The sequence below is a fragment of the Saccharothrix sp. AJ9571 genome (assembly GCF_021725495.1).
Lineage (GTDB): Bacteria > Actinomycetota > Actinomycetes > Mycobacteriales > Pseudonocardiaceae > Amycolatopsis > Amycolatopsis magusensis.
In genome coordinates, this window is the sequence record NZ_CP091382.1 from 8,682,036 (window position 1) to 8,739,706 (window position 57,671).

Here is a 57,671-nt window from a genome sequence, read left to right on the forward strand (position 1 = left end):
CTCGCGGTCCTCTTCACCGACGCCGACTTCACCAGTGGCTCGGTCTGGGCCTGCCTGGGCGTGGTCGGCTCGATGGCTTCGGTGGCGGTCACCGAGGAACTGCTGTTCCGCGGTGTGGTGCACCGCGTCCTGGAGGAACGGACCGGCAGCATCGTCGCGATCGCGGTCTCGTCACTGATCTTCGGCCTGACGCACCTGCTCAACGGCAACGCCACGCTCTGGGGCACCCTGGCCGTCGCGGTCGAAGGTGGCGCGCTGCTGGCCATCGCCTACACGGCCACGCGGTCGCTGTGGCTGCCGATGGGCCTGCACTTCGCCTGGAACTTCTCCGAATCCGGCGTGTTCGGCACCGCGGTCTCCGGCGCCGACAGCGAACCCGGCCTGCTGCGCACCGTCCTTTCCGGACCGGACGTGCTCACCGGTGGGGCGTTCGGTCCGGAAGCGAGCCTCTTCGCGCTGCTGTGCTGCCTGGTCCCGGCGGTGTGGCTGCTGCGCCGGGCGAAGCTCGTCACCCGGCGCTGACCAGCCCGGTCCGGTAGGCCAGCACCACGGCCTGTACCCGGTCACGCAGGTCCAGCTTGGTCAGGATCCGCGAGACGTAGGTCTTCACCGTCTCCACGCTGAGCACCAGTTCGGCCGCGATCTCCGCGTTCGACAGGCCGCCGGCGATCAGCCGCAGCACCTCCAGCTCCCGTCGCGCGAGCCCGTCCAGCGGGCCCGCGGCGGGAGTTCCGGCCGGGCGGATGCGGTCGGCGTAGCGGCCGATCAGCGTCCGGGTCACCGCGGGCGCGAGGAGCGAGTCGCCACGGGCGACCGTGCGCACGCCCTCGACCAGTTCGTTCAGCGGCGCGTCCTTGAGCAGGAATCCGCTCGCACCGGCCCGCAGCGCGTCGTAGACGTACTGGCCGACGTTGAAGGTCGTGACGATCAGGACCTTCGCCGGGCTCGCCGCTTCGGGACCGGCGATGCGGCGAGTCGCTTCGATCCCGTTCAGCAGCGGCATTTCGATGTCCATCACGACAACGTCGGGGCGCAGCCGCTCGAACAGCGCGAGCGCCTCGTGGCCGTTGCCCGCCTGACCGGACACCTCGAAATCGGGCTGAGCACCGAGCACGGTCGCGTAACCCGCGCGGATGAGCTCCTGGTCTTCGCAGATCAGGATGCGGATCGGCGGGCCGGTCATGCGGCACTCCCGGCGGGGATCATGGCGCTGACCCGGAAGCCGTCCGCCAACGGTCCTGCCGCGAACCGGCCGCCGAGCGCCTGCACCCGGTCACGCAGGCCGCCCAGCCCGCGGCCGCCGGAGCCGAGCGCGCCGGACCCGGTCGTCGGGCTTCCGGTGGTCACCTCGATTTCGAGGAAGTCCGCGCCGTAGCTGACACGCACCGCCGCCGGGGCACCGGCGGCGTACTTGGCCGCGTTGGTCAGCGCTTCCTGCACGATCCGGTAGGCGGTCAGCTCGGTTTCCGCGGGCAGTTCCGGGCGTTCGCCCTCCTCGACCAGTTCGACGACCCGGCCGGGCTGGTCGACGAGGTCGCGCAGCGCGGCCAGGCCCGGCGTGCGCGCGCCGGTCGCTTCGAGCACGCCCAGCAGGAACCGGAGTTCGGTGAGTGCGTCCCGCCCCGAGCCGGTGATCGCGGTGAGCACTTCCGGGACGCGCTCGGGTGCCAGGTACCGGGCAGCGTCGGCCTGGACCACCATGGCCGTCACGTGGTGGGTCACCACGTCGTGCAGTTCACGGGCGATCCGCGCGCGTTCGCCGGCCACAGCGGCTTCGGTGACGAGGCGGCGCCGCTCGGCTTCCTGGCGCCGTCGCTGCCGCACCATCGCGCCCAGCAGCCAGACCACGGCCAGCACCACGAAGTAGACGGCGTAGTCCGGCGGGCCCGCGGGCGATCCGCGCAGGACCAGGAGAACCGCGAACACCACGTACCCGGCCGATGCCACCGCCGCGACCACCTGGCGGAACCGCTCCTGGTGCGCCCCGACTGAATACAGCGCGAAGTACAGCGCGAGGCTACCGACGGTCGTGGGGTACGCGAGCACCTCGTGCGCGGCGAAGCTGATCCCGATGACAGCGAACGTCGCAGCGGGCCACCGGCTGCGCACCGCCAGCGGCAGGGTCTGCCCGGCGACGAGCAGGACCGCGAAGACGTCAGCCCCACGGCGCGGCAGGTCGCCGAACTGGGCCCCGATAACGGCGAGTCCCGGCACGAACGCGGCGGCGGTGAGGGCCACGGAGAGCCACCGGTCGCGCACCTCGGCACCGACACCCGCCCAGCGGCTCCGGAGACTCCTCGGTTCTGACATGGACGGGAGCCTATCGACCCGTCACGGATCCCGGTCCCGACCTCGGGTGGGGGCGCCGGTCCAGCGTGCTCACCTTCTCGGTCTTGCGCGGTGGCCGGTCGTTGGCGATCAGCACCGCCACCCACGGCATGGGGATCGAAACGGCGAGCACGGCCAGCGCCTGACTCACCGCACACCACTTCGGCCGCCGCGGAAAACGCCGCCGGCCGAATCGGTCCCGCTTCCGCCCAGCGAAGGTCCGAGGGGGGTCGACCTGCGAGCGGAAACGGGAGAATGAAGGCCGGTACGGGGGTCGCCTCTCGGCGAGTGGCACGACACGGCTCCAGCGTGACCGGTATTCCGTGAAGGCAAGGGGTGAGGCCCGGGGACACCGCCGTACCGACAGTCAGTACAACGCTTGCGCGGTGCCGGTGTTCCGCTCGCGGGGTCCCGGACCGTGTGACGTCCATCCCGTCACCGCCAGGTGTGCGCACGCACCGATCGCAGGTGGCCGGCGTTCACCGAGGAGCCCTGTCACCTCAGGCGATGCCGTGGTGCTGGAGCCACAGTTCGAGCACGCCGACCTGCCACAGTTCGTTGCCGCCGACCTTGGTGGAGTGGCCGTTCGGGTCGTCGAGCAGGGCTTTGACGTAGTCGGGGCGCAGGACGCCGCGCTGCCGGGCCGCCGTGGAGGACAGGGCGGCGCGCACCATTTCGAGGACGTCGCCGTCGATCCGGGTGAGGGCGGGGACGGGGAAGTAGCCCTTGGGGCGGTCGACCACCTCGACGGGCAGCATCTCGCGCCCGATGTCCTTGAGGATCGCCTTGCCGCCCTGGCCGGACTTGTACTCCGGTGGGCACGCCGCGACCAGTTCCACGAGGTCCTGGTCGAGGAACGGCACCCTGGCCTCGACGCCCCACGCCATCGCCATGTTGTCCACCCGCTTGACCGGGTCGTCCGGCATCAGCAGGTGCGTGTCCGTCCGGAGCACGGCGTCCAGCGCCGTGTCCGCACCCGGCCGGTCGAGGTGGGCGGCGAGCAGGCCGCCGCTGGGGTCGCCCTCGGCCGACCAGTCGCGGTGCAGGATGTGCTCGAGGTCGTCGTGGTCGGCGAACGCGTCGTGGAGCACCTGTGCGGCCGCATGCCGCGGCACGCCGGCCGCGGGCTGGTGGTAGCGGTAGCCGCCGAACACTTCGTCGGCTCCCTGGCCGGACTGCACGACCTTGACGTGGCGGGCCACCTCCCGGCAGATCAGGTGGAACGCGGTGACGTCGTGGGTGCCCAGCGGCTCGCTCATCGCCGCGACGGCGTGCCCGACGGCGGGCGCGAGCTGGTCGTCACCGATGCGGAGCTGGTGGTGGTCGGTGCCGAACTTGTGCGCGACCGCGTCGGAGTAGGCGAACTCGTCGCCGTCGAGGCCGTCGCGGTCGGTGAAGCCGATGCTGAAAGTGCTGGGGCGCTGTCCTTCCTCGGCCAGCAGGGCGACCAGGAGGCTGGAGTCCAGCCCGCCGGACAGCAGCACCCCGACCTCGACGTCGGCGACCGTGCGCCGTCGCACCGCGGTGCGCAGGGCATCGCGCACGGCCTCCTGCCAGTCCCGCGCGGTCCACCCGGCGTGCTCGGACCGCCGGGTGTAGGACGGCTGCCAGTAGACGCGGTCGCGGGGCTCGCGACCGGGTTCGAGGACGCGCACGGTGGCGGGCGGCAGCTTGCGCACGCCGCGCAGGATCGTGCGCGGCGCCGGGACGATGGAATGCCACGACAGGTAGTGGTGCAGGCCGACCGGGTCCAGGCCGGTGTCCACGCCGCCGCCGGCCAGCAGCGCGGGCAGGCTGGAGGCGAACCGGGTCCGGCCCGGCAGGTCGGCGACGTACAGCGGCTTGATCCCCAGCCGGTCGCGAACCAGCAGCACGCGGTCGCGCCGCCGGTCGACCAGTGCGATGGCGAACATGCCCACGAGGTTCTCGACGAAGTGCTCGCCCCACCGGTCGTACGCCTTGAGGACGACCTCGGTGTCGCTGGTGGAGGTGAAGCGGTACCGGTCGGACAGCTCCGCCCGCAACTGCTTGTAGTTATAGATGCACCCGTTGAAGGCGACGGCGAGTCCGAGGTCGGCATCGACCATGGGCTGGGAGCCGGTGTCGGACAGGTCGATGATCGAGAGCCTGCGGTGGCCCAGTGCCACCCGTTCCGCCGAGAAGTGGCCTTCGCCGTCCGGTCCGCGCGAGCTCATGGCGCGCGTCATGCGCGTCACGGCGTCGAGGTCCGGGACTCCGGTCCGGCCGGTCACGACCTCACCGGCGATTCCGCACATGGTTCACCTCGGATGACTCGGTTGACAGGACGACCCAGCGCTGGGGTGGCGTCCGTATACCCCGATCAAGGACAGCCAAGCACCCGAGTACCGGCGACCGCGGTTTCCCGGCACGGTCGGGCGGCCTTACCCAGCCCGAGCACTGCCGAAACGCAGATGTGACTCACAATGGCTTGACGCCGGCCGCTCGCCAGCTTGAGGTATACGCCATGCCTTCCCCCTCCGCCGCGCCGCCGGCCCGCGCCGAGGCCGACCGGCGCCCGGACCTCGACCTGGACGCGGCCACGATCCCGCAACTGGTCGACCGGATGGAGTCGGGCGCGCTGACCTCCGCCGAGCTGACCCGCGCCTACCTGGACCGCATCGCCACCGTGGACCGGCAGGTGCGCTCGGTGCTCTTCGTGAACCCCGATGCGCCCGGCCAGGCGGCCGAGAGCGATCAGCGACGCGCCCGCGGCCAGGCGCTCGGGCCGATGGACGGCATCCCCGTGCTGATCAAGGACAACATCGACACCCGGGGCCTGGGCACCACGGCGGGATCGCGGGCGCTGTGCGTGCCGCCGCCGGACGACGCCGAACTGGTCGGGCGCCTGCGCGCGGCGGGTGCCGTCGTGCTGGGCAAGACCAACATGTCGGAGTGGGGCAACTTCCGCTCCGCGTGGGCCACCTCCGGCTGGTCGGGCGTGGGTGGGCAGACCTGCAACCCGCACGTGCTGGACCGCAACCCGTGCGGCTCGTCGTCGGGCTCGGGCGCGGCGGTCGCGGCGTCGTTGGCGCAGGTCGCGGTCGGCACCGAGACCAACGGCTCGATCGTGTGCCCGTCGGGCCAGGCCGGCGTCGTGGGGTTCAAGCCGACGCACGGCCGGATCAGCGGCGACGGGATCGTGCCGATCTCGACGCGGCAGGACACCGCGGGCCCCGTGGCGCGGCACGTCGTGGACGCCGCGATCCTGATGTCGGTGCTGGAGGGACGCGGGGTGGACTACGCCGCCGCGCTCGCGTCCGCCCCGCTGCGCGGTGCGCGCGTGGGCGTGTGGCGCAGGGCGTCCCACGCGGCCCACGACCCCGAGGCCGCCCGGGTGGTGGAGGAGGCGGTGGACGTGCTGCGGCGCCACGGTGTCACCGTGGTCGAGGTCGACCTGCCGTACCAGGGCCGGATCGAGGCCATCGGCCTGCCCGCGCTGGTCGCCGAGTTCAAGCACGACCTGGAGGCGTACCTCGCGACGCGACCGGGAGTGCCGCGGACGGTGCGGGAGCTGATCGAGTTCAACGAGACGGACCCGGTCGAGCTGAGCCGGTTCGGCCAGGACCTGTTCCACGAGGCCGTGAAGGCACCGCCGATCACCGACCCGGCCTACCTCGGCCAGCGCCGCACCGCCACCGACCTGGCTCGCCGGTCGATCGACGAGGTGATCGCGGCACACCGCCTCGAGGTGATCATGGCTCCGACCAATGGCCCGGCGTGGCTGACCGACTACGCCGGCGATCCCACCGGACTCGGCTCCTCCACGCCCGCGGCCGTCTCGGGCTACCCGAACGTCACCGTCCCGGCAGGTTTCGCCGGTCCACTGCCGATCGGCGTGTCGTTCATGGCCGGCCACGGAGCGGACGTGCAGGTCCTGCGGTTCGCGGCGGCGTTCGAACGCGCCGCGCCGATGCGGCGGGCCCCCACCTACCTGCCCACCCTCCCGTAACACCCGCACGCGGCACCGGAACCCTCGCCGGGCGCGGACGGCTCGGCATCGACGATCACGCGGCCGTTTCCGGTAACCGGTCTTCGCCGGTGTCCCGGCTCAGGAGCGCCACCACGTCCTCGAGCCGTCCGCGTCGCTGGAACGCACGCCGCTGGCGGACGGCGCCGTTGCCGTTCTGGAGCACCTTGGTGAGCAGGACGTTGACCGCGTGCAGTTCCCCGGTGTGGCGCAGGGCCGGCCTGACGTGGCGGATCAGCCGCCGCAGCAGGTGCGCCGCCGGGACGCGGCGGTTGCCGAACAGGTCGATGCCGTCCCCCTCGATGCCGTCGTGCGCGGCACGCCAGTAGGCCGCGCGCAACGCCTCGGCGGTGACCGGCAGTCCCCGATCGCCTTGGCCGATCGCCGCGATGGCGGTGGTCACCAGTGCCCGCACCAGGGCGGCGAGCAGGACCGACTCGTCGACCGTGGCGGGCACGTCGGAGACCCGGACCTCGACCGTGGGCAGGTGGTCCGACGGCCGCACATCCCAATACACCATCCCGGGGTCCAGCACCGCCCCGCCGGCGACCATCATGTCCAGCACGGCGTCGTAGTGCTCGGCGGAGGTGAAGTACGGCGGCGCCCCGGAACACGGCCAGCGGCTGTTGAGCACCGACCGCCAGCTCGCGTAACCGGTGTCGACGCCCTGGTGGACCGGCGAGTTGGCGGTCAGCGCGAGCAGCACCGGCAACCAGGGCCGCAGGTGGTTGCACACCTGCACGGCGGTCTCCCGGTCCGGCACGGCGACGTGCACGTGACAACCGCACACGCCGTGCTCGGCGGCCAGCAGACCGTAATCCTCCCCGATGCGCCGGTAGCGATCGGAGTCGCTGAAGGACTGTCCCATCGGGCCGGTCAGGGGCACGCCGACCGCCAGCAGCCGCGCCCCCGCCTGCGAGGCCGCCGCCGCGGCCATCGACCGCGCGCCCACCAGGTGCCCGCGCACCTCGCGCAGCGTGCGGCACACCGGTGTGTTGCTCTCCACCTGCACCCGGGTCAGCTCCGGTTGCAGGTCCCCGCCCAGCCGGCCTGCCAGGTCGACGACGTCTCCGGCCACCGGAACGGGCAGGCCGCTGCCGGGGTCCACGACCAGGAACTCCTCCTCCACACCCAGGGTCGGCACGTCGGAACCCCGGAGGGGTCGATCAGTGTTGATCATGATGTCCTCACCGCTCGCTAGTGGTCGGCACGCGAGTGCGCCGCGCACCGTCCTCACGCGAGCGTGACGACGGCACAATCCCCGCACGAGGCAGCCGCGTGGGTGTCGGCGCACTGTTTGACCGACGAGAAGTCCCTTCCGCCGCCACGGCCGGATGATTCCGAGAGCCGCCGAAGGGACCACCGAGATACCACCGATGGCGCCGGGCAAACCGGGTGTTACCCCGTTCGGGTTTTCCCCCGGAGTGCGGACCGGCCGGTCCGCCCCGGCGGGCGCCGGTCCGGCCGCGGGACTTCCTCTCCGGAAAAGGCGGGCTGGAGGTTGCCGGGTGGTCGCGGTACGCTTGGGAGCGCTCCCATACTGCCTCCTCCCCGCTGATCGAGGAGCTGGAACGGGGCGCGTCGGCGTTGTCGCCCGGTCACCATGCTGCATCGCCAGCGACTACCTCGGGCCTCGTGCGGCCCTGACGCCGAAGGAGAACCATCATGAGTCCGATGGGTCAAGCCCCGCCGGCCGTGCCATCCCGCCGGGTGGGTCGTGCTTGGCGCGGCCGTTGGGGGCGCGTGCTGATCGCCCTGCTCCCGACCGTCCTCGCGGCTACCGCGGCGGTCGCGCTCGACACCGCGGTGGCGTCGGCGGCGACCGTCGACACGAGTGCGTGGTATGTGCTGGTCAACCGCAACAGCGGCAAAGCCGTGGAGGTGACGGGCCAGTCGACCGCGGACGGCGCGGTGGTCCACCAGTGGTCCCGCCACGACGGAGCCAACCAGCAGTGGCAGTTCGCGGACTCCGGCGACGGCTACTACCGGCTGAAGTCGAAGAACTCCGGCAAGGTGCTCGACATCGACAACTTCTCGACCGCCGACGGCGGGAAGGTCCAGCAGTGGACGGACCTCAACGGAACCAACCAGCAGTTCCGCCTCTCCGACTCCGACAGCGGCTACGTCCGGCTGCTCAACCGCAACAGCGGCAAAGCCGTGCAGGTGACGGGCCAGTCGACCGCGGACGGCGCGGCCGTCGTCCAGTCCGGCGACCAGAACGTGGCCAGCCAGCAGTGGCAACTCGTCCGCCTGGCCGACGCGTGCTCCCTGCCGTCGACCTACCGCTGGACATCGACGGGCCCGCTGGCGAACCCGAGATCGGGCTGGGTCTCGCTCAAGGACTTCACCCACGTCGTCCACAACGGCAAGCACCTGGTCTACGCCACGACGCACGACACGGGAACGACCTGGGGCTCGATGAACTTCACCCCCTTCACGAACTGGTCCGACATGGCCTCGGCCGGCCAGAACGCGATGAATTCCGGCGCCGTGGCGTCCACGCTGTTCTACTTCGCCCCGAAGAACATCTGGGTGCTCGCCTACCAGTGGGGTGGGCCCGCTTTCAGCTACCGGACCTCGAGCGACCCCACCAACCCGAACGGGTGGTCGGCGCCGCAGACCCTGTCCACCGCGAGCATCACCGGCTCCGGCACCGGGCCCATCGACCAGACCCTCATCGCCGACGACACGAACATGTACCTGTTCTTCGCCGGTGACAACGGCAAGATCTACCGTTCCAGCATGCCCATCGGGAACTTCCCCGGCAGCTTCGGCTCGTCCTACACCACGATCATGAGCGACACGCAGGCCAACCTGTTCGAAGGCGTCGAGGTCTACAAGGTCCAGGGCCAGAACCAGTACCTCATGCTCGTCGAGGCGATGGGCGCCAACGGGCGCTACTTCCGCTCGTTCACCTCCACCAGCCTGGGCGGTTCCTGGACCCCGCAGGCCGCCACCGAAAGCAACCCCTTCGCCGGCAAAGCCAACAGCGGCGCCACCTGGACCAACGACATCAGCCACGGCGACCTGATCCGCAGCAACCCCGACCAGACCAAGACCATCGACCCCTGCAACCTGCAATTGCTCTACCAGGGACGCGACCCCAAGTCCGGCGGCGACTACGGCCTCCTGCCCTACCGCCCCGGCCTGCTGACCCGGCAACCCTGAGCACCTGACACAGATCTGACCAGCCGGGTCGGCGTCCGCGCCCCTGACCGGGGTGAGGCGCCGGCCCGGCTTCCGGACGACGGCACCACTTGGCAGAGCACGAAACTGCACCGTGACCGGGCCGGGTGGACCGCCACCGTGGCGAACCCGGCCACCGGCTTCGCCACACTGCGGGCGAAAGCCGTCGACAGCGACGGCAACACCGTGGAGCAGACGATCATCCGGGCTCGACAACACCCGCATCGCCATCCCGGGCGCGGTGTACGGCATCGTCATGTTCTTCACCGTCGGCGCCTTCGGCTTCCTGATCAGCCGCCGGGTCCCACCCCGACGGACACCGCCGAGGTGCCGTGAATGTGGCTTTCACGGCGGATTCGGCCGTCAAAGCCACATTCACGGCACTCAGGGGTTCACCGCCAGGAAGAGGAAGGCGGCCAGCAGGATCAGGTGCACGCCGCCCCTGCAGGCGGGTGGCGCGGCCGGGGACCACGGTGAGCACGCTGACCACGATCCATGCGGATCGGCTGACCGGGCCCCCCGCGGACTCGCCTCGCTGTCATCGGGCGGTTCTGCGGTAGTGCCCCGGTGCCACGCCGAAAGTGCGGGTGAACGCCCGTGAGAAGGAGAACTCCGAGGCGTACCCGACGAGTTTGGCGATGGTGGCCAGCGAGTCGTCGCTTTCCAGGAGCCGGTTCGCGGCCATCTCCATCCGCCGGCGTCGGAGGTAGGTCAGCGGGGGTTCGCCGGTCACGGCGGTGAACCGCCTGGTCAACGTCGCGCGCGACACCCCGCACCGGCGTGCCAGGTCGTCGAGCGTCCACGGCCGGTCGAATTCGTCGTGCAGCGCGGTCATCGCCGCGGCCACCGGGAGGTCTTGCGGCGGCATCGCCCGAGTCCAGCCGCGCAACGCTTGCACGACCAGGACCTCGACAAGGCGGTCCACCACGATCTGCGAGCCCGGCCGGCCGGCTGTGGTCTCTTCCTCCAGCATCCGCGCCGTCTCGGCCAGGTGACCGTGCACCGCCGACTGCGCCGGCCGGATGTGCAACACCGGTGGCAACTGGGCCCGCAGCGAAGCGGGCAGAGCGCGTCCGGGCCGGTACCCCGCGCAGAGAAGCCGCGTTCGCGGCCCGGTTCCGCCGAAATCGAATCCGGTTCCCGCGATGAGTGCGTCATCGGAAGTCAGCGGACCACTGGGGTCGCTGGACACGGCATGTCCGGACCCATCGAGCAGCATGACGAAATCACCGGCTTCCAGCCGCAGGGGTCGCGCTTCCCGGGTGCGCAACCAGCAGGCGCCTTGCGCCACGAAGTGGAACACCACGGCCGGGGCCTGACCGCGCTCGACGCCCCACGGAGCCGCGGCGTGCACCCTGGCGGCCATCGCTCCGCCCGCCTTCGAACCCAGCAGCACCTTCGCGATCGTGTCCACAACGGACCCTAACAAGCACCGTCCACCGGTTGAGCATCTCGGACATCGTTCCCGCGGAAGGCCTCGATCTGTTGCCGGACCGTGTCGTGTCCTTCCAGGTGTCCCAACGCCTCCAGCACGCTGGACACCCGGCGGAGTTGCCCGGGGTGCTGCCGCCAGTACGACTGGGGGATCCTCAGCACGGCGGTGAGCAGATCACCGGCGTAGAAGTCCCCTTCGGCGAGCGGGTTCTGTTCGAGCCGGGTCAGCGCGACAGGCACCAGGACATCGACACCCTCCTGCTGCGACAGCAACATGCGGAGGTCTTCCGTTTCCATTGACGCCACTGGCTTGCGACGCAGTTCGTAGACGGTCTTGACCATCGGGGTCGCGTCGGCGGGCGGGTCGCCCCAGTGGCGGCCTTCGATCTGCTCGAGCGTGCGCGATCCGCCTGCTTCCGGGGTGACGTCCATGTTTCCCCTATTCGGCATGAGCATTCCGACAAAGAAATGTCGGACAGGTCGCCTTCGAGCGTATCGCACTGCCGCCACGTGGCCTGGTCGGGACACGTGCTGGTCATCCCGCACGAGCTTTGTTTAGCGCGCCGGAATTGTGCTGGGAACGGCGGCCATCGGCATGGCGGTGGCGCTTCCCGCGGCCAGGTCGTTCCCCTCACCGCACTGCCCGGCGACTCGCCACTGCTCCAGGGCGAACTGGACGCCTGCTGACGCGTAAAGGCTGATCCACGCATTCGCCAGGCAGCCGAGGAATCGCGAACCGACAGGCCGGGTCTCCTGCGCACGAGCGGCTATTCGTAGACGACGTACCCTGGCGTCGGTTCCAGTGCCACTACCTCGGCCGGTGTCATCAGGCTCGCGCCGTCTCGGGTGTCCTCGTCGTAGAAGAGTTTGAAACCGGTGCGCACGTGGTCCGGTTTCGTCTTCATCACCTGGTCCCAGGTGGCCTTCTTCGCCGCGGCGCTGCCGATACCGTCGACGATCTTCATCGCCACGACGCCGTCGTGGGCGCGCAGGCCCGCCTCGTCACGGACCACGGATGCGGAGACCTGGTGGTAGGCCATCAGCTTCCGGGGCAGTCCATGACGCGTGACCAGTCCACTCAAGTACGCCGCGACCGCGTCGAGTTCCTCCCCGGAGGTGCGGCCGAACTCCTCCCCCGGCACGACGCCCTCCGGCACCGCCCACTCGGGATCCAGCGCGACACCCACATCGGGCTCGGTGAGCCAGCGTTCGTAGGCCTGCACCTCGGCCAGGAACGGCGCGCGGCCGGGCTGGATGTTCAGCAGCAGCATGCCGTTCATCGCGCGGGCCTGGTCCAGGTAGTCGGTGACGGTGGACTCCGAGGCACGGCTGCGGTACATGCCGTCGGGCCCCGGCGTGCGATGTGTGGCGGTGGCGATGAGTTCCACGACGGGCGTCGGCGGCCGGTCCCCCGGGAACTGCCGGAGCTGCTGCGTCAGCTCCTGGCCCGCCGCGGCCAGATCGCCGGTCATCTTGCCCAGCGCCTTGGCGCCGGGCGCGCCGCAGAAGCCGACCAGCAGGCCCGCGTCCATCGGCGCGGGCTCCGGTGTCGGCGGAGCCGGGGAATCCGCCGCCAGCGGCGTTGGCGGGGCGGCGAGCGGCGGGGTGGGCGACGGCTCGTTCGGCGGCGGCGGGGCACAGGCCCCGACGACCACGCCGAAGCCGGTGATCAGCAGACCACGCCGGGAAAGCCGGGCTCGCGCAACGTCGCTCATCCGCAGGACTCCGGCACGGCACCCGAAAAGTCGATCATGGCCGGCGTGTACCCGATCGCCGTTGCGCAAAACACCGCCTCCCTCTTTGGGGTCAGCCGCAATGGCCGACCTGGCCGCGGTCCCGTGGACGCGGCTCCTCCACCACGCGACTCTGGGCAGAAATGGGGCCTGCACGATGCCGCCTGTTCGATCCAACTTGAAACAGGCCCCGGGCTCTTGACGACACCATGGCGACACTGTTCAACTTGGCGCAGCCACCGGCTCGCATTCTGCCCCACACGGTGATGCCTCGTCCCAAGCTTCCCACTGGAGGGGTCAAAGCGCATGCGCAAAATGTACAGCCTGGCACTCGGACTGCTGATCATGCTGTCGACCGCGGTATTCGGATCCGGCTTGGCACAAGCCGGATCGTCCGACGCGGAACAAACCCGTGAACTCATCGCCGCGGGCTACGTACTGGTGGAACAGGTCCCGCTGTTCGAAATGCGGATCAACCTCTGGAGACTGGAGGGGGCCGGTCAATACCACGGTCAGATCACCTCCGCAACACACGGCGATTACGTGTACCTGCAGGGAGGTGGCTGCCCGGGCGGTGCGACCTGCAACCACTCGTGGGTTCAGCCAGGGCAGAATTACGCCAACACCATTCCGGTCAACGGCGCGGTCGATGCCTGCGGAAGGTACAACCACGGCGGAATCCACGCGATGGGCTGCACGTGTGTCATCTGCTTCCTGGACAAGCCGGCGACGAACAGCGCGAACGATGAAGGCTCGCCGGTGCGCCGTCAATGGAGTCCGACAACGATCGGCTGACTCGATGTCGGTCAGTTTTCTTTTCTGTTCCAGGACAGCGTCTCGTTCGCGTCCCCACCTGAATCAGGAGAAGCTGAGTGAGTAAACCCAGACGGATCAAAGTCTTGCTGATCGCCTTGAGCGCGTTGTGCCTCACCACGGGGCTCTCCACGTCAGCCGCCTTGGCGAAGCCGGTGAAGACGACGCCATCCGAGGGCACCGCCGCATATCCGGCGCAGTGCAAAGTCACCATCACGGCGGTTCAGCGGGGCAGGAATCTTCGCACCGACAGCCTCAGGCGTGTTTACGCCGACAGCACCGGCACGGGCGCGGCCGAAGAATTCTGGATCCAGGATGTCAGCGCCACGCAGACGCGGTTGCAGTCGAACAACACTGGCGGCTATCTCGCCAATCGCGGTGGCTCGGTCCGCGCCGATGCCCCTTCCACCGCCATCGAAGCCCTCTTCAACTGGGTCGACGTCGATCCGTCCAGGCGCACCTTCCGCCTGACGTCGGTCTGGACGCCCAGCAACGTCGTGCGAGCCGCGCCGGATACCGGCGAGCTCTTCGTGGACAACCGGAACTTCGACGGCTGGACCCTTTTCCAGTACAACATCGTCTACTGCCTCTGATCGGGTCACCAGCTTGGCGGAACCGCCTGACCGTTCTCAGCGGACGTCAGGTGATCGGCACGGGCCCGGCCTGTTCGCCTGCCCTCGGGCGACTCGCTGATCGAGCGCCCGCTCGGCTTCGCGCTGCGCTGTCTCACGGTCGTAATCCGCTTGATCTGGCCGCGAGTCAGCGCTGCACTGTGGCGGGACACCACGGGTCGTGGTGCCGGTATCGCAGGGAGGCGGCGGCAGCAATGGAGATCCGTTCCACGACCGAGCAGGACCGCGAGGTGTTCGTTGACACGCTCTATGCCGCGTTCGGCCGCTTCCCGGGCTCCCTGGCCGACGGCGACACGGTGTGGTGGTCGTCGCTGGAAATGGATCGCGGCCTGCTCGCCGTGACGGCGGACGGGCGGCCCGTCGGCACCGCCACCGCCTGCTCCTTCGAGCTCACCCTGCCCGGTGAGATCCTCGCCCCGGCCGCCGGGGTGACCGCCGTCGGCGTCCTGCCCTCCCATCGACGGCAAGGCGTGCTCAGCGCGATGATGCGGCATCAGCTCGCCGACCTGCGGACCCGAGGTGAGTTCCTCGCCGTGCTACTGGCCTCCGAGGCCTCGATCTACGGCAGGTTCGGCTACGGACCGGCGACCTACACGCGACGGCTGACGGTGCCGCGCCACCGGGCCGCGTTCGCCCTCCCCCGTGCGCGCGGAACGTCCGACGTCACCGGCTCGGTCGAGTTGCTGAGGCGTGCCGAGTGCGGCGAGATCCTGGAAGAGGTCTACGACCGGTACCGCCGCGCGCAGCCCGGCGCGTTGCTCCGGCCGCACCCCTGGTGGACCTCGGGCGCGGGGCAGCCCCCGGTCTCTCTGGCGCCGCGCTACGTCGCCGTCCACCGTGACGCCGACGGCGTCCCGGACGGGTACGCCAGCTACTCGCTCGGCGAGTCCGACACCTTGACGGTCGACGAGACCATCGCCGCCGACGACGCGGTTTTCACGGCCCTAGCCCGGTTCGTGCTCGGCCACGATCTGGTCGCTCAAGTGGTGTTCAAGCACTTCCCGACCGAGCACCCGCTGCGCTGGCAGCTCGCGGACTTCAACGCCGGCCAGATCAGTCACGACACCGAATGGCTCTGGGTACGGCTGCTGGACGTCCCGCGTGCGCTGACCGCGCGCGGCTGGTTCGCCGACGGCGAGATCGTCCTCGACGTCGACGACCCGTTCCTCGGCGAGCACGCCCGCTACCTGCTGACCGTCCGGGACGGCAAGGCCGAGTGCGTTCCGACGGATCAGGAGCCCGACCTGTCCCTGGACGTGAGCGACCTGGGCTCGATCTACCTCGGCGGCACCACCCCGAGCACGCTCGTGCGTGCCGGGCACATCCGGGCCCACCACGCAGGCGCGGCCACCCTCGCTGACACCCTCTTCCGCGCCGAGCGTCCCCCGCACTGCCTGCACTGGTTCTGATCGTGCGCTCATCGATCCGCGGTGACCGGCCCGGCCGGGTGATCTTCCTCAACGGGACGTCGAGTGCGGGCAAGACCACCCTGGCCAGGGCCATCCAGGACGAAAGCGACACCCCGTTCGTCTACTGGGGCATCGACACACTGTTCAGCCTGGTGCCGCCGAACTGGGGCGGGGGTCGCGACGGTCCGCTCAGCCGCGACGGCTTCTGGTACGACCGCACCGGCGGCGACGCGGACGGGCACCCGTCGGTGGTCGTTCGTTACGGCGAGGTGGGACGCCGGATGCTGCGGTCCGCGCGGACCGCAGCCGCCGCGTTCGCCCGTGGGGGCGACGACCTGGTCATCGACGAGTTGCTGCTGACCCCGGATCTGCTGCCGGAGTGGCTGGAAGCGTTGTCGGGCCTGGAAGTGCTGCTGGTGTGCGTCACCTGCCCGCTCGCGGTGGCCGAACAGCGCGAACGCGGCCGGCGCAACCCGCCTGGGCTCGCACGAGGTCACCACCGCATGGTCCACGACCACGGCGTCCCCTACGACCTGACCGTCGACAGCACCACGGGAACGCCCGCCGAACTGGCCGGAGCCGTACTGCGCGGGCACCCCCTCCGGTAGCGCGCGGGGATGGCGATCAGGCGGGTCATGGTGCGGCACAGACCCGCTCAACGTGACCGGGATCAGGAGTGCGAACAAACCCGCGAACAGCATCGCGGTACCGTCGATCCACTGTGGACCGTGCCGGAAATCCGCGCGCCTTCATGGACTTGTCCACAGCCTCGAACAAACCGCGGACATTTCCTTCACCGCCGAACGCACGCTACGTGACCGCACTGGTGGCGCTTTCCGGCCCATAATGCCTCTTTCGTGAATCACGTAGACGCAGCCGAGATGGCCCGGCGACGGTCACCGGCGGCCGGAGTCATCACCCGCCCCGTCCGGGTTGTGCCTCACCAGCGGCATTTCGCCCTTCCCCGGGATCTGGCACGATGAGGAAGTCACCGAGGATTCCGGTTCGATCGCGTGAGCTCACCGAAATGCCGCGGCGCCGACATTGTTTCCCACCACGCACCCCATTCGAAACCGCGGAGGTCGCCATGAGTTTGCAGCGCGTGATTACCGATGAGCAGGATCTGCAGCTCGCTCCCGTTTTCGCCCAGCGGATCAGCGAAGACGTCATCCCCAAGGGCAGAGTTCCGGAAAACCCGATGCCCGCGGGGGTCGCGGCGGGCATCGTGCAGTCCCGGCTCCTGCTCGACGGGCGGGCCGCCCTCAACCTCGCCACGTTCTGCACGACGTCGGCCGAGCCGGAACTGGAGCGGATCTACGCGGACACCGCCGCGATCAACCTGATGAACCGCGAGGAATACCCGGCGAGTTCCGAAATCGAGCAGGAATGCATCAACATGCTCGCGGACCTGTGGCACGAGGACGACGGCCGCTTCATCGGCTGTTCCACCAGCGGCAGTTCGGAGGCGGCCATGCTGGCCGGGCTGGCGATGCTGCGCCGCTGGCGGGAACGCGGCGGCACCGGACGGCCCAACCTGGTCTTCGGCACCCACGTCCACGTGTGCTGGCCCAAGTTCTGCAACTTCTGGGAGGTCGAGGCACGCATGGTGCCGCTCGCGGAAGGCCGGACGATCCTCGACCCGGCGCTGACCGCGGAGGCGGTCGACGAGAACACCATCGGGGTCGTCGCGGTGCTGGGCAGCACGCAGGACGGGCGCTACGACCCGGTCGCCGGCATCTCGGCCGCGCTCGACCGCGTGGCGTCGGACCGCGGTGTGGACGTACCGCTGCACGTCGACGCCGCGAGCGGCGGCTTCTTCGCCCCGTTCCTCGACGTGGACTTCGCCTGGGACTTCGCCCTGCCGCGGGTGGTCTCGATCAACGCCTCCGGGCACAAGTTCGGCCTGGTCTACCCGGGCTCCGGCTGGTGCCTGTGGCGCGATCCGGAGTACCTGCCGCAATCGCTGGTCTTCGACTGCAACGTGCTCGGCGGCCACCACCCCACGTTCACCCTCAACTTCTCCCGCCCGGCCTCCGGCGTGATCGCGCAGTACTACCAGTTCCTGCGCAACGGGCTGGCCGGTTACCAGCTGATCGCCCAGCGGTGCCAGGAAGTCGCGCGGTACGTCGCGAAGGTGGTCCAGGCCATGGGCCCCTTCGACATCATCAGCGACGGCGAGGACCTGCCGGTGGTGGCGTTGCGCCTGCGCGACCCGGAGGACGTGGGGTTCACCGTCTACCACCTGTCCGAGGCGCTGAAGGGCGACGGCTGGCACGTGCCCGCGTACAGCCTGCCGCCCGGCCTCGAGCACGTGGACGTCATCCGCGTGGTGTGCCGGCAGGGATTCACCCTGGACCTCGCGGCGAAGTTCCTCGAAAGCCTCGCCAAGCACACCGAACGGCTCGCCGGGCACCCGTACCCGCTGCCCGAGGTCTCTGCCGTGCTGACCTTCACCGACTGACGCCGTGGTCACGCTCTCGGAACTGGAGGCCGACCCCTATCCCGCCTACGCCCGGCTGCGCCGCGAAGAACCGGTGAGCTGGGTGCCGGAGGCCGGTCAGTGGCTGGTGACCCGGTGGCACGACGTCCACACGGTCCTCACCGGGGTGGACCGGTTCACCACCGATCAGCCCGCTTCACCCTTGATCGGGCTGTGCGGCGGGACACCGCTGCTGTTGCGGGAAGGCGAGGCACACCACGACCTCCGAGAGGCGTTCCGGCACGATTTCGACGCGCACCGGGTGACCGATTTCGTGGACACGATCGCCCGGCCGGTCGCCTGCCGGGTCGCCGACCGGATCGGCGCGGCCGGGCGGGCCGACCTGGCGGGCGACTACTTCGAGCCGGTCTCGGTCATCGGCTTGACCACGCTGTTCGGGCTCGACCCCGGCTCGGACGTGCTCCGGCGCTGGGGACGGGTGCTCACCGAGGTGGCGAACGACTTCGGCCGCGATCCCGCGGTGACCGCGGCCGCGGCGGCGGTCATGGGCGAGGGCACGGCCGTGTCCGAAGCCGTGGGCCGGCTGCGGGCGCGGCCGGACGGCTCGGTGATTTCCCATCTCCTGCACCACGATCGACCGCACGGCCGGGCACGGCCCGACGCCGACGTGGTGCCCGTGCTCAAGCACCTCGGCCTGAGCGTGCTCGAGCCCGGCTGGCTGGCGGGCTGGACGCTGGTGGCGTTGTGGTCGGCGCCGGACCAGCTCGCCGCGGTCCACGCCGACCGGGCGCTGCTCGGCGCGGCGGTGTACGAGGCACTGCGCTGGAGCGGCCCGGTCGGCGTGCTGGGCAGGCGCACCACCCGCGCGGTGACGCTGGGCGGCCGGGAGATCCCGGCAGGCGACCTGATCGCCGCGGCCATCGCTTCGGCCAACCGCGACGAGGAGGTGTTCACCGACCCGGACCGGTTCGACCTGCACCGCGACGTCCGGACCCACCTCGGGTTCGGCGCCGGACCGCACCACTGCCCCGCACACCCGCTGGTCACCGCCCTCGCGCGGACCGCACTGGATGTGCTGATCGAGCGGATGCCCGGCGTGCGGCCCGCGCCAGGACGGCACGCGACACCCCACGGCTGGAAGCTGCGACTGCCGGGCGCACTCGACGCGGTGTGGGAGAGGTCTGTTCAACCTGCGTTCGGTGTGGCCGCCGGGAGTGCCAGGGCAGCGCGGGCGCGGTCGTAGCCGGCACTGGCCCGGTCCTTCTGCCGCTGGTAGTGGATGCGTTCCGCGGTGTGGTGGGCGGTGCGGTAGTGATCGAGGGCCGGTCGCGGCTCTCCGAGGGCGAGGTGCGCGTCGCCGAGGGTGTTGGCGGCCATGGTCAGCAGGAGCGGCTGGTTCAGGCCGGCCAGGATGGTGCACGCTCGGCGTGCTTGCCGGTGTGCCTCCTCGGGCCGGTCCGCGGCGAGGAGTACTTCCGCGTGATCGGTGCACGTCCAAGCCTGGCCGAATGGGTCGTCGTGGCGCACTGCGGTGTCGACCGCTCGTGCCGCTGTGGCGAGTGCTTCGTCGAGTCGTTCGAGCCGGGCGAGCACGAGCGCTTCCTGCGCGGTGGCGAGCGCCCATCCCCGCCAGTCCTCGGCCTGTTCGCGCAACAGCCGTGCCCGGGTGGCCGCGGCGAGGGCCTGGTCGAACTCACCGAGCATTTCGTGGGCGTGGCTGAGGTTTCCGAGCACGACCGCGGTGACCGTGGTGTCCGGCACGCTGCCGGAAAGCGCCGCCTGGTAATAGGTCAACGCTGTGCGGTAGTCGCCGAACATGCCGTGCAGGGTGCCGATCCGCGAGAGGGCGGTGGCGTGGGCGACGGGGGCGTCGCTCGCCGCCGCGAGTCGTCGTTGGGTGTCGGCCACCTCCATCGCGCGCTGCAGGTGCCCGGCTTCCCAGCACGCGTTGGCGAGGTTGTCCAGACTGGGCAGCAGGGCGTGTGGATCGTCGAGGTGCTCGGCGGCGGTGACGCCCAGGCGGGCCACCGCGAGGAATTCGTCGCGGTGCCCACGCATGCGCAGATACCGCGCGGTGTGGTCGGCGATGCGCCATCCGTGCTGGAACAGTCCGCGTTCCAGGGCGCACTGGGTGATGGCCCGCAGATTCGGTAGTTCCTGGGCGTGCCAGTCGTCAGCTCCGCCGCCGCGGAAGTAGTCCAGCAAGCGGTCGAGGGCGTCGGATCGCTCGGCGGGCTCGGTGAGGCTGCGCGCGTGTTCGGCGAGCAGGTCGTGGAGGGCGTAGGCCTCACGATCGAGCTGGACGAGCAGATGGGCATCGAGCAGGGCGTCGAGCAGCAGTTCGGTGTCGCGGGCGCTCGTGCCGGCGAGCGCGCTCGCGGCCGCGAGGGTGATGCGCGTTCCCGGGTGTGCGCCGAGCAGCCGGAACACGCGCTGCTGCGAAGCGTCCAGTTCACGGTAGGACAGGGCGAAAACAGCGGCCAGGTCCTGATCGGTGGTGCGCAGCTCGCTCAGGCGCTGCCGGCGCTCGGCCAGTCGCCGCGCGAGATCGTCGGGCGTCCAGTGGGGCCGGTTCCGCAACCGGGCCGCGGCGATGCGCAGGGCCAGGGGCAGACCGCCGCAGAGCGCGGCGATCGTGGCGCCGTCGCGGCCGGAGACCGCGGTGAACAGCGTCATCGCGTCCGCGTCGGGCAGCAGGTCGAGGGCGAGCGTGTGCGCGCCCTCGATGGCGGTGAGCCTGCGACGGCTGGTGGCCACGACCGCGGCGCTGGAGGTACCGGGCAGCAGCGGGCGGAGCTGGTGCGCGTCGGCGGCGTTGTCCAGGAGCACCAGCACTTTGCGTCCCGCGGTGCGGGCCCGCCACAGCGCGGCACGGCCGTCGAGCCCATCCGGGTGCCGGGTGGGCGGGATGTCGAGCTGGGCCAGCAGGTCGCTGAGGGCGGCGGCGGGCGAGAGGGGACGGTGCCCTGGCGAGTAGCCGTGCAGGTCGATGTACAGCTGGCCATCGGGGAACCGCGGTGCGCTGTCGTGGCAGGCCCGCACCGCCACGGCGGTTTTGCCGATGCCTGCCATCCCGTGCACGAGCACCACGGCTCCGCCGTGCAGCGCCTGGCGCAACTGGTCCAGTTCGTGTCCACGCCCGACGAAATCGGGGATCCGGTAGGGCAGAGAACAGGGACCGAGAATGGTCGCGGTGCTGGTGCGCAGGACCTCGGTGTGCGCTTGTCGCAGCGCCGCTCCGGGGTCGGTGCCCAACTCCTCGGCCAAGCGGTCGCTGATCCGCTCGTAGTGGGTCAGGGCGTCCGCGGTGCGCCCGGCGCGCGACAACGCGGTCATGTACTGCCTGGCCACGCGTTCGTCCACGGGGTTCGCGGTGGCGCGGCGAGCCAGGTCCGCCAGCAGATCGGGGCCGTGACCGAGCCGGAGCAGGACGTCGGTGCGGTCGTGTTCCGCTTCGGCCCGCTCCTGGGCCAGGCGCTCGCGTTCGGCTGTGGCCCAGTCGCTGACGAGGCCGGTCAAGGCCTCACCGTGCCAAAGACCCATTGCCTCGGTGAGAAGGCCGGCGGCGTGCCGGTCGTCGGTCATGCCCGCGCGAGCACGGCGGCACAAGTCGCGGAACCGCTCGAGGTCGACCGCCGCCGGCTCGATCTCCAGTACGTATCCGCCGCTGCGCCGCGAAATCCGGGCGGACTGCGTGACCGCGAGCACCTGCCGCAGACGGGACAGGTACACCGACAGCGTCGCCCGGCTGCGCGAGGGCGGCCGTTCTCCCCACACCCGTTGCGTCAGACGATCCACCGACACAGCGAGATTGGCGTCGACGGCGAGCGCGGTCAGCACGCACCGCTGCCTGGCCGGGCCCAGATCGACCTCGCGGCCGTCCACGAGCAACCCGACTTCGCCCAGCAGACGAAGGATCACACCCGTTCACCTCCGTGGCCCGGTCAGCCCGGCGAAGTGTAGCGAGCACGGTCCCCCGGCCCGCACTCTTTTCGCTGAACTGGGCTTTTAAGGTTTCCGCAACCGTTTGCCAACACCGCCGACCCATCCTCGGACGGCACACAGCTCGGGCGGTTCCGCCTGCTGCGAGTCGAACGAAAGGGAAGGCATGTCGACGGTCATCAGGAAGACACCGACGGTGAGAAGGGGTGTCCGGAAAGCAGCGGTTTTCTTCAGTCTCCTCGCGGTCGGGTTCGCGGGGAACGTGCCGGCCGCCCATGCGGGCCAGGTACGCGTGCACAAGGCGGCCGCTGTCGCGGGAGCGCCGCTGTGCGACCCGGGTTACCTGTGCGTCTGGAGCCTGCCCCACTTCGACGGCACGAGGTACAGGATCACGGCGACCCCGTCGGGTTCCTGCAAGTTCCCGGCGCCCCTGGGGTTCCGCTCGGCGTACAACCGGACCGGTTTCGAGCAGCGGCTGTGGCAGTACTCCACCTGTACCGGCCCCGGCCACACGTGGATCCGGAACGGGGTCGCCTTGGGGGACCACAATCACCGCTACTCGGTCGGTGGCCCTTGATGTCTTCGCACTACGGCATTCGTTCCGACAGTGAGAGGAAACGATGAAAAGCAGGAAAAACGCAAGGGTCAAGAAAGTTTCGGCATTGTTGAGCTTGCTCCTCGTCGGGTTCGCGGGGAACGTGCCGGTCGCCAACGCGGACCAGGTGCGCGGGCGGAAAGCAGCCGCTGTCGCGGGAGCGCCGCTGTGCGATCAGGGTTACCTGTGCGTCTGGAGCCTGCCCCACTTCGACGGCACGAGGTACAAGATCATGGCCACTCCGCCGAAGTCCTGCAAATTCCCCGCACCTCTGGGATTCCGCTCGGCGTACAACCGGACCGGTTTCGAGCAGCGGCTGTGGCAGTACTCGACCTGCGGCGGCGTCTGGTGGGCGATCCCCGACGGGTCAGCTCTCGCGGATCACGGTCACCGCTACTCCGTCAGCGGCTGACCCCGGACATCGGCCAGGCGACCTGAGCCGCGGACGGCAGTGGTCGAGCCAGTGGGCGGCTGGCTCGACCAACGTACGTGCACGTGGTGACTCGGTGATGTCGAAATCGGACTCCGTGTGATCGGTTCTGTCGGTAGCTTGAAGCACGTAGCCGACGGAAAGGAACCAACTGCGTGCGCATAGTCAAAAGATCTCTCATCGGCGCGGTGACCGGGGTACTGATCGCGGCCGTCGCCGCACCGGCCACCGCGAACGCGGTGGAAACCGTCGACTGGCAGCCGTGTCCGAACGGCAAGGGCGCCCAGTGCGCCACCATCGAAGTGCCGCTCGACTGGTCGCGGCCGGACGGCGCGAAGACCAGGATCGGGCTCGCCAAGCGACCGGCCAAGGACCAGGTGAACCGGATCGGCTCGATCCTGGTCGACCCGGGCGGCCCCGGCGGCAGCGGGGTGGGCCTGGTGGCCAACGCCGACCCGTTCACCGAGGCGGTGACCGCCCGCTTCGACGTCGTCGGCTTCGACCCGCGCGGCATCAACACCAGCCAGCAGCTGCTCTGCGACGAAACGCTTTCGCAGCAGGCACTCGACGCACGGCGGCCCACCAGCCAGGCGGAGTTCGACAAGCTGGTCTCGCTCAACAAGCAGCTGATCGACAGTTGCCGTGCGCACTCGGGTGAGCTGATCGACCACGTCGACAACCTCAACACCGTGCGCGACATGGACGCCATCCGCGCCGCGCTCGGCGAAGAGAAGCTCAACTACGTCGGCTACTCGTACGGGTCGCTGATGGGGCAGCAGTACGCGGAGCGCTTCCCGGGCCGGATCCGGGCGATGGTCAACGACGGCAACATGGACCACAGCCTGTCGACGGCGTGGGACTTCATGCGCACCGAGACCGAGCCGGTGGAGGTGGCCTTCCAGGAGTTCGCGAAGTGGTGCGATACCACCGAAACCTGCGCGCTGTACGGGCAGGGCACCGCGAAGGTCTACGGCGAGTTGAAGGGCCGGGCCAAAGCGGGCACGCTCACCAACCCGGCCACGGGCGTTCCGATCGGCTTCTACGAGCTGTCGCAGCGGATGTTCTCGGTGACCAGGCCGGTGATGTGGGGCAACGTGGCCACCGAGCTCAAGAGGTTGAAGGACGGCACGGGCACGACGTCGGCGGCGACACTCGAAGCGGCCGCCGCGATCAACCACCCGTACCCGCCGATCTGGTGCAGCGACTGGCGCTACCCGGTGAAGAACTTCGCCGAATACGACAAGCTGCGCACGAAGCTGTCCGCGAAGTTCCCGAACATGGAGTGGAGTCCCTACGTCGACCACGCGCTCACCTGCGCGGGTAACCCGCTGAAGACGACGAACCCGCAGAAGCCACTCAAGATCAAGGGTGCGCCGCCGCTGGTCATGGTCGGCAACGTGCATGACCCGGCCACGGTGTACCAGTGGAACAAGACCGCCGCGGAACAGAGCGGTTCGCACCTGATCACCTACGAGGGCTGGGGCCACACCGCCTACGGCAACGACGGGCCGAGCCCGTGCGTCAACGAAGCGGTGGATGCCTACCTGCTCGACCTGACCGTGCCGAAAAAGGGCCTCTCCTGCCCGGCCATGGAAAAGCCGGGGTCTTCGTCCTCCGCGAAGGCTTTGAACCCGCGCTCCCCCGGGCCGTACCAACGATAGATATATCGAGAAGGGCCCGGCCGTGAACGCGGCCGGGCCCCTTCCATGTCGGACTACTGGCCGGATTTCGCCTACCAGACGGTCGGGGATGGACCTCCGCCGTGCCGGTCGTCGTATTCTGCCTTGGTGACGGCCAGCGAGCGAAGCCGGTGGCGTGCGCCGCGAGTGGTTGTCACGGCTGCGTGGGGGGCCGTGATCGGGTGGTGGCTGGGCGCCGGCCAGCTCGCCCGCCTGACCGCCGACGCGTCCGTGGCCTGCCAGGCGGACAATTTGCTGCCGTTCGCCGGCCTCGGAATACCGTTGTGGCGCTACGGCTCGGTGTTCCTGTTCCTGCTCGCCGGTACCGCCCTGCTGTCCATGGCCCGAGGCCGGCGGCTGGTCAGGGCCTGCGTGTGTGCGTGGTGATCGCGGGCCTGTCCGCACCCAGGACATCACCGTCGCCGCCTGGACACGGCGGCGGCGACTCGACCGCTGCCGCCGCGACCTGGCCGATCCCCGCCACGGCGAATCACCCATTCACGTCATCGCCACCCGTGGGGTTTCACCGATCCCGCGTACTTCAGCCGCGCCTTCCGGGCCGCCTACGGCCTATCGCCCAGCGAACACCGCGACCTGGCCCGTTGTGTAGTGACTACCCGCGCGGGTAGTCCCCTTCCGTGACAGGCGACCGCGAGAAGAACGACAGCGACAATCCGCTACTGCCCGAAATGGCGAGCGAGCCGGACTTCCAGGCAGCTGCCCGGGACCTGGGTGCCTCACCCGCCCAAGCCGAACGCGCCCTGCGGCAAAGCGCTTCAGCCGGAGGAAATGGCGCCGAGCTTTATCGCGCGGCGTGGGTCCAGCTCGTGGCCGACCTGCGGCGGAATCCGGAATGACCGTCGCCCGATGAACCCCCTGATTCCGGAGACCACCGGCCGTTCCCCGGATTTCAGTACACTGGCCGCAGCCGCCCCGCACTGGGGATGAGGCGTCACAGGGGGTTCACCGTGTCGAGGTCCTGTCGATGAGCGCGGACGTGTCACCTTTCACCGAACTCACCGGGTCCGCGCGGCACGCCGCACTGGCCGAGCTGGCTGCCCGCGGTCCGCTGCACCAGACGACCTTGTTCACCGGGGTCCCGGTGTGGCTTGTCACCGGGGACGACGAGGTCCGTGCGCTGATGGCCGATCCGGCCGTGGTCAAGCCATCGGCTCCCGCACCGCACAGCGATCGGGTGCCCGCCGAGCTCGACGCGGCGATGAACCACAACATGCTGTTGCGGAACCCGCCCGACCACACCCGCCTCCGCAAACTGGTGTCCGCGGCCTTCACCCGGCGGCGCATCGACGAACTCGCCCCGCGCGTCCGCGAGATCACCGCGGAACTGCTGGACGACCTGGTTCGCGCGGGTGCCGATGGGCAGCCCGCCGACCTGGTGCCGCTGTTCAGCTACCCGTTGCCGATGACGGTGATCTGCGAACTGGTGGGCGTGCCCAGCGACCGCCGCCACGCCTTCCGCCAGTGGTCCGCGGTGCTCATCAACGGCTCGATCCACCCCGCCGAGGAGTACATCGCGGCCGCCTCCGCGATGGTCCGGTGCATCCGGGACCTGGTCGAGGAAAAGCGGGCGGCGCCAGCCGACGACCTCATCACCGGCCTCGTGCAGGCACAGGACGGTGACGACCGCCTGACCGACGACGAAATCACCTCGACGATCGTGCTGCTCCTCACCGCGGGCCACGAAACCACCGTCAGCCTGATCACCATCGGCGTCCACACCCTGCTGACCCATCCCGGCCAGCTCTCCCTGCTGCGGTCCCAGCCGGAGCGCATCGCCGACGCGGTCGAGGAAGTACTGCGCTTCGACGGGCCCGGCCAGGCGTCGGTCCCCGCGATCACCGCGGAACCCGTCGAAGTGGCCGGGGTGACGATCCCGGCCGGAGAGGTCATCGTGCCCGCGCTCCTGGCGGCGAACCGTGACCCCCGCCGGTACGCCGAACCGGCCGAATTCGACATCACCCGGTCCGGCTCGCCCCATGTCGCCTTCGGACACGGCATCCACCACTGCCTCGGCGCGCCCCTGGCCCGGTTGGAAGCCCGGATCGCCCTGGATGCCCTCGTGCGGCGTTTCCCGCGGCTCCGGCTCGCGCAGCCGGAAGTGGAACCCGCTCGCCCGCCGGGTTTGCTGCTCAACACCGTGCCCGCACTGCCGGTGCTGATCGACTGAGGATCAATCCGCGCGATCCACTCCGGACTGTCGGTGTGCCCGGCTAGCTTGTGCACACGGTCGGAGAAGTACGGGCAGGAAAGAGTGGAACGTGCGGCGTCTTGAGTACATCGGTGGTGGCTCGGCGAAGTTCTGGGAGGGGGTGGTGCGGGGCACCGAAGTGGTCGTGACGTGGGGCCGCATCGGGACCGCCGGGCAGTCCAAGCGCAAGGAGTTCGGCTCGGCGCAGGACGCGGCCGCGTTCCTCGCGAAGCAGGCCGACGAGAAGGTGAAGAAGGGCTACACCGACACGGGCACGGCGACCGCGACCCCCGCCCCGGCCGCCGAGAAGCCGCCCCAGGCACCAGACGCCGAGACACCGGCCACCCAAGCACCAACCGCGCAGGCACCAGCCGCGCAGGAACCGGTCGTCCAGGGCGCGGCTGCCGGGAAGCCTGCCGCGCGGCCCGCGGCGACCGCGGTCGACGAGGACACCTTCGACCCGCCGGCGGGCGTGGTGCGGATGGCATACCCCCGTCGCGACCAGGGCAAGCCCCGCTACCGCCCCTCCCCCGACGCGCGCGAGGTGGCCGACAGGCTCCTGGCCAGGCTCCGGCCCAAGGTCGACGAACTGCTCGACGCGCCGGGCAGCGACGAGCTGGCCGCCGCCGCCGCGCGCGCACACCTCGGCGGCACCCCGGACCCGCTGGGCGCCGCGGCGGTGCTCACCGTCCTCAGCGCCTCCGCGACCTACTACGACCGGGACGACGTCGGCCGGTTCGGGCAGTTCTGGCTCGCCGAGCACGGGCTGTTGTTCGCGGTCGAGGCGGCGATGCACCTGCCCACGCTCACCACCCACGGCCTGGACAAGCGGCGGTCGGTGACCATGCTGCGCCACCTGAGCGAAGGCGAGCCCGTGCCGTGGCGCTGGGCGGGCGCCGACGTGCTCGGGGAGGTCCGCACGGCGATCGCGGCGGCGGACGACGACGAGTACGCACGGGTCGTCGAGCTGCTCGGCGGCTTCCGGAAGAATCCCACCACCCGGCTGGTCGCGGCGTTCCTGGCGCCCACCGAGCGGGCCTGGGTGGACGAGCTGCCCGCCGAGGCCGACGACCTCGACCACGTCACGGAGTGGCTGTACCTGTGTGCCGTGCACAGCGCGGAGCAGCTCGAAGCGCTCGGCAGCGGCTACGGGCTCCGGCGCCAGTCCAGGGTGCTGCCGACGGTCGTGCGCACGATCGGTCCCGCCGCCGCGCCGCTCCTCGTGCGGTGGACCGCGAAGGCCGACAACGACCTGCTCAAGCGGCTGCTCCCGGCGATCGTCGCGATGCCGACCGACGACGCGTTCCGCGGCCTGGTCGCCGACGCGGACAAGGCACCGTTCCGTGCCGCGCTGCAGGAGGCCGTGCAGCGCTACCCGGTTCGCGCCACCCGGCTGCTGGCCGAGGCGGCCGCCGAGGGCGGCGAGGTGGCCGCCGAACTGCTGCGGATCCACCTGATGGCGCGCCACGAACTGCTCACCGACGTCGTGCCGACGCTGCCGGAGGCAGCCAGGGAAGCCGCGCTCGCCACCCAGGAAGGTGTCGTCCGGCTGCCCGACGCACCCGCCGACCTGCTGCCGCCGGTGCTGGCCAGCCCGCCGTGGACCCGCCCGCGCCGCACCACGTCCCCGGTGGTCCTGGCTGAGCTGTCCGTCGACGCGCCGACGCGCGTGGTGTGGGCGGACGGGGAACGGGAGCAGGCCCTCGAGCAGGGCAAGCAGACCTACGCCAGCCGCTACACCCGTCCCGGCATCGACTGGGCCGCGGAGCTGGAGATCAGCGACTGGGTGATGCCCTCGGTGCTGCTGCACGCGCCGGAGGAGCTGGCACTGCCCGCGCTCACGGCCTGGCAGCCGAAGCACGTCTACAACATCGACGTGTCGGGTCCGGCCCTGATGGCCCGGTTCGGCACCGCCGCGGTCCCGGCGGTCACCGCAGTGGTCGCCATGAACAACGGGCACGACGACTTCAAGGCGCTGCTGCCCGTGCTGGGCACCGAGGTCGCCGCGCTCATGGTCACGGCGATGGCACGCCGCAAGACGGTCCGGCCGGTGGTGCGGGCGTGGCTCCTGCGGCACGGCCTGGCGACGCTGCCCTACCTGTTGCCCGCCGCGCTCGGTCCCACGGGCAAGGCCCGGGACGCCGCGGAGGCCATGCTCCGCACGCTGGCCGCGCACGAGGGCACCGACGCCGTGGTCGCCGAGGCGACCCGGCTGGCCGGTGCCGAGGCGGGCGAGGGGGTGGCGCGTGTCCTCGCCGCCGATCCGCTGGAGCTGCTGCCGAAGAAGCTGCCGGTGCTGGGCGCGTGGGCCGACCCCGCCGGGCTGCCGCAGATCCGCCTGCGTGGCGCGGACTTCGCGCTGCCCACCGCGTCGACCGCCGACCTGGTGACCATGTTCGCGCTCGGTACCCCCGACGAGCCCTACGGCGGTGTCACGCAGGTCGCCGAGGTGTGCGACCCGGGCTCGCTCGCCGAGTTCGGGTGGGCGGTGTTCGAGGCGTGGCGCAAGGCGGGCATGCCGCCCAAGGACGGCTGGGCGCTGACCGCGCTGGCCGCCATCGGCGACGACGAGACCGTGCGGCGGCTCTCGCCGGTCATCCGTGCCTGGCCCGGCGAGGGCGGGCACGCCCGCGCCGTCACCGGGCTGGACGTGCTGGCCGAGATCGGCACCGACGTCGCGCTGATGCACCTCAACGGCATCGCGCAGAAGGTCAAGTTCTCGGGGCTCAAGCAGCGCGCCGGGGAGAAGATCGAGCTGGTGGCGGCCAAGCTCGGCCTTTCCGCCGAACAGCTCGCCGACCGGTTGGTGCCCGACCTCGGGCTCGCGGACGACGGCACGCTCGTGCTCGACTACGGTCCGCGCAAGTTCGTCGTCGGCTTCGACGAGGCGCTGCGCCCGACCGTCTCCGACGAGGACGGCACCCGCCGCAAGTCGCTGCCCAAGCCCGGCGCGAAGGACGACCAGGACCTCGCGACCGCCGCCCACCAGCGGTTCTCCGCGCTGAAGAAGGACGTCCGCACCCTGGCGAGCGACCAGATCCTGCGCCTGGAGCGGGCCATGGTCACCGGGCGCCGGTGGAGCCACGAGGACTTCGCCCGCTACTTCTCCGGGCACCCGCTCCTCCGGCACGTCGTGCGCAGGCTCGTGTGGGGCGTCTACGACGAGCGGGACGCCCTGGTCGGCGCGTTCCGGCTGGCCGAGGACCGCTCGCTCGCCGACGCCGAGGACGAGACCTTCACCCCGCCCGAGGGGACGACCGTCGGCGTCGCGCACCCGCTGCACCTCGGCGACGCGCTCGCCGCGTGGTCGGAGGTGTTCGCCGACTACGAGATCCTGCAACCGTTCCCCCAGCTCGGCAGGCAGGTGCTGGCGCTGACCGACGAGGAGCGCGCCGCGCTCACCCTCGCGCGGTTCGACAAGACGAAGGTCAGCGTGGGCCGGGTCCTCGGGCTCACCAAACGCGGCTGGGAGCGGACCACGCCGCAGGACGGCGGTGTCGAGGCCGGTGTGGTCAAGCCGCTCACGGGCGGCTGGTTCGGGGTCATCGAACTGGAGGAGGGCATCGTCGCGGGCGACCCCACCATGCTCGGCGAGAACCAGGAGATCCGGCGGGTGTTCCTGTCGACCTACCACGACGGCTGGTGGCCGCGGGAGGACACGCCGTTCGGCACCATCGACGCGGTGTCGGCGAGCGAACTGCTGGCCGACCTGACCGAGCTGGCGAGCGCCCAGTGACCACCCAGCAGGAAATGCAGCGGCCACCCGCCGAAGTCCGGTTCGCCGACGAGCTGACCCGCCTGCGCGAGCAGGACACCGCGCCCCGCCCGCCGGGGTGGGCGCTGAGCCTCGACGCGGCCCGCCGGTTCGTGGTGGGGGACGCGAAACTGGGGGTGCGCAACAAGTTCGTCGGCGATCCGTCCCTGGTGGACCGTGCGCTGGTCACCCTGGCCACCAGCCGCGGGCTGCTGCTGGTCGGCGAACCCGGCACGGCGAAGTCGTTGCTCTCGGAGCTGATCGCGACCGCGGTGAGCGGCGTGTCGACCCTGACCATCCAGGGCGGCGCGGCCACCACCGAGGACCAGATCCGCTACTCGTGGAACTACGCGATGCTCGTCGCGGAGGGCCCGTCGACGCGGTCGCTGGTACCCGCGCCGCTGCTGCGCGGCATGTCCGAAGGCAAGGTCGTCCGGTTCGAGGAGATCACGCGCTGCCCGCTGGAGGTGCAGGACTCGCTGCTCTCCCCGCTGTCCGACCGGGTGTTGGCGATCCCCGAGCTGAGCGGGCCGGACGCGATGGTGTTCGCCACCGACGGGTTCAACGTGATCGCCACCGCCAACACGCGCGACCGCGGGGTCAACGAGATGAGCGCGGCGCTCAAGCGCCGGTTCAACTTCGAGACCGTGTTCCCGATCCCCGATCTGGACACCGAACTGGCGCTGGTGGAGACCGAGTCGGCGGAGCTGCTGCGCCGCTCCGGGGTGCCGGTGGCGCAACGCCGCGACGTCCTCGAGGTGCTGGTCACCACGTTCCGCGAGCTGCGTGCGGGCACCGGGGGCCGTGGCGGGGAGCGGTTGTCCACGGTGCTCAGCACTGCGGAGGCGGTGTCGGTGGCGCACGCCGTCGGCCTGCGGGGCTGGTACCTGCGCGGTGAGGCGGGGACGGGCGAGGACGTCGTCGAGTGCCTCGCCGGGACGGCCGCGAAGGACAGCCCGGACGACCTCGCGAAGCTGCGCCGCTACCTCGAACACGACGCCGCCCGGCGCAAGGGCTCGCCCGCGTGGGCGGAACTGCACGGCGCTCGGCTGCGGCTGCCGGGCTGATGGCGGCACCGGTACCCAGGGGCGCCGTGCACATAGTCGGGGTCCGCCACCACAGCCCGGCGTGCGCGCGGCTGGTGCGCGAGACGATCGCCGCGCACCGGCCCGCGCACGTGCTGATCGAGGGACCGGCCGACTTCACCGGCCGCATCGGTGAACTGCTGCTCGGGCACACCCCGCCGCTCGCGATCTTCAGCTACGTGCGCGACGCCGCCCGCACCCGGCTGTCGTGGGCCCCGTTCTGCGACTACTCCCCCGAGTGGATCGCGCTCACCGAGGGCCGGGCCGCGGGCGCGCAGGTTCGGTTCATCGACCTGCCCGGCTGGCGGGCGGCCGACACGGAGAACGTCTACGCCGATGCGGAACGCCGCTACGCCGACGCCACGGAACGGCTGTGCCGCGCGCTGTCGGTGGACAACGTCGACGTGCTGTGGGACCACCTGGTCGAGGCGCACCCGTACGACGGGCTGGCGGAGCGGCTCAACGCGTACTTCGACCTCGTGCGCGGCGAGGCGGACGCGGGGGCGGAGGACACCGCCCGCGAGGAGTACATGGCGCGGTGGGTCGCCGCGGCGGCCGCACGGGACGACGGCCCGGTCGTGGTGGTGGTCGGCGGGTTCCACCGCCCGGCGCTGGTGGCCAGACTCGCCGACGCGGACGCCACCCCGGACTGGCCGACCGTCCCGGACGTGCCGGAGGGCACCGAAACCGGCAGCTACCTGGTGCCGTACTCGAACCGCAGGCTCGACGCGTTCACCGGCTACGCCTCCGGCATGCCCTCCCCCGGCTACTACCAGCGACTCTGGGAGTCCGGGCCGCGGGAGGCGGCGTCCGGGCTGGTGGCCGACGTGGTGACGCGGCTGCGGGCGCGCAGGCAACCGGTGTCCACCGCCGACTTGATCTCGGCCAGGGCTCTGGCCGAGGGCCTCGCGACGCTGCGAGGGCACCCGCACCCGGCCCGCACCGACGTGCTGGACGGGCTGGCGAGCGCGCTCGTGTCGGACGCGCTGGAGCAGCCGCTGCCGTGGTCGGCCCGCGGTCCGCTGCAGCCCGGCGCGCACCCGGTGGTGGTGGAGATGGTCGCCGCGCTCACCGGCGACCGCACCGGCCGCCTGCACCCGGACACCCCGGCGCCGCCGCTGGTCGGCGCGGTCGCCGCGGAGCTGGCCGCGCTGGACCTCGACGGCAGCCGGGACGTCCGGCTCGACCTCACGGACTCGACCGATCTGCGGCGCAGCCGCGTCCTGCACCGGCTGCGCGTGCTCCGGGTCCCCGGCGTGGAACGGAAGTCGGGCCCGCCGGCGAGCGGAGACGCGACGGCTGCCGAACGCTGGCAGCTCACCCTCTCCGATCAGCGCGAGCCCGCGCTGATCGAGGCGGCGGCCCGTGGCGGCACCCTGGCCGACGCCGCCGCCACTACGCTCGCCGGTCGGGCCGATCGCCGGAACGAGGTGGGTTCGCTCGCGGGGCTGCTCTACGACGCGGCGCTGTGTGGCCTCGCCGACCTCGCCGGTGACCTGACCACCCGGGTCGCGGCCGGGGTGGCGTCGGCGCGGGAACTGGGTCCGCTCGGCGCCGCGCTGCGGGTCGCGCTCGGGCTGTGGCGCCACGACCGGCTGCTCGGCACCGCGGGCAGCGCGCTGCTGGGCACGGTGGTCACCACCGCGACCACGCGGGCGCTGTGGCTGGCCGAGGGCATCCGCGGCGGCGACGTCCCCGCCGAACCGGCTCGGTTGCGTGCGCTCGCGGCGGTCCGGGACGCGGTCCGCGACGGCGGCGCCGCGCTCGGCCTCGACGCGGAGAGCGCGATCGGGGTCGGCGGCAGGCTCGTCGCGAACCGGGACGTCCCGCCGGACCTGCGCGGTGCCGGGCTCGGCCTGTGCTGGGCGCTGGGCGCGGCGGTGACCCCGAGCGACGCCGTGCCCCGTGCGCCCGCGGTGCTCGGTGACTGGCTCGCCGGTCTGTTCGCGGTGGCGCGGGAGGAGGTGCTCGACGACGGCGGGCTCACCTCGGTGCTCGACGAACTCGTGAGCGCGCTGACCGCGCACGAGTTCCTGGTCGCACTACCCGCGCTGCGGCAGGCGTTCGAGTTCTTCCCGCCCGCCGAACGGGAGCGGTTCGCGACCGCGCTCGTGGCGCGTCACGGCGGCGAGGGCTCCGGGCGGGGGCTGTTGCGGGTGCGGGCCGACCCGGTGCTGGTGGCCGGGGGCGCGGCCATCGAGGAGGCGATCGACGAGATGCTCACGAGGGCGGGACTGGCGGACCTGTGAACGACGGACCGATGGGCGACCTGGAGCGCTGGCGGTTGGTGCTCGGCGCACCGGCGGCGGGCATGACCGGGCTCGACGGCGAGGCCGCGGCCATGGACGCCGCGCTGGCGTGGCTGTACGGCCGCGACCCGGAACTGGCCGAGCGCGGGGTGCGCGGCGGCGGGAGCGGGGACTCGAACCTCACGCCGGTCGACTGGCTCGACCACGTGCACCGCCTGTTCCCCCGGGAGACCGTCGAGCGGCTGGAGCGCGACGCGGTCGAGCGCTACGACATCCACGAGATCGTCACCGACCCGGAAGTGCTGGCGCGGGTCGAGCCGAACCCGGCGCTGCTGCGGGCCGTGCTGCGCACCAAGCACCTGATGAACCCCGAAGTGCTCGCGCTGGCGCGGCGCATCGTGGCCGAGGTGGTCCGCGAACTGATGGCACGGATGGCGACCGAGGTGAAGCGCGGCCTGACCGGCACGCGGCTGCGCAGGCCGAGCAACTTCCGGCAGGCACGCGACTTCGACTTCCGGGGCACCGTGCGGGCCAACCTCGCGCACTACCAGCCCGGCTCGAAGCGCCTGCTGATCGAGAAACCCCGGTTCACTTCGCGCGGGCGGCGGCACACCCAGCCGTGGCAGCTGGTGCTGCTGGTGGACCAGTCCGGTTCGATGGTGAGCTCGGTGATCCACGCCGCGGTGACCGCCGCCTGCCTGTGGGGCGTGCCCGGCCTGCGCACCCACCTCGTCGCGTTCGACACGAACGTCGTCGACCTGACCTCGGAGGTGACCGACCCGGTGGAGCTGCTGATGAAGGTGCAGCTCGGCGGCGGCACGGACATCGCGCGCGCGGTCAGCTACGGCGCCGGCCTGGTGGACGCGCCGCGGCGGGCGATCGTCGCGATCGTGTCCGACTTCTACGAGGGCGGCGACGAGGGTGCGCTGGTGCGCACCGTGCGCGGGCTGGCCGGGCAGGGCACGCACGTGCTGTGCCTCGCCGCCCTCGACGAGGACGCGAACCCCGACTACGACCGGGCGCTCGGCCAGCGGCTGGCCGACGCGGGCGCGCACGTGGGCGCGATGACCCCGGGCCAGCTCGCCGAATTCGTGGCGGAGAGGATCGGCCGGTGAGGGTGGATCTGCTCGCGCTGACCACCGACGCGCTCGTCACCCTCGCGAACCGGGGCCTTCTCAAACGCGCGACCCGTGAGCTCGACGGCGTTCCTCCGGTCACCTCGGCCGAGGACGGCACGGTCGAAGCGGTGTTCGCCGACGGCACCCGGGTGGTGCTGCCACCCGGCCAGGGCCTGGACTCGGCGAGCTGCACGTGCGGCGCGCCGGGGGTGTGTCGGCACCGCGTCGGCGCCGTGCTCGCCTACCAGCGCGACCACGCCGCCGCCCCCGCGGCACCGGCCGCCGAGGTGCCGGCGGGGTGGCCGGGGTCGGTGACCGACGAGGAGCTGACCGCCCAGTTCGGCGCCCGCACGCTGACCGCGGCCCGGCGCGCGGTCAGCGGCGGGCTCACCACGCGGGTGCGCAGGCAGGCCATGACCGTGGAGACCCCGTCGGCCACCGTGCGCTTCCTGGTCCCCGGCGAACTGGGTTTCGTCGACTGCGACGCCCGCGCGGAAGCCAGGGACGTACTCGTCGTGGTCGCCGTGTGGGCGTTCCGGCAGGCGGACGCACAGGCGCCCGCGGATCCCGATGTGACCGTCGAACTCGCGCGCAGCGCGGACCGGCCCGCGGGCGCGGCCGTGGCGATGGCCGGTGTCGCGGCGGCCGCCGGTGAGCTTCTGCGCACCGGGGTCGTGTCGGCCGACGAGGTGCTGGTCGCCGCGCTGCGCCGCGAGCAGGCGGCGTGCGAGCGGGCGAATCTGCGCTGGCCCGCCGCGGCGCTGGCGGAGCTGGTCGAGCAGCTGACCGCCTACGGCACGCGATCCGCCCGGCACGAACCGGCGCGGGTCGCGGAGCTGATCGCGGAACTCCACGCCCGTCACCACTCGGGTGCGCGGGCACCGGCGCGGGTGCTGGGCACCGACGAGCCCGCGGAGACACCGCTGCGGCAGGTCCGCCTGGTGGCGCTGGGGTGCCGCGTGGGTCACGAGGACGGCAGTGACACCGCGGAGGTCTTCCTCGCCCATCCCGGGACGGAAACGGTGCTGGCGGTGCGGCACCGCTGGACTCCGGGCACCGGGCCGATCGGCTCTCGCAGGCTCGCGGGCACCACGCTGGCGGCGCTCGCCGCGGGCAACGTGGTCAGCGAGGCGGCGGTCCGCAGCGCGGGCCGGGTGGTGCGGTTCGGCGCGGGCAGGCTGGCCCGCACGACGGTCAGCCCGGTGGGCGAGTCGTGGGCCGGACTGCCGCCCGCGTTGCGTCCGTCGGTCACCGAAGCGCTGGCCCAGCTGACCGGCCTGCCACCGAGGGTGGTCCGGCCGAGAGTCGCGGCCGAACTGGTCCGGGTGGTGCCGGTGGCCGGAGTCCGGCAGGTTCGCTACCTCGCGGGCGCCCAGCGCCTCGACGCGGTCGTCGTGGACTCCGGCGGCGCGGAGGCGACGGTCAGCCTCGCCCACCGCACCGCCGCGCCCGGCGCTCTCGACGCGCTGGCCGAGGCACTGGCCGGGAACCCGGTCGAGGTGTGCGGCGCCATCCGGCGGGCGGGCGGCGGGCTGGTCGTCGAACCCTTCGCCGTGCGCACCGCGGACGGCGTGGTCGTGCCCGACCTGGTGGCCCCGACCGGCGCCGTCCCCCCTGCCGAAGGCCCGGTCCAGCCGGGCCCGCTGGCCGCCGCGATCGAGGGCGCGCTGACCCTGCTCGCCGAAGCCGCGCACCGCGGCCTGACCCGCCTGCCGCCCACCTTCCCGGCCAGGGCCACCCCGGTCGCCGCCGCCCTGACCCGCACGGGCCTGACCCGCTGTGCCGATGCCGTCCGGGCCTGGGGCACCGCCCCGGCGGACCCCGCCGCCTGGCTGCGCGCCGAAATCCGCCTGCTCACGGCGAACGAGCTGCACTGAGGCCGGGGTGCACTACCTTCAGACCGGGCAGATTCCCGAGCTGATGTAGTAGGCGTGGTCGATCTGCGCGGGTGTACCCAGGTACGTCCGAGTCTTGGTCACCAGCCGGCAGTAGTCGTTCTCCACCCCACCGCCCGCCCGGTCCACGCGGATGAGGATCGCCTTCGGGGCGTTGCAGTGCTCGTAGTAGGCGCCGGCGTGGTTCTCCCAGAACCCGCACACGGCGGCCTGGGACGCGGGCGCCGCCACGAGCAGCGTGGTCGCGGTGGCCGCGAGCGTCAGCACGGCTCCGGCGACCTTCCGGCCGATCTGCGTCATCGCTGTCATCAGGATCTCCTTCTCTCCACGGGTGTTGCCCGGCCCAGTGAACCGAAGCCGGACGGAAGCGGGAAACAATTCGAATCGGCTCGAATCCGGCGTTCCGACGGTAAAATCCGCTGGCGATGATCACCTTGCGCGTGGACGCGGACACCATGAGCCGGATCCGGTTCTCCTTTTCACCGGCGATCGAGGCGACCACCTGGCTGAAGACCACGGCGTCCGGACACCGGCACCCCGTGTTCGGTGACCCCGGTCCCGCGGCGCGCGCGGCGCTCGCCCACCCCGACGTCGCGCTGCTCGCCTGCCTGGTTCCGCCCCGGGGAATGACCTACATGCCCGATCTGCTGACGCCACAGCCCGGCGGCGGCACTGGCTGGGGCGAACTGTTCGACGAACAACTGGCCGCCATCGAATCCACCGAAGGGGACGATCTCGCCTTCCAGATGACCACCAGCATCCCGGCGCATTGGGGCCGTGCGGCACCCGTCGCGATCCAGCGGGCCGCCGACTCCGGGCGGCTGCAGCGACGACTCGCCGCGGGGCTCCAGCGCTTCTTCCGCGAGGCCCTCGCTGATGCCTGGCCGGTCCTGAACACGGTCATCGACCAGGACATCGCCGACCGGGCGGGTTCCCTGGCCTCGAACGGCCTGGGACGCACGCTCAACACCGCGCATCCCGGCATCGCGTGGTCCGGGGAGGTCATCACGCTCGACAAGCCCTGTACCGGCGAAATCGACATCACCGGCCGTGACCTCGTCCTGGTATCGGGCGTGCTCAACTGGCCGGAGTTGCTCGTCCAGGTGGACAGCCCGGACGAAGCGGTCCTCTACCTCCCCGCCCGGCGGGTCGGCGCGGGCACGCGAAGATCCGGAAGCGGCCTCTCCGCGGTCATCGGCGACGCGCGGGCGCGGCTGCTCACCGAACTGGAGGACGCCCGCTCCACCACCGATCTCGCCCGGAAGCTCGGCTACGCCCCCGGCACGGTCTCCTACCACCTCAGCGCCATGCATCGGATCGGCCTCGTCACGAAGAACCGCCACGGTCGTTTCGTGCTCTACCAGCGCACCGCGCAAGCACACGCCCTGCTGTCCGGATAGCCTGCCAGCGACTTCGGGGAGCGCTGCGGGCGGGTGCCCGCCCGCAGCGTCCACTCAGGACACTCGGCGCGCGGTGAGCAGAAGCCGCCCGCTGCCGATACCGTAGGGTTCGCCGTCCGGGCCGCCGAACAGCTTGACGTCGGTGAACCCGTTGCCGGACAGCAGGTCGACGATCTGCGCCACCGTGTACACGTGGTGGATCGCGGTCACGTCGACCTCCTCTTCGCCGCGGGTGAACCGGTAGCGGCTGAACATCCGGCTTCCGGCGACGTCGTACTCGCTGCTCGCGAGGACGGTGATGTCGCCGGTCCGCATGGTCCGCGGCTCGGCCCGGTATCCGGGCAGGATCGACTCGGCCGCCGAGCCGAAGTCCACGACCAGACCTCCGCCGGGCCGGAGAGCCCCGCCCAGCGCGGCGGCGAACTCACGCAGGCCGTCGAGTTCGAGGTAGCCGAAGCTGTTGCCGAGGCACAACACGGCGTCGAACCCGGCGTCCCGCGGGATTTCCCGCATGTCGGCGTGGACGAACTCGATATCCAGACCGGCGGCATCGCGCCGGGCGTGCCCGATCGCTTCGGCGGACAAGTCGACACCGGTCACCCGGTGCCCGCGCCGGGCGAGTTCCAGGCTGTGCCGCCCGCTACCGCACGGCACGTCCAGTACCCGCGAGCGCGGCCCGAGACCGAGACGTTCCTCGACGAAGTCGATCTCTTCGACGGTGACCTCCGGCGGCACGGCACGCCGCCAGAACTCGTTGGGCAGTTCGGTGAAGAAGTCCACGTACCAGGTGGACGAAGGTATTCCGGACATGAGAAAGCTCCTCGCGGTGCATCGGCTTCTGGGGCGATGACACCGGGCGCCCGGAGGCCTCAGACGACCTCACGGTGGTGGCCCGGTGAGAAGTTCCGGGCAGCCATGGCTTCCTCCACGTTCGCGGACCTCCGACGCTAGCAGTGCCACACCGGATCGGCGAACAGTTTTCCGGGTCACCCGGGGGTCGCGGGCCGGGCGGGATCGGCCGGATGGGGCAAGCGTGACGGCGTTCCAGCGGTACGGGTGTGGCGGACAAGTCGGCAAACGGGTTGTCATGTTAGCGCCAACACTGCCCGCTGTGGCAGGCTTCCGACGAAGGCGGCCGGTGTACGTCCATTGTGGACCGAGCGCCGGTACGAAGCTGTTCGTGACACCGAAGGGGTGCGGGATGTCTTCCTCGTTCAACCGGCGGCGGCTCCTGCAGGTCACCGGAGCCGCGGCGGTCGCGTCCGCCGCGGGATACCAGTTCGGCGGCTCGCAGGCCCACGCGGCGATCACCCCGGTCCGGCCGGACCTCGGGGTGTCCGCGCACCCCTTTCAGCTCGGCGAGGTGCGGCTGACCGCGAGCCGGTGGCTCGACAACCAGAACCGCACCGTGAACTACCTGCGGTTCGTCGATGTCAACCGGTTGCTGTACAACTTCCGGGCCAACCACCGGCTCTCCACCAACGGTGCCGCGGCCAACGGTGGCTGGGACGCGCCGTCCTTCCCCTTCCGCACCCACATGCAGGGGCACTTCCTCTCCGCCTGGGCGCAGGTCTACGCCGTCACCGGGGACACCGTCTGCCGCGACAAGGCCGCCCACCTGGTGGCGGAGCTGGCCAAGTGCCAGGCCAACAACGGCGCCGCCGGGTTCAACACCGGGTACCTCTCCGGCTTCCCCGAGTCCGACTTCAGCGCGCTGGAGGCGCGGACGCTGACCAACGGCAACGTGCCGTACTACTGCATCCACAAGACCATGGCCGGTCTGCTCGACGTGTGGCGCCTCATGGAGAGCACGCAGGCGCGCGACGTGCTGCTGCGGCTGGCGGGGTGGGTCGACTGGCGCACCGGCAGGCTGACCGGCCAGCAGATGCAGACCATGCTGCAGACGGAGTTCGGCGGCATGAACGCCGTGCTGGCCGACCTGTACCAGCAGACCGGCGACACCCGCTGGCTCACCGCCGCCCAGCGGTTCGACCACGCCGCGGTGTTCACCCCGCTCGCGGCCAACCAGGACCAGCTCAACGGACTGCACGCCAACACCCAGGTGCCCAAGTGGATCGGCGCCGCGCGGGAGTACAAGGCCACCGGCACCACCCGCTACCGCGACATCGCCGCCAACGCCTGGAACACCTGCGTGAACGCGCACACCTACGTCATCGGCGGCAACAGCCAGGCCGAGCACTTCCGGCCACCCCACGCCATCGCCGGCTACCTCACCAAGGACACCTGCGAAAGCTGCAACACCTTCAACATGCTCAAGCTCACCCGCGAACTGTTCGCGCTCGACCCCACCCGGGCCCAGCTGTTCGACTACTACGAGCGGGCGTGGCTGAACCAGATGATCGGCCAGCAGAACCCGGCCGATCCCCACGGGCACGTCACCTACTTCACCTCACTCAACCCTGGCGGCCGCCGCGGCGTGGGCCCGGCGTGGGGCGGCGGCACGTGGAGCACCGACTACGACTCCTTCTGGTGCTGCCAGGGCACCGGCCTGGAGATGCACACCGCGCTGATGGACTCCGTCTACTTCTCCAGCGGCACCACGCTGATCGTGAACCTGTTCCTGCCGTCGGTGCTCACCTGGTCCCAGCGCGGGATCACGGTCACGCAGACCACGTCGTACCCGGTCGGCGACACCACGGACCTCCAGGTCACCGGCAACGTCGGCGGGACGTGGCCGATGCGCGTCCGCATCCCCGGCTGGACCACCGGGGCCACCATCAGCGTCAACGGCACGGTCCAGGACATCGCCACCACACCGGGCAGTTACGCCACCTTGACGCGCTCGTGGACCTCCGGCGACACGGTCACCGTGCGCCTGCCGATGCGGATCATCATGAGGCAGGCCAACGACAACCCGAACCTGGCCGCGATCACCTACGGCCCGGCGGTGCTGTCCGGGAACTACGGCAACGCCTCGCTCAGCTCCCCGCCGGTCCTGAACACCGCTTCGATCACCAAGACCGGCGCAAGCTCGCTCGCCTTCACCGCCACCGCGAACGGCTCCACCGTCAACCTCGGCCCCTTCCACGACGCCCACGGCCACAACTACAACGTCTACTGGAACACCGGCGGCCAGGGCGGTGGCACCTCCCGCCTCGTCAACGTGGGCAGCGGCCTGGTGCTGGGCATCCAGGACATGTCCACGGCCGACGGTGGCCGTGCGCTGCAGTGGCACGACTCGGGCACGGCGGACCACAACTGGGAGATCGTCGCCGACGGGAACGCGGTCCGCTTCCGCAACGCCCACAGCGGCAAGGTCCTCGGCGTGCGGGACATGTCCACCGCGGACAACGCGCACGTCCTGCAGTGGGCGGACAACGGCACCGCCGATCACCGGTGGACGCTGCTCGACCAGGGCGACGGAACGTACAAGATCCGCAACGCGAACAGCGGCAAGCTGCTCGGCATCGAGAACAACTCCACCGGCGCGGGCGCTTTCGCGGTCCAGGAGCCCGACAACGGAACCGCCGACAACCGGTGGCGCATCTCTGGCACCTAGCGGTTGCTCACGCGGCTCCCGTCGCGACGGCGAGTCCGCTGTTCTTCCAGGTGGTGCCCCGGCGCTCGTACTCGAACAGTTCCTCGACGGCGTGCGCGATCCGCGGCCCGAAGTCGCGTTCCAGCAGGTAGAGCGCGAGGTCGAGACCGGAGGTGACGCCGCCGGCCGTGACGAGGTCGCCGTCGTCGACGACGCGGGCTCGAACGGTGGTGACGCCGGTGGCCGCGAGGTCGTCGATGGCGAGGACGTGCGTGGTCACCGTGCGGCCCGCCAGCAACCCGGCCATGGCCAGCCCGAGCGACCCGCCGCAGACCGTCGCGACCGTGACGGCGGCGTTGTCCAGGCACGCGCGCAGCAATGGGGCCGCGGCACCGGCCGCGAATCGCGAGAGCAGCACGGGAATGGTGTCGACCTCGTCCGGATCGCCGTGGGACGGGCCGGACGCACCGGGCACCACGACGTAACCGGGAACGGCCGGGTCCAGGGCGGCGGTCGCGGTGAGCGTGATGCCGGGAGTGCCGGAGACGACGTCCCGAGGCCCCTCGGCGGACACGAGCTCGACGTCGAGCGCTCCGCCGAGGAACTCGCGCCCGGCGGACAGGACCTCGTACGGCGCGACGACGTCGAGCGGGTCGAAGCCGTCGAAGAGCACGAACTGGGCTCGCGGGTGGGACATGGGTGATCCTTTCGCCGGTGGTCACCGACCATCCTGCGCACTTCCGACGCCGCCGACCATTGGCTATCAAGACACAAGGCGCCTGTATCTCGCCACACGGCCCTGAGGGTACTTTCGGGGCATGTACACGGTTGTGGTGCTCGCACTCGACGACGTGATCGTGTTCGATCTGGCCACTCCGATCGAAACGCTCGGCCGCGTCCGGCTGCCGGACGGGCGCCCGGGGTACCGGATCGTCGTGGCCGGCCCGGAGCCGGTGGTCGACGCCGGTGCGGTGCGGATCGGCGTCGGTGCCGGGCTGGACGAAGTGGACCGGGCGGACCTGGTCGTCGTCCCCGGTCGCAACGACCCGGCCCGGCCGACGCCGCCCGCGGTCGGGGAAGCACTGCGGGCGGCGGTGGCCAGGGGCACGCGGGTGGCGTCGATCTGCGTCGGCGCGTTGATCCTCGCCGAGGCCGGTCTGCTCGACGGGCAGCGGGCGACCACGCACTGGCTCGCCACCGACGAACTCGCCCGCCGCCACCCGGCCGTCCACGTCGACGCGGACGCGTTGTTCACCGACAACGGGCAGATCCTGACGTCGGCGGGCGCGTCGGCCGGTCTCGACATGTGCCTGCACATCGTCGAACGCGACTACGGCGTCGCGGTCGCCGCGGACGCGGCCCGCCTGGCCGTCGCACCCCTCCAGCGCACCGGCGGGCAGGGCCAGTACATCCTCCGCAACCGCCCCACCTACCAGACCGCGACGCTGGAGAAAGCGCTGACCTGGATCGAGGAGAACGCCCACCGCCCGCTGACCCTCGCGGACATCGCGGCCGCGGCCGGTATGAGCAGCCGCACCCTCGCCCGGCGCTTCCACGCGGAAACCGGGCAGAGCCCGATCCAGTGGCTCACCGGCGTCCGCGTGCGGCACGCGCAGGAACTCCTCGAAATCACCGATCACACCGTCGACCGCATCGCGGCGCAGGTCGGCTTCCCGTCGCCGAGCAACTTCCGCGCCCAGTTCACCCAGACCGTGGGGGTCAACCCGGGCGCGTACCGGAAAACCTTCCGGCGCTCATCCCGATGACCCCGTACTCATCGCGGCTTCCTCGGCACGTGGAGCGCGTGGTACAGGTCGTATCGGGCCGACGGGCCCGCCAGCAGTGCCCGGCCGAGGAGTTCTTCGGCCCGCGCGAGGCGTTTGCGCAGGCCGTGCTCGGAGATCCCCAAGGCGATGGCGGCGGGGGCCGTGCGCAGGTCGTGCTGGAACCAGGTTCGCACGGTGGTCAGCAGCGTCCGCCGGTTGGCGGCGACCAGCGGGGCCAGCCGGACCTCGGCCCAGCGCCGGATTTCCGGACGGTCCAGCAGGGTGCTGATTTCGATCGCTTCGGTCGCCGCGGCGGGGTGCGGCCGCTCGTCGATGAGCTGCAACGCCAGGTGGAGCTCGGCTTGGGTGCTGAACCGGGTGAGATCGCGGCGCAGCTCGGCGCCGATGCGCCGCAGGCGCGAGGACAGCGTGTTGCGGTGGATCTTCAGTTGCGCTGCCGCTTTGGCGCCGAAGTCGAGCCACGACAGCAGCGTGGCCAGGAGTTCGAAGGCGTCGGGGTCCTGGGAACGAGCGGGCCGGTAGGCCATCAGCGGCGCGAGCGTGCTCGCCGCCCATGCCTGCCCGGCGTGGCCCAGTAGTTCGCCCAGTTCGCTGCTCGGCGAGAACCGGGCGTACCGCTCCGGCCGGTGGCGGGCGACCGACAACGCGTGGAACGCCTGTTTGTACCCGACCGGGATGTCCCGCAGTGCCACCCGCAGCCCGATGCCCATCCGGGCTTGGGGAACCGTCTCGGTCAGTTCCTGGATCAGGCTTGGTGGTGCCGAAGTGGCGCGGCTTTCGTCTTCACCACCGGGTTCGGCCGGGGCGAGCACGATGATGTGTCCACTGTAGACCGGGCACGGCACCACCCAGGCGGCTTCGCCGAACAGGTCGCGACACCGCGGGGAAAGCCGGCCGCGGGAGTCCGGGGTGCCCGCGATCACGTAGACCCGGGCGAGATCGGGCAGCGGTGGCCGGAGGACCGCCGCGGTCCGGCGGGCACCGGACAGGTGCCCGACCATGAGCAGGTGCAGCACCGCTTCGCGCATCGCCGCGTCGGCGGTGTCGAGGCGTTCGGCCCGCCCCTCGGCGATCGCCGTGCGCCAGCACAGCCAGAGCGGATCGACCGCGGCGGCGAGCAGACTCCGGTGTTCCGAGGTCAGCGGGGTCCGGGACGCGACGACCAGCACCGGCCGCTCAGGTGGTGAGCCCACCGGCAAGACCGCGATGTGCTGCCCGTCCGCGTGTACGGCAGCGGCACCTGCGTGCCCGGCGCGCACTCGGGAGATGTCTTCGCCGACCATGCCGAGAAGTCTTCCGGCGTCCGGCGGAACCGCGACCGCCTGTCCTTCGTGCGGACCCGCGAGCACGACCTCTCCGGTGCACCACTGGGCCAGCAGCTCCAGCACGCGCCGCACGCCGTCCGGGCCGGTCGCCTGCTGGCACAGCAGTCGCAGTTGGTCGTGATGACGGCTCGTGTTCGTCGGCATGGGCTCGCTCGACATCCCGGGCAGCTCCTCAGTGCCCCTGGGTCGGACGGCACAACCGGGCTGGCGCAGCGGAAAGTGACCGGATGCCTGCTGCACTGTGCACACCGACACTGGGGCGGCTCGCTTTCGCAGTCTAGCGTTCCCGGTTGTGGGTGACCGGCCCGCGAGGGGTGACTGGCACACGCTCTACCGGACGCTACGGCGAAAAGGGGAACGATGACCGTCAGGCTGACCGTGCCGGACACCGTGAAGCCGGACGTGAGGGCCGCGGTGGACCCGACGACAGAAGAGGCGGGAAGCCGGGGCGATGGACCACGCGGTGGAGGGTCGTACGGAGTTCCGGGTGCTGGGGCCGGTGGAAGTCCGTGTCGGCGATCGTGTCAGCGTGGTGTCCGGCCGGATGCAGCGGACGCTGCTCGGCACGCTGCTCGCCCGGTCCAACCAGCTCGTGACGGTGGACACGCTGACCGACGCGCTGTGGGAAGGCAGCCGTGATCCACGAACCGTGCGGAAACTCCAGGTGCACGTGCACCGGTTGCGCGGTGTGCTCGACGATCCCGACCGGCTTTCGTTCAACGCGGTCGGCTACGAGCTGCGTGCGACAGCGGACGAGGTGGACGCCGGTCGGTTCGACGCACTGCTCGGCACCGGATTGGCGGCAGTGAGCCACGAGCCGCAGCAGGCCATCGGCTCACTGCGTGCCGCACTGGCACTGTGGCGCGGTACTCCGTTCGCGGACCTGGAGGCGAGGCCGCTGACCGACTGGAGCCGTCGGCTCCTCGAACAACGGCTCACCGCGACGGAAGCGCTCTACCAAGCCCAGCTGAACGCGGGCCTGCACGAAGCGATCCTCGGCGAACTCACCGACTTCCTGGCCGGGCACCCGCTTCGAGAACGAGCGCACCTACTGCTGATGACCGCGCTGTACCACGCGGGCCGCCGAGCCGAAGCACTCGACGTCTACCGGCGGGCCCGGCACACGCTCGTGGGCGAACTCGGACTCGAGCCCGGCTACGAGTTGCGCGAACTGCACCGCAGGGTGCTGGACGGCGTCCCTCCCGCACGGCCCGGATTCCGGGAGGTACCCGGCCGGCTCCCGGCCGACGTGCACGGCTTCGTCGGCAGGCAGGAGGAGCTGAACGAGCTGGACGGTCTCGTGCCGGACGAGGTGCCGGTGACGATCTCGGTGGTGACCGGCACGGCCGGGGTGGGCAAAACCGCACTGGCCGTGCGATGGGCGCACCGGGCGCGGGACAGGTTCCCCGGCGGGGAGCTCTACGTCGACCTGCGCGGCTACGGGCCCGACACCCTCGTCTCCCCTTCGGACGCGCTCGCCGGCATCCTGCGCGCGCTCGGCGTCGAAAGCGCGGCCATCCCCGAAGCTCTCGCCGAGCGCGCGGCCCGCTTCCGGTCCTTGGTGGACGGACGGAGGATGCTGCTCCTGCTCGACAACGCGCGCACCGCCGAGCAGGTACGGCCGCTGCTGCCGGGAGCCCCCTCCTGCTTCACCGTGGTGACCAGCCGCGAATCGCTGACCGGCCTGGTCGCCCGCGACGGCGCGCACCGGATCAGGCTGCACCGGCTGCCGCCCGCCGACGCGGTCTCCCTGGTCCGCGGGGTGCTCGGTTCCCGTGCCGACGCCCAGCTCGCGGCTGTCGGCATACTGGTCGAACGGTGCGCCCGCTTGCCGCTGGCGCTGCGCATCGCCGCCGAGCAGATGCGGTCACAGCCGGACAGGGCCGTCTGCGAACTCGGTGACGAGCTCATCGAGCGGCAGCACGCCTTGGACCTGCTCGATGTCGACGGAGATCCGCACACGGCGGTGCGTGCGGTGTTCTCCTGGTCCTATTGCCGGCTCGAACCCGCCGTGGCCCGGGTCTTCCGGCTCCTCGGGGTGCACCCCGGGCAGGACATCGATGCCCACGCGGCCGCCGCGATGACCCGAGCCGGGTTGCGGGACACCGGCCGGGCGCTGGACGTGCTGGTCCGCGCCCACCTGGTCGACCGAACCCACGCTCGCCGGTACGAGCCGCACGACCTGCTGCGTGCCTACGCCGCCGAACTCGCCGAAGCCACCGACCACCCGGACGAGCGCGCTGACGCGCTGGCCGGGCTGCGTGGCTACTACCTCGCTGCCGCCGCCGCGGCGATGAACACCATGGCCCCGAACGAATTCGCCTCGCCCGCGACCGCGGTGCCGGTGTTCGACAGCTACGATTCCGCGTTCAGCTGGCTGAACGACGAGCGCGCCAACCTCCTCGCCGTCACCCAGCACGCCGACGCCGAATACGTCGTCGCGATGTCGCAGACCATTTGGCGCTACCTCAGTTCCGGTAAGTACCACGACGACGCGATCAGCCTGCACACCCACGCGCTGCACGCCTGCCGGCAACTCGGCGACCTGCCCGCCCAGGCCGACACGCACCGGGTACTCGCCGGAGCCCTTTTCCGAGTCGGGCTCATCTCGGAAGCCGTCGACCAACTCGAACAGGCGATCAAGCTCTACGAAAAGCTCGGGGATCGGTCGTTGCAAGCAGCGACACCCCTCATTGACCCTTCTCAGACTGGCAGAAATCGCAACTCCGGGTCCGCTATCGGTCGTTCAGCGGCAGGCTGGTGAAGGTCTGGTCCTGCCAGATCAGCCGTGAGGTGTCTTCGGGGTAGGCGACGACGGTCGATCGGGTGTCGAAGAGGTGCGTCAGGCGTTGGTGCTCGTCGTAGGCGGGCCAGCCGGGGTCGCCGTGGGTGGCGAAGGTGGTCCAGGCGGCGCGCATGTGGGTGGACAGCGCTTCTGCTTCGGTGAGGGCGTCGTCGCCGATCAGCATGGCGGGCTGGCCGCTGCCCAGGTTGCCGAACACCAGCGGCACATCGAGGCCGTGGCAGGCGCCGAGGACACCACCCATGCCCGGGGCGGGCCAGGTCAGCTCGTAGACGTGGGCACGCCCACCGGCCGCGATTTGCGCTTGGGCCAGGTGGAGCGTGGGCATGCGGAACAACCAGTCCGAGTTGACCAACTCGTACAGTTCGTCCGGGCCCGCATCCGGGAAACTGTCGCGGTAGCGGCGGGCGCCGTCCGGGGCGAGGGCTTCGAGGGCTGTTGCCGCCTGCTCGGCTGTCACCTGTCCGAGCAGGCCGTCCAGGGCGGTGAACAGCCGCTGTTCGTCGCGGGTGTGGCCGACGAGCAGGTCGATGTCCCTGGCGGCACCGTCGGCCAAGGCCTGCCACGGGGTGACCGGCAGGACCTCACCGTCGACGACGGGTGAGAACGGGATCGTTCGGTGCGCGGCCTGCCCCCAGCGCTCCGACCACCGGCCGATCTTGGCGGTGACCGCGTTCCCGGCGGCGGGCAGCCGAGCCGGATCCACTGTGGACAGCTCGGCGACCGTGGGCCGCAGTCCCAGTTCGGCGGCGCAGGCGGTGGCGATGTCGGCGGCGAGTGCCGGGGAGAAGAAGGTGCCTGGCACGCTCTGCGCGACGGCCCGGCGGAAGAGCCCCGCCGCACGCGGCATCGCCAGCAGAGCGGCGACCGAACCGCCGCCCGCCGACTGGCCGAAGACCGTGACCCGGCCGGGGTCGCCGCCGAAGGCCCGGATGTTGTCGCGCACCCATTCCAGGGCGGCGACCTGGTCGAGCAGCCCGCGGTTGGCGGGCGCGCCTTCGAGCTGCGCGAAGCCCTCGATGCCCACGCGGTAGTTGAACGTCACCACCACGACGCCGCCGTCCCGCGCGAGGCGGCCGCCGTCGTACTCCGGGAGGCCCGACATACCGATCGCGTAGGCACCGCCCTGGATCCACACCATAACGGGCAGCCCCGCGCCCCGGCCGGGATCCGGTGAGAAGACGTTGACCGTCAGCCAGTCACCACTCGTCGTGTCCTGCGACAGCGCGTCCATGCCGAACGCACCGGCCTGCGGGGGCGGCGGGCCGTACGCCACGGCTTCCCGCACCCCGTCCCAGCCTCGGACCGGCCGCGGGGCGGCGAACCGCAGCGCGCCGACCGGCGGCTCGGCGAACGGGATGCCGCGGAAGACCACCACGCCCGCCTCCCGGCTGCCACGTACGATCCCTGCCGCCGCACGCACCTCAAGCTGGGAAAGGCCGGTCATCACGACTTCCTCTCTGAGTGGGCTGAACGCGAGGGATCCTCCTCGCCACCCCAGGGCGGGGCCAGTCATTTACCGATGGCCGGGATCAGACTGGACGGGACGCCGCCGGGGAGGCCATGCAGCATGTCGGTGATCAGCATCATCACGGCCGTCCACAGTGGAGGCTCCCGCTACCTTCGAGACGCCTACGAGTCACTGGTCAAGCAGGAACTTCCCTCGGATTGGGACTGGCAATGGTGCCTCCAGGAGGACGGAGACACCGGCGAACCACTGGCCACGCTCCCCGCTGATCCGCACGCTCGACGCGGACGACACCCTGTTGCCCGGCGCCCTCCAGCGGGACATCAGCGCACTGGAGCGAGTCGCCTGGTGCACCTCCGCCTGCCTCGACCTGCTCCCCGACGGGACAACGAAACCAGGACCGTACGACCCGGAGGACGGGCCGGTGGAGAGGGGGCGCTTCTACCGTGAGCACGGTCGGCAACGCCTTTCCGTGCAGGCGGTGACATTCGCCGCGCACACCGATCTCGTGTGGGCGGTGGGTGGCTGGCCCGCCCTCACCGGCGCCGAAACGGACGGTCTGCTGCTCGCTGCCGAAGCCGTCTCGAAGGGGTGGTTCATCGCTGAGCCGAGCCTCCTGTACCGCAAGCACGACACCCAGACGACGGCCTCAAGCCGCTACTGGCACAACGCCGAATCAGCCGCGCGCTCCGCCGCCGTCCGTCGCCGTGCGGACGCGCTGCGGCAAGCAGGCTGGGCTTGGGCACCACCGCACGGATGACTGAGTCCGGCGAGACGACATCGAAACCCGGGACTCGCGGTGCTACGGCACTTTCCGGCAGGCGATCTCCGTGGCCACCGGCGGAAGCCGCGATCCCGATCAGCGGGATCAGCCGAAGAGGCGGCGCTGGATTTCGTGCCGGTAGTCCTCGAGGGTGTTGTCCAGGTGGGTGGCCGTCGCCTGGGCGGCGGTGTCCGGGTCGCCATCCTTGATCGCCCGCAGGATCGCGGCGTGTTCCTGGATGGCTTCCCGCGCGTGCCCGCCGACCGCGCCGTGCATGCCGATGATGTTGGACTGGTGTTGCAGACGGCGGGCCTCGCGCACCGCGGCGACCAGGAACTGGTTGTGCGAGGCGGCCGCGATCGCGAGGTGGAATTCTTCGTCGCCGCGGTCGAACAGGGCCGCCTCGCCGGTCACGTGGCCCTGCCGGCAGGTTTCGGCCGCTGCCGCGATCGTCCGCAGTTCGGCGGGCGTGGCGTGCGTCGCGGCGAGGCGGCTGGCCGCGGTTTCCTGGACCCGCCGGAATTCGAACAGCATGTAGACGTGGTCGAGGTCGGTCGGCAGGAAGAACCCGCCCCAGCGCGACGAACCGAGCATGCCTTCGTCATCGGCGACGTAGAGGCCACGCCCCTTCTGGGCCCGCACGCGCCCGATGGCCGACAGGATCTTCACCGCCTCGCGCACCATGCTCCGGCTGGTGCCCAGCCGGGCGGCCAGCTCGTTCTCGGTCGGCATCCGATCCCCCGGCCGCAGTTCCGACTCGGCGATCAGGCGCAGGATCCGCTCGGCCACCAGCTCGTAGCCGGGCCGGTACGCGTCCTCGGTCGCGGTCACGGCCTGGTTTCCTTCATCGCGGGTCACCCCGGAAGCGTACGGCCGGCTCCTCCCGCGACGCCGGAGGATCCAGGAGAACGCGGCGGATGAGTACGATTCATTCCCCGGTTGGGCCTTGACTGCCTGAGCACCGAGCAGGCTATGGTGAGTCTTCCGGCGAAACCGCTCCCCGAAGATGAGCAGTACACATGCTCCCGGCACCAGCAGCCGCCCACACCTGGATCTTGTCCACCGCGGGGAGCCGTCCGCCGTCCATGGGAGCGCTCCCACTCATCCCCGACCGAGACCGGAGTACCGATGAGATTGTTCGCAGCGGCCACGCTCATCGCGGCCTGCCTGGTCCTGCCGGTGGTCGGCGCGCCCGCCCCGGCTTCGGCGCACGCGGTGAACCCGGCCGACTTCCAGCAGGTCGAACTGGCCAGGGGCGTCGCGGAGGTGGGCGAGCCGATGTCGCTGGCCGTGCTGCCGGACCGCTCGGTGCTGCACACCGCGCGCGGCGGCGTGCTGCGCCGCACCACCGCCGACGGGGTCACCAGCGTGGTCGGCACGCTGCCGGTCTACTCGCACGACGAGGAGGGCCTGCAGGGCGTCGGGGTGGACCCGGGCTTCCCCGGGAACCGGTTCGTCTACCTGTTCTACGCGCCACCGTTGTCCACCCCGGGCGGTGACGCCCCGGAGAACGGGACGGACTTCTCCGCGTGGAACGGGGTCAACCGGTTGTCCCGCTTCACCCTCAACGCCGACTTCACGCTGAACACCGCCAGCCAGGTGACCGTGCTCGACGTGCCGACCACCCGGGGCATGTGCTGCCACGTCGGCGGGGACATCGACTTCGACGCGGCGGGCAACCTCTATCTGTCCACCGGCGACGACTCGAACCCGTTCGCCTCGGACGGGTACACCCCGATCGACGAGCGTGCCAACCGCAATCCGGCCTACGACGCCCAGCGCAGCGCCGCCAACACCAACGACCTGCGTGGCAAGGTGCTGCGCATCAAGGTGAACGCCAACGGGTCGTACTCGATCCCGTCCGGCAACCTGTTCGCACCCGGCACCGCCGGGACGCGGCCGGAAATCTACGCGATGGGCCTTCGCAACCCGTTCCGCTTCGGCGTGGACAAGGCGACCGGCGCGATCTACCTCGGCGACTACGGCCCGGACGCGGGGACGGCGAGCAACGGCCGCGGCCCCGCGGGACAGGTGGAGTTCAACCGGATCACCTCGGCGGGCAACTACGGCTGGCCCTACTGCACCGGCAAGAACACCACCGCGGAGACCTATGTGGACTACACCTTCCCGAGCGGCCCGTCCGGGAACCGGTTCACCTGCGCCGCACCGGTCAACAACTCACCCCGCAACACCGGGCTGACCACCCTGCCCGCCGCGCGCCCGGCGTGGATCAACTACGACAACTGCTCGTTCGCGGCGTTCGGCTGCGGGTCCGAGTCGCCCATGGGCGGTTCGGTGTACCGCTACGACGCGGCGAACCCGTCGTCGGTCAAGTTCCCGGCCGCGCTGGACGGGCACGTCTTCGCCGCCGAGTTCGGCAGGCGGTGGCTGAAGGTGATCGACGTCAACGCCGACGGGTCGGCGGGGCAGATCAACGACTTCCCCTGGAAGGGCACCCAGGTGATGGACACCGCCTTCGGCCCGGACGGCGCCCTGTACGTGCTCGACTACGGCACCGGCTGGGGCAGCGGCAACGCCGACTCCGCGCTCTACCGCATCGAATACAACCCGGCGGGCAACCAGGCCCCGACCGCGCGAGCGGGCGCCAACCGCACGTCCGGCCTCGCGCCGCTCACGGTCAACTTCTCGTCCGCGGGCTCCTCGGACCCCGAAGGCGGCGCGCTCACCTACCGGTGGAACTTCGGTGACGGCAGCACGTCCTCCGCGGCCAACCCGAGCCACACCTACACCGGCAACGGCCAGCGCACCGCCACCCTCACGGTGACCGACGCGGGTGGCCGCACCGCCACCGCCAACGTGATCATCACGGTCGGCAACACCGCGCCCACGGTCATCCTGAACACCCCGCCCAACGGCACCCTGTTCGGCTTCGGCGACGCCGTCCCGTACACGATCACCGCGTCCGACCCCGAGGACGGCACGATCGACTGCACGCGGGTCAAGCTGACCTACATCCTGGGCCACGACGACCACGGCCACGAGATCACCTCGCGCACCGGGTGCTCGGGAACGCTGCCGATCCCGGCGGACGGCGAGCACGACACGGCGGCGAACCTGTTCGCGGTGTTCGACGCCGAGTACACCGATTCCGGCGCCAACGGCCAGCCGTCGCTGACCACGCACACGCAGCACACCCTGCAACCCCGGCACCGCCAGGCCGAACACCGCGCCACCCAGTCGGGCACGGGGCTGTTCGACAAGGCCGCCGCCGAGGGTGGCCGGACCGTCGGCGACATCCACAACGGCGACTGGATCGCCTTCCAGCCCTACGCGTTCGGCGGGGAAACCCAGTTCACCGCGCGGGTTTCGTCCGGCGGGTCCGGCGGCACGCTGTCCGTGCGGACCGGCTCGCCGACCGGCCCGGTGCTCGGCTCGGCCGCGGTCCCGGTGACCGGCGGCTGGGACACCTTCAGCGAGGTCTCCACCGCACTGACCGGGGTCCCGGCCGGGACCACCACGCTGTACCTGACCTTCTCCGGCGGCAGCGGCTTCCTGTTCGATGTGGACGCCTTCTCCTTCGGTGCCCCGGCCGGTGGTGGCGCCTCGCGGCTCACCGGAGTCGGCGGCAAGTGCGCCGACGTCAACGGCGGCAGCTCCGCCGACGGCACGAAGGTCCAGCTGTGGACCTGCAACGGCGGCGTGAACCAGCAGTGGACGGCCAACGGGAGCACGCTGCGTGCGCTCGGCAAATGCCTGACGGCGACCGACAGCACGCAAGTGCAGTTGTGGGCCTGCACCGGCTCCGCCGCGCAGAACTGGTCCACGCAACCGGACGGCACCCTCCGCACCGGCACCCGGTGCCTGGACGCCTCCGGCGCCGGTACCGCCGACGGCACCCCCCTGATCACCTGGGACTGCACCGGTGCCGCCAACCAGAAGTGGACGCTGACCCCGGAGGTAAGGCGATGAAGTACTGCCGCGCGGCCGTCGCCGCACTCGCCGTCCTGGCGTTCAGCCCCGCCCCACCGGCCGGGGCGGCCGACGCACCGTACGACGTGCTGGTGTTCTCCAAGACCACCGGCTTCCGGCACGACTCCATCCCCGCCGGGCAGCAGCTGATCCGGGACCTGGGCGCGGCCAACAGCTTCACCGTGACCACCACCGAGGATTCGGCGCGGTTCACCACCGCCAACCTGGCCCAGTACGAAACCGTGGTGTTCCTCAACACCACCGGGGACGTGCTGAACTCGGGCCAGCAGAGCGCGTTCGAGTCCTACATCCGGGGCGGTGGCGGGTACGTCGGCATCCACGCGGCCGCCGACACCGAGTACGACTGGCCGTTCTACGGCGAACTGGCCGGTACCTACTTCGCCTCGCACCCGGCCATCCAGCAGGCCACCGTCCGGGTGGAGAACCGGGCGCACCAGGCCACCCAGCACCTCGGCCCGGCGTGGGTGCGCACCGACGAGTGGTACGACTTCCGGTCCACCGTCCGGCCGACCGCCCGCGTACTGGCCACTTTGGACGAATCGACGTACTCCGGCGGCAAGATGGGCGCCGACCACCCGCACACCTGGTGCAAGACCGTCCAGAGTGGACGTTCGTTCTACACCGGCGCCGGGCACACCCAGTCGAGCTACGCCGAGGCGGGTTTCCGGTCGCTGGTGCTCGGCGGCATCCGGTACGCGGCAGGCCGGACCAAGGCGGACTGCCGCCCGGAGAACGGCTACACCACCCTGTACAACGGCTCTACCACGGGCTGGTCCCAGTCCGGCCCTGGTGGCTTCACCAACGTCGACGGCACGCTGTCCTCGTCCGGCGGGCTGGGCATGCTCTGGTACAGCACCAAGGAGTTCCGCGCGTATTCGCTGAAACTGGACTGGCGGGTGGCCGGTGACGACAACTCCGGTGTGGTCATCGGCTTCCCGCCCGGCTCCGATCCGAACGCCTCACTCGGCCAGGGGCACGAGATCCAGATCGACGCGACGGACTCGCCGGACCGGGCCACCGGCGCGATCTACGGCTTCCAGGCACCGGACCTCGCCGCCCGCGACGCCGCGCTCAACCCGCCGGGCGAGTGGAACACCTTCGAGGTGCTGGTGGAGGGCGAGCGCGCGCAGGTGTTCCTCAACGGCACCAGGATCAACGACTTCACCAACACCGATCCGGTCCGGTCGCTGACCTCCGGGCACATCGGCATCCAGAACCACGGCACCGGCGACGACGTGTCCTTCCGCAACATCAGGATCAAGGAGTCGAGCGGCGCCGGTGCGATCGTGGGCGCGGGCGGCAAGTGCGCCGACGTCAGCGGCGGCAGTTCGGCCGATGGCACCAAGGTCCAGCTCTGGAGCTGCACCGGCGGCACGAACCAGCAATGGACCCGGGATGGCGGTACCTGGCGCACACTGGGCAAGTGCCTGAGCGTCGCGGGCAGCACCGATGGCAGCCCCGTCCAGTTGTCGGCGTGCAACGGCGGTGGTGCGCAGACCTGGTCCGCGCAGTCCGACGGCACCCTCCGCTCCGGCGGCAAGTGCCTCGACGCCAATGGCGGTAGCACCGCGGACGGCACCCAGCTCATCATCTGGACGTGCCACGGCGGCACCAACCAACGCTGGACCCTGCCCTGACCCCGAGTGAAACGGACGAGGAGCGAGCAACAATGGCCCGAGTGCTGATCCTGACCGGCGACGCCGCCGAGGAACTCGATTCGATGTACCCGGTCTTCCGGCTGCGCGAGGGCGGGCACGAGGCGATCGTGGCCGCGCCCACCACCCGCCCGGTGAAGCTGGTCGTGCACGACTTCGAGCCCGGCTGGGACGCCTACACCGAGAAGCCCGGCCACCAGCTGCCCGTGGACCTGGCCTTCAGCGAGGTGGACCCGGCGGAGTACGACGCCGTCGTGATCCCCGGCGGGCGGGCGCCGGAGTACATCCGGACCGACCCGGACGTGGCCCGGATCGTCACGCACTTCTTCGACCGCGGCCTCCCCGTCGGCACCATCTGCCACGGCGCCCAGGTCCCCGCCGCACTGGGCCTGCTGCGCGGCCGCACCACCGCGGCCTTCCCACCCCTGAAAGCCGACGTGGAACAGGCAGGCGGCACCTTCGCCGACGCCCCCGACGTCGTGGACGGCGCCATGGTCTCCTGCCGAGGCTGGCCCGACCTCCCCGAATGGTCACGGGCCTTCATGCAAATCCTGGAAAAGTCGGCGGGATAGCGCCGGCACGCAACACGAATGTGGCTTTGGGGGCCGATTCCGCCCCCAAAGCCACATTCGTGTCCATCCGCCGAAGCCGCCACCACGAGCACAACCGGCGGCCGGGCACCACAACCGAGCAGCCACCCACTTTCCCCTCCCCACCCCGATCCACCGCCAAAAACACGGCGGGGAGACCGATGTCAAGGCATCTTTCCCGCCTTGACATCGGTCTCCCCGCCGTCGTCACACTAAAAAATCGGGGTGGAGCACCAACCTAGAACTGCGTGAAGAACTTCCACACCTCCCCCGCCGTCCACGTCTGCCAGCCTTCGCAGCCGCACCCGTCGATGGGCGCCGGGGTGTGGCCGCCGTCGAACGCGGCCCACACGACCGGGTATCCCGGCTGGCAGACGGAGTACGCGGTGACGCGGTGGCTGCGGCTGCCCTGCGCCGGCTCGGGTGGGTTCTGGGGCGTGCAGCCGTTGTTCTTCACGAACCGGTCGCGCAGCGCCCGTCCCTGCGAGATGTTGAGCACGGTGTCGCCCAGGCCGTGGATGCCCAGGTAGGCGATGGGCTGGGTACCACCGGAGCAGCCGCTCAGCTGGGCGCCCGAGAAGACCGCGACCGCGCGGAAGACGTTCGCCCTGGCGCACGCGAGCGCGTTGCTCATCCCGCCGCCGTAGCTGAAGCCCAGTGCGAACCGCTGCGCCGTGTCGACGCAGAGCGCCGCTTCGAGCTGCTTGATCATGTCGTCGGTGAAGGTCACGTCCTCACCGCCGGAGTTGGCCCAGCCGTTGCTGATCCCCTGCGGCGCGACGAAGATCGCGCTGTTGTTCGCCAGCCGCTGCTGGCCGTAGTAGGCCCAGTTCGCGCCGTCGGTGCCGCCGGAGTTGACGTCGTTCGCGGTGCCGCCCCACCAGTGGTAGCCGAAGATCAGCCGGTAGGCGCGGTTCCGGTCGTAGCCGTCGGGCAGCTTGAGGAGGTAGTTGCGGCTCTTGCCGCCGCTTTGGATCGTGTGGTTGCCGTTCGCCAGCGTCGGCGCCTTCCCGCACCCGGCGGAGGCCGCTGCCGTGCCCACCTCCGCGGGCGCGTCAGCCGTGGCCGGGGTGCTCGTGGCCAGGACGAGCAGTGCCGCGACCGCGGCCGAGCCGAGCCAGGATTTGTGTTTCACCATCACAACTCCCTGTGGTTGTCCGTACCTTGCTGCGTGGTGGCGTGGTAGGTGTGGCCCGCCTGTCCGGCGAACTCGATCAAATCGGCTTCGGGCTTCGACGGCTGGATCTCGCCGCCGGTCGTCTGGTCGAGGAGCCGGTACGAGCCGGTGAACAGGCGGCTGCGCACCCGGATGGGTCCGGCCCGGTCCGGGGTGACGGTCAGCGCGCTCGGCTTGCCGCCGCTCCACACCGCGCCGACCGTGCGGCCACCGCGCCCGCGCAGGCCCGTGACGCTCCCCGCGGGCCACGCGGACGGCAGCGCGGGCAGCACGTGCAGCTCACCGTTGTGGCTGTGCAGCAGCATTTCGGCGATCCCGGAGGTCGCACCGAAGT

The 57,671-nt window shown here is 71.1% G+C and carries 44 protein-coding genes and 2 pseudogenes (2 of these 46 cut by a window edge); 29 read left to right on the top strand and 17 right to left on the bottom strand.

Annotation, left to right across the window (positions count from 1 at the left end):
• Nucleotides 1-522, top strand: partial view of a CPBP family intramembrane glutamic endopeptidase gene (locus tag L3Q67_RS39295; protein ID WP_499186477.1) — the 3' portion only. 300 nt of this gene lie to the left of the window's left edge; 522 of the gene's 822 nt are visible here — the last part of the coding sequence; the start codon falls outside the window, past its left edge; the stop codon is at nt 520-522.
• Here the strand turns inward: L3Q67_RS39295 and L3Q67_RS39300 are convergent.
• The 4 genes and pseudogenes from L3Q67_RS39300 to L3Q67_RS39315 form a co-directional block, all read right to left on the bottom strand.
• Complete coding sequence (locus L3Q67_RS39300) at nt 509-1,183, bottom strand: transcriptional regulator (protein WP_499186478.1); 675 nt, start codon at nt 1,181-1,183, stop codon at nt 509-511. The genes L3Q67_RS39295 and L3Q67_RS39300 overlap by 14 nt on opposite strands.
• Nucleotides 1,180-2,310 (bottom strand): sensor histidine kinase, encoded by a 1,131-nt coding sequence (locus L3Q67_RS39305; RefSeq protein WP_499186479.1) that lies wholly within the window; start codon nt 2,308-2,310, stop codon nt 1,180-1,182. Before L3Q67_RS39305 ends, L3Q67_RS39300 begins: the two co-directional genes overlap by 4 nt.
• A gap of 10 nt (nt 2,311-2,320) precedes the next feature.
• Nucleotides 2,321-2,470: pseudogene (locus tag L3Q67_RS39310) on the bottom strand (DUF3099 domain-containing protein); the annotation flags it as partial.
• A gap of 358 nt (nt 2,471-2,828) precedes the next feature.
• Complete coding sequence (locus L3Q67_RS39315; protein WP_499186480.1) at nt 2,829-4,604, bottom strand: asparagine synthase family amidotransferase; 1,776 nt, start codon at nt 4,602-4,604, stop codon at nt 2,829-2,831.
• Between the two features lie 209 nt (nt 4,605-4,813).
• Here L3Q67_RS39315 and L3Q67_RS39320 point away from each other — a divergent pair, with 209 nt between their 5' ends.
• Nucleotides 4,814-6,298, top strand: a complete 1,485-nt coding sequence (locus tag L3Q67_RS39320; RefSeq protein WP_499186481.1) for an amidase — start codon at nt 4,814-4,816, stop codon at nt 6,296-6,298.
• Nucleotides 6,299-6,353: 55 nt separating this feature from the next.
• Here L3Q67_RS39320 and L3Q67_RS39325 read toward each other — a convergent pair whose 3' ends face one another.
• Nucleotides 6,354-7,496: a carboxylate-amine ligase gene (locus L3Q67_RS39325; RefSeq protein ID WP_499186482.1), complete on the bottom strand. Its 1,143-nt coding sequence runs from the start codon at nt 7,494-7,496 to the stop codon at nt 6,354-6,356.
• 485 nt (nt 7,497-7,981) lie between these two features.
• Here L3Q67_RS39325 and L3Q67_RS39330 point away from each other — a divergent pair, with 485 nt between their 5' ends.
• A complete protein-coding gene (locus L3Q67_RS39330; RefSeq protein WP_499186483.1) occupies nt 7,982-9,484 on the top strand; it encodes a non-reducing end alpha-L-arabinofuranosidase family hydrolase in 1,503 nt (500 codons plus the stop codon).
• 556 nt (nt 9,485-10,040) lie between these two features.
• Here the strand turns inward: L3Q67_RS39330 and L3Q67_RS39335 are convergent.
• The 3 genes from L3Q67_RS39335 to L3Q67_RS39345 all read right to left on the bottom strand — a co-directional run bounded on the left by L3Q67_RS39335 (nt 10,041) and on the right by L3Q67_RS39345 (nt 12,651).
• Nucleotides 10,041-10,916, bottom strand: a complete 876-nt coding sequence (locus L3Q67_RS39335; protein WP_499186484.1) for an AraC family transcriptional regulator — start codon at nt 10,914-10,916, stop codon at nt 10,041-10,043.
• 8 nt (nt 10,917-10,924) lie between these two features.
• A complete protein-coding gene (locus L3Q67_RS39340) occupies nt 10,925-11,386 on the bottom strand; it encodes a contact-dependent growth inhibition system immunity protein (RefSeq protein WP_499186485.1) in 462 nt (153 codons plus the stop codon).
• Nucleotides 11,387-11,703: 317 nt separating this feature from the next.
• Nucleotides 11,704-12,651 carry a hypothetical protein gene (locus tag L3Q67_RS39345; RefSeq protein WP_499186486.1) on the bottom strand — a complete coding sequence of 316 codons (948 nt, stop codon included), beginning with the start codon at nt 12,649-12,651 and terminating at the stop codon, nt 11,704-11,706.
• 324 nt (nt 12,652-12,975) lie between these two features.
• Between L3Q67_RS39345 and L3Q67_RS39350 the strand changes: the two genes are divergently transcribed.
• The 6 genes from L3Q67_RS39350 to L3Q67_RS39375 all read left to right on the top strand — a co-directional run bounded on the left by L3Q67_RS39350 (nt 12,976) and on the right by L3Q67_RS39375 (nt 19,206).
• Complete coding sequence (locus tag L3Q67_RS39350) at nt 12,976-13,464, top strand: hypothetical protein (RefSeq protein ID WP_499186487.1); 489 nt, start codon at nt 12,976-12,978, stop codon at nt 13,462-13,464.
• 77 nt (nt 13,465-13,541) lie between these two features.
• Complete coding sequence (locus L3Q67_RS39355) at nt 13,542-14,075, top strand: hypothetical protein (protein WP_499186488.1); 534 nt, start codon at nt 13,542-13,544, stop codon at nt 14,073-14,075.
• A 233-nt stretch (nt 14,076-14,308) separates the two neighbouring features.
• Complete coding sequence (locus tag L3Q67_RS39360; protein WP_499186489.1) at nt 14,309-15,523, top strand: GNAT family N-acetyltransferase; 1,215 nt, start codon at nt 14,309-14,311, stop codon at nt 15,521-15,523.
• Between the two features lie 2 nt (nt 15,524-15,525).
• Nucleotides 15,526-16,131, top strand: a complete 606-nt coding sequence (locus L3Q67_RS39365; protein WP_499186490.1) for a chloramphenicol phosphotransferase CPT family protein — start codon at nt 15,526-15,528, stop codon at nt 16,129-16,131.
• Nucleotides 16,132-16,610: 479 nt separating this feature from the next.
• Entirely contained in the window at nt 16,611-17,984 is a 1,374-nt protein-coding gene (gad, locus tag L3Q67_RS39370; protein ID WP_499186491.1) for a PLP-dependent aminotransferase family protein, read from the top strand.
• A 4-nt stretch (nt 17,985-17,988) separates the two neighbouring features.
• Entirely contained in the window at nt 17,989-19,206 is a 1,218-nt protein-coding gene (locus L3Q67_RS39375) for a cytochrome P450 (protein ID WP_499186492.1), read from the top strand.
• Here L3Q67_RS39375 and L3Q67_RS39380 read toward each other — a convergent pair.
• Entirely contained in the window at nt 19,149-21,884 is a 2,736-nt protein-coding gene (locus L3Q67_RS39380) for an AfsR/SARP family transcriptional regulator (RefSeq protein ID WP_499186493.1), read from the bottom strand. The genes L3Q67_RS39375 and L3Q67_RS39380 overlap by 58 nt on opposite strands.
• Nucleotides 21,885-22,071: 187 nt before the next feature.
• Here L3Q67_RS39380 and L3Q67_RS39385 point away from each other — a divergent pair, with 187 nt between their 5' ends.
• The 12 genes from L3Q67_RS39385 (at nt 22,072) to L3Q67_RS39440 (ending at nt 36,901) form a co-directional block, all read left to right on the top strand.
• Nucleotides 22,072-22,482, top strand: coding sequence for a peptidase inhibitor family I36 protein (locus tag L3Q67_RS39385; RefSeq protein WP_499186494.1), 411 nt, complete (start codon nt 22,072-22,074; stop codon nt 22,480-22,482).
• Between the two features lie 85 nt (nt 22,483-22,567).
• Nucleotides 22,568-22,912 carry a peptidase inhibitor family I36 protein gene (locus tag L3Q67_RS39390; protein ID WP_499186495.1) on the top strand — a complete coding sequence of 115 codons (345 nt, stop codon included), beginning with the start codon at nt 22,568-22,570 and terminating at the stop codon, nt 22,910-22,912.
• Between the two features lie 206 nt (nt 22,913-23,118).
• Nucleotides 23,119-24,591, top strand: a complete 1,473-nt coding sequence (locus L3Q67_RS39395) for an alpha/beta hydrolase (RefSeq protein ID WP_499186496.1) — start codon at nt 23,119-23,121, stop codon at nt 24,589-24,591.
• A 192-nt stretch (nt 24,592-24,783) separates the two neighbouring features.
• Nucleotides 24,784-24,996 carry a hypothetical protein gene (locus L3Q67_RS39400; protein WP_499186497.1) on the top strand — a complete coding sequence of 71 codons (213 nt, stop codon included), beginning with the start codon at nt 24,784-24,786 and terminating at the stop codon, nt 24,994-24,996.
• A 102-nt stretch (nt 24,997-25,098) separates the two neighbouring features.
• The gene (locus L3Q67_RS39405; RefSeq protein ID WP_499191750.1) at nt 25,099-25,251 is read left to right on the top strand and encodes an AraC family transcriptional regulator; all 153 of its coding nucleotides are present in this window, start codon (nt 25,099-25,101) and stop codon (nt 25,249-25,251) included.
• Nucleotides 25,248-25,466 carry a hypothetical protein gene (locus L3Q67_RS39410; protein ID WP_499186498.1) on the top strand — a complete coding sequence of 73 codons (219 nt, stop codon included), beginning with the start codon at nt 25,248-25,250 and terminating at the stop codon, nt 25,464-25,466. The genes L3Q67_RS39405 and L3Q67_RS39410 overlap by 4 nt, the downstream gene beginning before the upstream one ends.
• 128 nt (nt 25,467-25,594) lie before the next feature.
• On the top strand, nt 25,595-26,797 hold the full coding sequence (locus L3Q67_RS39415) for a cytochrome P450 family protein (protein WP_499186499.1): 1,203 nt from the start codon (nt 25,595-25,597) through the stop codon (nt 26,795-26,797).
• Nucleotides 26,798-26,888: 91 nt separating this feature from the next.
• Entirely contained in the window at nt 26,889-30,554 is a 3,666-nt protein-coding gene (locus L3Q67_RS39420) for a DUF4132 domain-containing protein (RefSeq protein WP_499186500.1), read from the top strand.
• On the top strand, nt 30,551-31,639 hold the full coding sequence (locus L3Q67_RS39425) for an ATP-binding protein (RefSeq protein ID WP_499186501.1): 1,089 nt from the start codon (nt 30,551-30,553) through the stop codon (nt 31,637-31,639). The genes L3Q67_RS39420 and L3Q67_RS39425 overlap by 4 nt, the downstream gene beginning before the upstream one ends.
• A gap of 26 nt (nt 31,640-31,665) precedes the next feature.
• The gene (locus tag L3Q67_RS39430) at nt 31,666-33,906 is read left to right on the top strand and encodes a DUF5682 family protein (RefSeq protein WP_499186502.1); all 2,241 of its coding nucleotides are present in this window, start codon (nt 31,666-31,668) and stop codon (nt 33,904-33,906) included.
• 11 nt (nt 33,907-33,917) lie between these two features.
• The gene (locus tag L3Q67_RS39435) at nt 33,918-35,021 is read left to right on the top strand and encodes a vWA domain-containing protein (RefSeq protein ID WP_499186503.1); all 1,104 of its coding nucleotides are present in this window, start codon (nt 33,918-33,920) and stop codon (nt 35,019-35,021) included.
• Nucleotides 35,018-36,901: a YehQ family protein gene (locus L3Q67_RS39440; protein WP_499186504.1), complete on the top strand. Its 1,884-nt coding sequence runs from the start codon at nt 35,018-35,020 to the stop codon at nt 36,899-36,901. The genes L3Q67_RS39435 and L3Q67_RS39440 overlap by 4 nt, the downstream gene beginning before the upstream one ends.
• A gap of 18 nt (nt 36,902-36,919) precedes the next feature.
• Here L3Q67_RS39440 and L3Q67_RS39445 read toward each other — a convergent pair whose 3' ends face one another.
• Complete coding sequence (locus tag L3Q67_RS39445; RefSeq protein ID WP_499186505.1) at nt 36,920-37,228, bottom strand: DUF6355 family natural product biosynthesis protein; 309 nt, start codon at nt 37,226-37,228, stop codon at nt 36,920-36,922.
• A gap of 116 nt (nt 37,229-37,344) precedes the next feature.
• On the opposite strand from L3Q67_RS39445, the gene L3Q67_RS39450 reads away from it, so the two are divergent.
• Nucleotides 37,345-38,319, top strand: coding sequence for an ArsR/SmtB family transcription factor (locus tag L3Q67_RS39450; RefSeq protein ID WP_499186506.1), 975 nt, complete (start codon nt 37,345-37,347; stop codon nt 38,317-38,319).
• A 54-nt stretch (nt 38,320-38,373) separates the two neighbouring features.
• Here L3Q67_RS39450 and L3Q67_RS39455 read toward each other — a convergent pair whose 3' ends face one another.
• Entirely contained in the window at nt 38,374-39,129 is a 756-nt protein-coding gene (locus L3Q67_RS39455) for a class I SAM-dependent methyltransferase (RefSeq protein WP_499186507.1), read from the bottom strand.
• A 391-nt stretch (nt 39,130-39,520) separates the two neighbouring features.
• Here L3Q67_RS39455 and L3Q67_RS39460 point away from each other — a divergent pair, with 391 nt between their 5' ends.
• The gene (locus L3Q67_RS39460) at nt 39,521-41,839 is read left to right on the top strand and encodes a beta-L-arabinofuranosidase domain-containing protein (RefSeq protein ID WP_499186508.1); all 2,319 of its coding nucleotides are present in this window, start codon (nt 39,521-39,523) and stop codon (nt 41,837-41,839) included.
• Between the two features lie 7 nt (nt 41,840-41,846).
• On the opposite strand, the gene L3Q67_RS39465 is transcribed toward L3Q67_RS39460, so the two are convergent.
• Complete coding sequence (locus L3Q67_RS39465; RefSeq protein ID WP_499186509.1) at nt 41,847-42,515, bottom strand: type 1 glutamine amidotransferase family protein; 669 nt, start codon at nt 42,513-42,515, stop codon at nt 41,847-41,849.
• Nucleotides 42,516-42,636: 121 nt separating this feature from the next.
• Between L3Q67_RS39465 and L3Q67_RS39470 the strand changes: the two genes are divergently transcribed.
• Nucleotides 42,637-43,584 (top strand): GlxA family transcriptional regulator, encoded by a 948-nt coding sequence (locus L3Q67_RS39470; protein ID WP_499186510.1) that lies wholly within the window; start codon nt 42,637-42,639, stop codon nt 43,582-43,584.
• Between the two features lie 8 nt (nt 43,585-43,592).
• On the opposite strand, the gene L3Q67_RS39475 is transcribed toward L3Q67_RS39470, so the two are convergent.
• On the bottom strand, nt 43,593-45,089 hold the full coding sequence (locus L3Q67_RS39475) for a CdaR family protein (protein ID WP_499186511.1): 1,497 nt from the start codon (nt 45,087-45,089) through the stop codon (nt 43,593-43,595).
• A gap of 304 nt (nt 45,090-45,393) precedes the next feature.
• On the opposite strand from L3Q67_RS39475, the gene L3Q67_RS39480 reads away from it, so the two are divergent.
• Nucleotides 45,394-47,694, top strand: coding sequence for an AfsR/SARP family transcriptional regulator (locus L3Q67_RS39480; RefSeq protein ID WP_499186512.1), 2,301 nt, complete (start codon nt 45,394-45,396; stop codon nt 47,692-47,694).
• Here the strand turns inward: L3Q67_RS39480 and L3Q67_RS39485 are convergent.
• Nucleotides 47,666-49,180, bottom strand: coding sequence for a carboxylesterase/lipase family protein (locus L3Q67_RS39485; protein ID WP_499186513.1), 1,515 nt, complete (start codon nt 49,178-49,180; stop codon nt 47,666-47,668). The two genes, L3Q67_RS39480 and L3Q67_RS39485, sit on opposite strands and share 29 nt — an antisense overlap.
• A 319-nt stretch (nt 49,181-49,499) precedes the next feature.
• Between L3Q67_RS39485 and L3Q67_RS39490 the strand changes: the two genes are divergently transcribed.
• A complete protein-coding gene (locus tag L3Q67_RS39490) occupies nt 49,500-49,961 on the top strand; it encodes a hypothetical protein (RefSeq protein WP_499186514.1) in 462 nt (153 codons plus the stop codon).
• A gap of 108 nt (nt 49,962-50,069) precedes the next feature.
• Here L3Q67_RS39490 and L3Q67_RS39495 read toward each other — a convergent pair whose 3' ends face one another.
• Entirely contained in the window at nt 50,070-50,795 is a 726-nt protein-coding gene (locus L3Q67_RS39495; protein WP_499186515.1) for a FadR/GntR family transcriptional regulator, read from the bottom strand.
• 297 nt (nt 50,796-51,092) lie between these two features.
• Here L3Q67_RS39495 and L3Q67_RS39500 point away from each other — a divergent pair, with 297 nt between their 5' ends.
• From L3Q67_RS39500 to L3Q67_RS39510, 3 genes are read left to right on the top strand one after another with little or no spacing between them, the layout of a single operon-like run.
• Entirely contained in the window at nt 51,093-53,894 is a 2,802-nt protein-coding gene (locus L3Q67_RS39500) for a PQQ-dependent sugar dehydrogenase (RefSeq protein WP_499186516.1), read from the top strand.
• Complete coding sequence (locus L3Q67_RS39505) at nt 53,891-55,552, top strand: ThuA domain-containing protein (RefSeq protein WP_499186517.1); 1,662 nt, start codon at nt 53,891-53,893, stop codon at nt 55,550-55,552. Before L3Q67_RS39500 ends, L3Q67_RS39505 begins: the two co-directional genes overlap by 4 nt.
• Nucleotides 55,553-55,584: 32 nt before the next feature.
• On the top strand, nt 55,585-56,142 hold the full coding sequence (locus L3Q67_RS39510; RefSeq protein WP_499186518.1) for a DJ-1/PfpI family protein: 558 nt from the start codon (nt 55,585-55,587) through the stop codon (nt 56,140-56,142).
• A gap of 259 nt (nt 56,143-56,401) precedes the next feature.
• Here the strand turns inward: L3Q67_RS39510 and L3Q67_RS39515 are convergent.
• A pseudogene (locus L3Q67_RS39515) lies at nt 56,402-57,298 on the bottom strand (CE1 family esterase); the annotation flags it as partial.
• Nucleotides 57,298-57,671 carry the 3' portion of a glycoside hydrolase family 95 protein gene (locus L3Q67_RS39520; RefSeq protein ID WP_499186519.1) on the bottom strand. Its footprint extends 2,047 nt past the window's final position, so the window shows 374 of its 2,421 coding nt (coding positions 2,048-2,421); its start codon lies off the right edge, out of view; its stop codon occupies nt 57,298-57,300. The pseudogene L3Q67_RS39515 and the gene L3Q67_RS39520, both read right to left, overlap by 1 nt.

Bases quoted from the DNA above. Each gene is read 5' to 3' on its own strand.
- L3Q67_RS39465 (WP_499186509.1), bottom strand. From the start codon at position 42,515: ATGTCCCACCCGCGAGCCCAGTTCGTGCTCTTCGACGGCTTCGACCCG.
- L3Q67_RS39510 (WP_499186518.1), top strand. From the start codon at position 55,585: ATGGCCCGAGTGCTGATCCTGACCGGCGACGCCGCCGAGGAACTCGAT.
- L3Q67_RS39350 (WP_499186487.1), top strand. From the start codon at position 12,976: ATGCGCAAAATGTACAGCCTGGCACTCGGACTGCTGATCATGCTGTCG.
- L3Q67_RS39475 (WP_499186511.1), bottom strand. From the start codon at position 45,089: ATGTCGAGCGAGCCCATGCCGACGAACACGAGCCGTCATCACGACCAA.
- L3Q67_RS39330 (WP_499186483.1), top strand. From the start codon at position 7,982: ATGAGTCCGATGGGTCAAGCCCCGCCGGCCGTGCCATCCCGCCGGGTG.
- L3Q67_RS39305 (WP_499186479.1), bottom strand. From the start codon at position 2,310: ATGTCAGAACCGAGGAGTCTCCGGAGCCGCTGGGCGGGTGTCGGTGCC.
- L3Q67_RS39415 (WP_499186499.1), top strand. From the start codon at position 25,595: ATGAGCGCGGACGTGTCACCTTTCACCGAACTCACCGGGTCCGCGCGG.
- L3Q67_RS39320 (WP_499186481.1), top strand. From the start codon at position 4,814: ATGCCTTCCCCCTCCGCCGCGCCGCCGGCCCGCGCCGAGGCCGACCGG.
- L3Q67_RS39505 (WP_499186517.1), top strand. From the start codon at position 53,891: ATGAAGTACTGCCGCGCGGCCGTCGCCGCACTCGCCGTCCTGGCGTTC.
- L3Q67_RS39460 (WP_499186508.1), top strand. From the start codon at position 39,521: ATGTCTTCCTCGTTCAACCGGCGGCGGCTCCTGCAGGTCACCGGAGCC.
- L3Q67_RS39450 (WP_499186506.1), top strand. From the start codon at position 37,345: ATGATCACCTTGCGCGTGGACGCGGACACCATGAGCCGGATCCGGTTC.
- L3Q67_RS39445 (WP_499186505.1), bottom strand. From the start codon at position 37,228: ATGACAGCGATGACGCAGATCGGCCGGAAGGTCGCCGGAGCCGTGCTG.
- L3Q67_RS39485 (WP_499186513.1), bottom strand. From the start codon at position 49,180: ATGACCGGCCTTTCCCAGCTTGAGGTGCGTGCGGCGGCAGGGATCGTA.
- L3Q67_RS39385 (WP_499186494.1), top strand. From the start codon at position 22,072: ATGTCGACGGTCATCAGGAAGACACCGACGGTGAGAAGGGGTGTCCGG.
- L3Q67_RS39325 (WP_499186482.1), bottom strand. From the start codon at position 7,496: ATGATCAACACTGATCGACCCCTCCGGGGTTCCGACGTGCCGACCCTG.
- gad (WP_499186491.1), top strand. From the start codon at position 16,611: ATGAGTTTGCAGCGCGTGATTACCGATGAGCAGGATCTGCAGCTCGCT.
- L3Q67_RS39455 (WP_499186507.1), bottom strand. From the start codon at position 39,129: ATGTCCGGAATACCTTCGTCCACCTGGTACGTGGACTTCTTCACCGAA.
- L3Q67_RS39470 (WP_499186510.1), top strand. From the start codon at position 42,637: ATGTACACGGTTGTGGTGCTCGCACTCGACGACGTGATCGTGTTCGAT.
- L3Q67_RS39500 (WP_499186516.1), top strand. From the start codon at position 51,093: ATGAGATTGTTCGCAGCGGCCACGCTCATCGCGGCCTGCCTGGTCCTG.
- L3Q67_RS39345 (WP_499186486.1), bottom strand. From the start codon at position 12,651: ATGAGCGACGTTGCGCGAGCCCGGCTTTCCCGGCGTGGTCTGCTGATC.
- L3Q67_RS39300 (WP_499186478.1), bottom strand. From the start codon at position 1,183: ATGACCGGCCCGCCGATCCGCATCCTGATCTGCGAAGACCAGGAGCTC.
- L3Q67_RS39435 (WP_499186503.1), top strand. From the start codon at position 33,918: ATGGGCGACCTGGAGCGCTGGCGGTTGGTGCTCGGCGCACCGGCGGCG.
- L3Q67_RS39340 (WP_499186485.1), bottom strand. From the start codon at position 11,386: ATGCCGAATAGGGGAAACATGGACGTCACCCCGGAAGCAGGCGGATCG.
- L3Q67_RS39315 (WP_499186480.1), bottom strand. From the start codon at position 4,604: ATGTGCGGAATCGCCGGTGAGGTCGTGACCGGCCGGACCGGAGTCCCG.
- L3Q67_RS39360 (WP_499186489.1), top strand. From the start codon at position 14,309: ATGGAGATCCGTTCCACGACCGAGCAGGACCGCGAGGTGTTCGTTGAC.